Genomic DNA, 57,671 nt, shown 5'->3' on the forward strand with positions numbered 1-57,671 from the left:
GTCGGACCTGCGGCGGTTCCGGAGGTATCTCGAGCGCAATCTGTTTGGCGCGCCGCTGGAAGCCTTCGCAAGTTTGTCATCGATCAACGAACTGGAAGGTTGGCGGACCGGGGACGTTGGCTTTTTCCTGATGCTTGCGTCGGAACTCGGGCTCGACATATCGGGCCGTGGGGCGGCGCGGTACCTATCGTTCGGCGCTTACCCAACAAACGAGGGGCCGCTTTTCAAGCGCGGTATCTGGCAAAACGGAGAACGTCGGGACCTGGACAGTTCCGAAATCTATGAAGATCTCAGCCGGGCCTGGATGTTGGGTGAGAGTCGCCATCCTTCCTCTGGTGTTACCGTGCCGGATGAACTGATGCGCGAAGATGCCTATAGCTGGTGCAAGGCGCCGCGTATTGACGGGCACGGCTTTGAGACGGGCGCCCTGTCTCGTCAGATCATGGACGGTCACCCACTGGCCCTAGCGCTTGCCGGGGAGGGTGGCGTTCGCGCCCGTATCGTGGGACGTTTCCTTGAAACTGCGCGCACACAAATCCTGCTTGAAAGGCTATTGTCGGAAATCGACCCGTCGGGTCCTTTCATGCAGTCGGTTGACCTGCCGTACCAAGGAATGGGCGAGGGGCTCGTCGAAGCCGCGCGCGGAGCGTTGGGGCATTGGGTGCAGATCAGGAACGGGGTGATCGAGAACTACCAGATCATTGCGCCCACAACATGGAATTTCAGCCCTCGGGATAGCGCAGGAACACCCGGTCCGCTGGAGGCGGCATTGGTTGGCGCCAACGTCAAAGAGGGAGAGGAAACGCCGATTAGTGTACAACACATCGTGCGGAGTTTCGATCCCTGCATGGTGTGTACGGTGCACTGATGAACGGGCGTCGCATACGCGTGCGCGGTCAGGTGCAGGGTGTAGGGTTTCGCCCGTTTGTCTGGCAATTGGCGCGGCGGTTCGGGCTGAAGGGGACAGTTCTCAACGATCCCGAAGGGGTGTTGGTTTTTGCCTCTGGTGAAGATTTGGAGCAGTTCGAAGCGGCAATCGCGGCCGAAGCCCCGCCGTTGGCGCGTGTTGACGCTGTTGAAAGCGAACCCTGTGACGTCAGGGCGGATGATGGGTTTGAAATCGTCGCATCGGAAGGGGCAGGGGCGGAAACGCGTGTGACGCCGGACGCAGCGACGTGTCAGGATTGTTTGTGTGAAATCAATGATGTGAATGACCGGCGATATGGCTATGCCTTTGCCAATTGCACCCATTGCGGGCCGCGTTTCACAATTCTGAAGGCCCTGCCGTATGACCGGGATCAGACGACGATGGCGCCGTTCGACATGTGTTCGGCCTGCAGGGAGGAATATGGTGATCCGGGAGATCGGCGGTTCCATGCCCAGCCGGTCGCTTGTCCCGATTGCGGGCCGCGTGTGTGGATTGAACCATCGTCCGGAGGGGACGCCATTGTCGAGGCGGCGGCGCGGCTGAGACTTGGCGAAGTGTTGGCGATCAAAGGGTTGGGCGGTTTTCATTTGGCCGTGGATGCGTGCAACGCGGACGCTGTGGCGCTTTTGAGGGACAGAAAGCGACGTCCGGGTAAACCCTTTGCGTTGATGGGAACGCTTGAGGTCGTCTGTCGCTATGCCTCTGTTTCAAAAACGGAAAGAGTGCTGTTGCAGGATGTGGCGGCGCCGATCGTGTTGTTGCGAAAGGGGGAAGAGGCGCTGCCGGAGGGAGTTGCCCCGGGGCAGGCAAGCTTGGGGTGGATGCTGCCCTACACGCCGTTACATCACCTTTTGTTGCAAGCCTTTGAGGGGCCGCTGGTGATGACGTCGGGCAACCTTTCGGGGGAACCTCAGGTGATCGGAAATGCGGAAGCCATTGAGAAGCTGGAGAATTTTGCGGATGCTTTTGTGATGCACGACCGCGACATCGCGCGGCGGCTGGATGACTCGGTTGAGCGGATCACACCGCATGGACCGATGGTGTTACGGCGGGCACGTGGGCGGGTGCCGGGGACGTTACCCTTGCCGGAAGGGTTTGAAAACGCACCACATATCGCGGCCTATGGCGGGCAGATGAAGGCGGCGATCTGCCTTATCAAGAACGGTCAGGCGCTCTTGGGGCATCATCTGGGCGAGCTGGATGAGGCGCTGACCTGGGATGCGTTTGTGCAGGCGGATGCGGATTATGCGGATCTCTTCGACCACCATCCCGAGGCGGTGGCTTGCGATCTGCATCCCGATTTTTCTGCAACAAAACACAGCTATTCCAAAGGTTTGCCCGTGGAAACAGTGCAGCATCACCATGCGCATCTGGCGGCGTGTCTGGGTGAGAATGGCTGGCCGTTGGAGGGCGGCAAGGTGGCCGGGATCATCCTTGACGGTTTGGGATTGGGGCCGGATGGAACCGTCTGGGGCGGTGAGGTTTTGTTGGGGGATTACAGAGGGTTCGAACGGACCCATTGGCTGAGGCAAGCACCTCTGCCGGGCGGAGACATGGCGCAGCGCGATCCCTGGCGCAACCTGTTGATGCGGTTGGACCAGGCCGGAATGGCGGATTTGGCTGACCAGTTTCTCGGAGTTTGTCCCGTTGATTTATTAAGGCAATCCGTGACAGCAGGGGTCAATGCCCCGATGTCCTCTTCGGCAGGGCGGCTGTTTGATGCCTTTGCCGCAGCGTTGGAACTGGTCGCGGGCGCGCAGAGTTTTGAGGGCGAGGCCGCGATGCGGTTGGAGGCATTGGCGCTGGAATGGGAGGCCGATGTTGAGGGCTATCCGTTTGACGTGAGGGATGGGGAAATTGATCCGGCGCCGCTGTTCCGGGCGTGGCTTCAGGATCGGGAAAGTGGCGTCGAAGCGGCCAAAATGGCACGTCGGTTTCACGTCGGTATTGCGTCGGTATTTGGTCGGTGCGCGCGGGAACTGGTCGAAAGTGGCCGGGCCAAGGCGATTGCGCTGTCTGGTGGGTGTTTTCAAAACGCCTTGCTTCTGGATCTGGTCGCAAGAGAGTTGCAGGATTTGCCGGTGCTGATCCATACCAAGACCCCGGCCAATGATGGCGGGCTGGCGCTTGGCCAAGCGCTGGTTGCGGCGGCGCGGTGGGATGGGCGCCGGGCTTGATGGTGTCGCAGTGTTCGGTCCGACTTAGGCCTGTTTTCAGTGCAGGGCCTTCGCTTTCCGCTCTGTCACTCTCACCGGTAAGCACCTAACCGGAGCCAATGGAAGGTGGTTGATCACTGGCCGGTTGCGGGGCCGGGATTTCTGCGGAAATCGCGCACAACAATCTGACATATATACGTAAATTATTAAATGCACTGATCTCCCCGATATCTTTGATTGCGGAGTGGGGTCTCTGGTTTCTTGGTCTCGAAGGAGTGCGCGCACAGGGCACTCAAGCAGAATCGCTTAGGCGCGGGAGGACCAGCATTGAGCCAGATAGAAACCTTTTATGATGTGATGCGGCGGCAGGGGATCACCCGGCGCAGCTTCATGAAATACTGTTCGCTGACGGCGGCGGCGCTGGGGCTGTCCCCTGCTTACGTGCCCAAGATTGCGCACGCCATGGAGACCAAACCGCGCACGCCGGTGATCTGGGTGCATGGGTTGGAATGCACCTGTTGTTCCGAAAGCTTCATTCGCTCGGCCCATCCCTTGGCCAAGGACGTGGTGCTGTCGATGATCAGCCTCGACTATGACGACACGCTGATGGCGGCTGCCGGGCATCAGGCCGAGGCGGCGTTGCAGGACACGATCGAGAAATACAAGGGCAACTATATCCTCGCGGTCGAGGGGAACCCGCCGCTGAACGAGGACGGGATGTTCTGTATCGTGGGCGGCAAGCCCTTCGTGGAGCAGTTGAAGCATGCCGCAGAGCACGCCAAGGCGGTCATCTCGTGGGGCGCCTGCGCATCTTATGGCTGTGTGCAGGCCGCCAAGCCGAACCCGACGCGGGCGACGCCGGTGCACAAGGTCATCACCGACAAGCCGATCATCAAGGTGCCGGGCTGTCCGCCGATTGCCGAGGTCATGACCGGGGTCATCACCTATATGCTGACCTTCGACCGCCTGCCCGAGCTGGATCGTCAGGGGCGCCCGGCGATGTTTTATAGCCAGCGTATCCACGACAAATGCTATCGCCGTCCGCATTTCGATGCAGGCCAGTTCGTCGAAGCCTGGGACGATGAGAACGCGCGCAAGGGCTATTGCCTGTACAAAATGGGTTGTAAGGGGCCGACCACCTACAACGCCTGTTCGACCGTGCGGTGGAATGAAGGCGTCAGCTTCCCCATTCAATCCGGTCACGGCTGTATCGGTTGCTCCGAGGACGGGTTCTGGGATCACGGATCGTTCTACAACCGCGTGACGGACCTGACGCAGTTTGGCGTGGAATCCAATGCCGACAAGGTCGGGCTTGCGGCGGCGGGCGTCGTCGGGGCCGGGGTTGCCGCCCATGCGGCGATCAGCGCGCTGAAATCGGCGCAGAAGAAAACCCAATCCAGCAAAGAGGAGGTCTAAGACATGGCTGCTACTCCAAACGGTTTTGACCTCGACAATTCGGGACGCCGGATCGTTGTCGACCCGGTGACGCGCATCGAAGGGCATATGCGCTGCGAAGTGAACGTGGATGACGAGGGGGTCATTCGTAACGCCGTCAGCACAGGGACCATGTGGCGCGGGCTGGAAGTGATCCTGAAGGGGCGCGATCCGCGCGACGCATGGGCCTTTACCGAGCGCATCTGCGGGGTCTGCACCGGCACGCATGCGTTGACGTCTGTTCGCGCGGTGGAGGATGCGCTGGGCATCACCATTCCTGACAACGCCAATTCAATCCGCAACATCATGCAGTTGAACCTGCAGATTCACGACCACATCGTGCATTTCTACCACCTGCATGCGCTGGACTGGGTGAACCCGGTGAATGCATTGCGCGCAGACCCCAAAGCCACCAGTGAATTGCAGCAGGCGGTGAGTCCGTCGCATCCGCTGTCATCGCCGGGTTATTTCCGCGATGTGCAGAACCGTCTGAAGAAGTTCGTGGAAAGCGGGCAACTGGGGCTGTTCAAGAACGGCTACTGGGACAACCCGGCCTATAAGCTGCCACCCGAGGCGGATCTCATGGCGACCACCCATTACCTTGAGGCGCTGGACCTGCAGAAAGAGGTCGTCAAGATTCATACGATCTTTGGCGGCAAGAACCCGCATCCGAACTGGTTGGTGGGCGGTGTGCCTTGTCCGATCAACGTGCATGGCGTTGGTGCAACCGGTGCAATCAACATGGAGCGCCTCAACCAGGTCAGCTCGATCATTCAGCTTTGCACCGACTTCGTGAACAACGTCTATCTGCCCGACCTTGTGGCGATTGGCGGGTTCTACAAGCAGTGGGGCTATGGTGGTGGTCTGGCCGGGAAATCGATGCTGTCTTATGGGGACATCCCCGAGCATCCCAGTTACTTCTCGCCCGAGCAGCTGCATTTGCCAGCGGGGGCGATCATCAATGGCGACCTGAGCACCGTGCATGAGGTGGATGTCCGGGACCCCCAGCAGGTGCAGGAGTTCGTTGATCACTCGTGGTATGACTATGGCACGCCGGGTCAAGGGCTGCATCCCTGGGATGGTGTGACCGAGCCGAAATACGAGCTTGGGCCGAATGCCAAGGGCACGCGCACCAATATCGAGGAGCTTGACGAGGCCGCGAAGTATTCTTGGATCAAGGCGCCGCGCTGGAAAGGCAATGCGATGGAGGTGGGGCCGCTCAGTCGCTATGTCATCGGTTATGCCAAGGGGCATGAGGACATCAAGAACCAGGTCGATGGCCTGCTTCGCACGATGGACCTGCCGGTTGAAGCGTTGTTCTCGACGCTGGGGCGGACCGCGGCGCGAGCGCTGGAAGCGGAGTATTGCGCGCGGCTTCAGAAGCATTTCTTCGACAAGCTGGTCACCAACATCAAAAACGGCGACTCCAGCACGGCAAATGTCGAGAAGTGGGACCCGAACACATGGCCCAAGGAGGCCAAGGGCGTGGGTATGACCGAAGCGCCGCGCGGCGCGTTGGGCCATTGGATCAAGATCAAGGATGGGCGCATCGAGAACTATCAATGTGTCGTGCCGACCACATGGAACGGGTCGCCGCGTGACAGTCAGGGCAATATCGGAGCGTTTGAAGCAAGTCTTCTGAATACGCCGATGGAGCGTCCGGACGAGCCGGTGGAAATCCTGCGGACCCTGCACAGTTTCGATCCGTGCCTGGCCTGCTCAACCCACGTGATGTCGCCAGATGGCGAAGAACTCACCCAAGTCAAAGTACGCTGAGGGAGGATACAGCGATGAAGAAGGCAACAACATTCCTGATCCTGTCGGCAGGCGCGGCAAGTGCCCATGGTGGGCACGGCGCCGAAAACGAAGCGCATTGGCTGAGCCAGGGCGACCACATTGCGGTGGTTGCTCTGACGGCGGCTGTTCTGGGCTTTGGCGCCCGCGTTCTGCTGAAACGCAGAGGGCGCAAGACCAAAGACGCGTGAGGGTGGAGTGATGAGTGAGAAATCCATTCACGAAGCCAACCCGGATGTCGAAATTCTCAAGGCGGCGACCCTGACAGGGGACGCCACTGCAGAAGATCTCGACAGTATCCGTCGCCGCACCTCGGTCTATGTCTATGAAACCCCGGTGCGCCTGTGGCACTGGATTAATGCGCTGGCGATACTGGTGCTGTGCGGTACGGGCTGGTTCATCGGCAATCCGCCCCCCTCGATGCAGATTGCCGAGGCCACGCATCAATTTGTGTTCGGCTATATCCGGTTTGCCCATTTCGCGGCGGGCATGATCCTGACGGTGGGGTTCCTTGGGCGCATTTACTGGGCTTTTGTTGGCAATCACCATGCCAAGCAGTTGTTCATCCTGCCTGTGTGGAACAAGCACTGGTGGTCGGAAGTGTTCTTTGAGCTGCGGTGGTACCTGTTCCTTGAAAAAGAGCCGAAAAAGTATGTGGGTCACAACCCGCTGGCGCAGGCTGCGATGTTCTTTTTCATGACGCTGGGGATCACGTTCATGATTGTCACAGGGCTGGCGCTCTATTCCGAGGGCGCGGGGCAGGGTGGTTTCTGGGATAGCCTGTTCGGCTGGGTCATCCCGCTTTTCGGCAATAGCCAGGCGCTGCATTCAATCCACCATCTGGGCATGTGGGCCATCGTGATCTTCATGATCATCCACATCTATGCCGCCATCCGCGAGGACATCATGAGCCGTCAGTCGATGGTTTCCACGATGATTTCCGGCACCCGGACGTTCAAGGATGACCGGCCCGAATAAGGGTGAATCAGAACAAGATTTCAAAAGGGCAGAGCAGGTCTCTGCCCTTTTGTTGTTTGAATACCTTCCAGAATTATACAAGAGTGAGAGGTAGTTTTCCACTTTTAGCCATGCAGGGCCTTGAATACGTGTCGAAATCTTAAGCAATTCCAAAGGTTAATCGGTATGCCGTTGTATTCCGCTTTTTCTGTATTCGCGAAAACCAACAAGGGTACGTTCGTTCAAACGGGGGATCGGAAAGTTTCCATCCACCTTGGGGGACGAGGGAGGACAAATTGACCACAAATGTGCTGATCCTTGGGATTGGGAATGTCCTTTGGGCCGATGAGGGCTTTGGCGTGCGCTGTGTCGAGCGTCTGGCCGAGACCCATGCCTTTGATGACAACGTGCGGATCATGGATGGCGGTACGCAGGGGCTCTACCTCTTACCGTTCCTTGAAGAGGCCGACGTGCTGGTCGTGTTTGACGCCGTTGATTACGGGCTGGAGCCGGGCACGCTGAAGATTGTCGAAGGGGACGAGGTGCCGCGTTTCATGGGCGCCAAGAAGATGAGTCTGCATCAGACCGGGTTTCAGGATGTGATCGCGACGGCGCAGTTGATGGAGCAATGCCCGGAGACGCTGTTGCTGATCGGGTGCCAGCCGGTTGAGCTTGAGGACTATGGCGGAGGGTTGCGCGATGCAGTCGCTGCGCAGATCGATCCCTCGATCGAGATCGCTTTGGAAAAGCTGGCGGCCTTGGAAGTGCGTGCCCGCAAGGGACGGACCGGCAGCAATGATCTGGCCGATGCCTCGATCAAGCGCGACGCCTATGAGGGCGGACGGCCAAGCGAAGACGAAGCCTGTCGCATTGGCGATGACCGCTTTTTCCCGGAAAGGGCCTGAGCAATGTGTGTCGGCGTTCCGATGCAGATCCTGTCAGTCGATGGCATTGCCGCCAGAGCCACGGACGGGGAATGCGAAGAGGTAATCGACCTGTCCCTGACGGGGCCGGTTGCCGTGGGCGGCTGGGTGCTGAGCTTTCTCGGGGCTGCGCGCGAAGTGCTCGACGAGGACGAAGCGATGAAGATCAAGGCCGCGCTGGGCGGGTTGAAAAACCTGATGCAGGGGCGGGATCTGGGCGACGCCTTTGCTGATCTTGAAGAACGTGGGCCACAATTGCCGCCGCATTTGCAGGCGGCCCTGGACAAGGGAGAAACCACCGCATGAGCCATCCGTTGATAACACGTCTGGTCGAGGAAATGGGTTGGCCCAATCTCGCCAATGACAGCGATCTGGCCGAATTCACAAGCCGTGAAGGTGTGCATGTGTTGTTCGTGCCGGGCGATGCGAAGCGCAATCTTGAAACCGCGGATGTGGCGGTGATCCTGCCCGAGCTGAAGCTGGCTTTTCAGGGGCGGTTTGACTGTGCAGTGGTGGATGATGCGATCGAGACCGCTGTGCGTGAGCAGACAGGCGTTCTGAAGACGCCGAGCCTGATTTTCTATCGTGACGGGCAGGTGATCGGGGGCATCCCGCGGGTGCGGGACTGGGACGAATACATGCAACGGATCGCGCAGATCCTCGCGGCCCCAGTGGCGGCGGAGTAAGGAGAACAGGAATGGTCGGCAACTTTCACATGCCCCCGACAGGATATGGGCCGGGCTCACAGCCTTTGGGCGAAGACGGCAAGGAGCTGGAATATATGCCCATGCCTCAGGATATGCGGGCCTACACGCTGCATATCCCCGAAATCGAGGTGGGCGAAACACACGCCCCGGCTCTGACGCTTTTATCAGAGATTGCGCGGGCTTGTGAGGCGGCGGCCAAGGGGGGCGGGTCGCAACAGTTTGACCTGAGCGGGTTGGACGAGGCCAATCGCGCGCTGATTGCAGAGACCATGGGCGAGGGCGAAGTGTCAGTGCGGATGCACGGTATTCCGGCGGTGGCGGCACAAGAGAGCGTATTTGCCGGGGTCTGGGGCCTGAAGGGAGCCGGGCTTGATGCTGTTGAGGTCGGACCTGTGCCTGCAATGGCTTTTGCGCGTGCGTTTGCGCCCCGCAAGGCGGCGGGTGGGTCGGCGACCCCACTGAGACCCGGCGTGGTGAATGCACCGCCGCTGGTCGTGGAACTCAACGACAAGTCGGCAAACTTCACTGCCGGTGATGCGCCGCATGTGGTGAACCTGACGCTGTTGCCGCACACCGAGGAAGACCTGATGTGGCTGGATTCTGCGATGGGGCAGGGCTCGGTTGATATCCTGTCGCGCGGCTATGGCAATTGCCGGGTAACGGCGACGGCCACGGCGCATGTGTGGCGGGTGCAGTTCTTCAACTCGATGGATGTGCCGATCCTCGACACGTTCGAAGTGACGGCAATGCCCGAGGTGGCCTTGGCCGCACAGGAAGACCTGATGGACAGCGCCGAGCGTATTGTCGAAGTGCTGGAGGCGTTGCGGTGAACCGGTTCGAAGGATCCTATCTGGGCGCCAATGATCGGATCAGTCCGCAGGCGATCATGGAATGCAAGATTTGCTGGACGCCCTATGATCCGGCAGAGGGCGACGACACGCGCCAGATTTCCGAAGGCACGCCGTTTATTGCGCTGCCCGATGACTGGTCCTGCCCGAATTGCGATGCACCCAAGGAGCAGTTTCTGGTCAGCGAAGATCCCGGATCGGATGCGATGCGCGAAGCGGCTTGGATCGGTGGGCGAACCGAGGCACTGGTGACGGATTTCACCGAGGTCTGGCACGCCAAGATGCGCGATGTGCCGATGGTCAACAAGGTGCTGCATGTGCAGGCGGTGGGGTTCCGGTTGCACGACGGGCGGCCTTTGGGGGTGCTGATCTCTCCATGGTTCATGAACCTTGTGATGCTGCCTGCCGAGGGCGAGGATTGGTCGGACCTGATGGCGGGCGCAAAAGAGGTGATTGGCTTTCCGTCAGGGGAGTACGAGTTCATCCACAATACCCGCGAGATGACGGGTGGTTACAAGGCGTGTTCGTTGTTTTCACCGATGGGCGATTTCAACACACAGGCGCAGGCCGTCGAGGTGGCCGAGGCGGTGATGGTGGCCCTGTTTGACGAGGAACACCGGGCCGAGACAGATCGGGCGGCTGATATTCGGGCCAACCGGGAGGCCGAGATTGCGGCTGCGGAAGAAGCGGCGTCCGAAGAGGATGAGGTGAAGGTGAGTGATGCGCCGACGCGCCGTCAGGTAATCTCGGGTGGTCTTGCGGTTGAGGATGCCGACTAGATGCTGAGCAGCCCCCATACCCACGAAAACGGCCTGCAGGCCGTAATGCCAGCGCCCTTGCCGGTGGCGGAGTTGGTGTTGGGGAAACCTGTGGAAGAGGTCTGTGCGCTGATCCCGCGCCTGTTCAACCTGTGCCGGACGGCTCAGTCGGTTGCGGTGCGCATGGCGCTGGGCGTGCGGGTCGATGACACACATGACCTGAGACGCGAGATCAAGCGCGAACACATTTTGCGGCTGGCGGTGATCCTGCCTACGCGGCTGGGGATGGTGCCCTTGGAGATTCCGGGCCGCGATGACGAGGTTGCGGCGGGACTATTTGGGCAGGAGCGGTTTGCCGAGACACCGGAGGCGTTTGAGGCGTTTCTTGCATCAGGCAAAGGGGTTGCGCTGGTTTTCAACGCGATCCGCGGGGTCTTTGATGCCGGAGAAGCGGTCACCGGGGTCTTGCCCTGTCTGGTGGATGACACAGTCTTCGACGATGTGGCAATTGAAAACAGCGTCGCAGCGCGTCACCCCGATCATCCGGTTTTGCGATATGTCGAAGATCAATTTGGCCGCGGCCCGCTTTGGCGTGCGGTGGCGCGGGCGGTGGACTTGCAGGCTGTTCTGGACGGCGATCTGCCAGAGCCGCGCGTGACAACGCAAGGTGTGGCGATGGTGCCTGCGGCGCGAGGAACTTATTCAGTGGCGGCGCAAACCCAAGGAGGAAAGGTCATACAGTTCCGCCGTGCGACGCCGACGGATCACATGCTGGCCCCCGACGGGATCATGCAGCGCAGCCTTGCCAGTCTGCCGGTTGCCAAGCACGATCAGGCCGGGCTGTTGGTCGATATTCTCGACCCGTGCACGCCGCTGGAAGTGAGGGGGATGGCCGATGCATGAGATGTCGCTTTGTGAAGGCATCCGCACCGTGATCGAGGATCAGGCGCGCGCGCATGACGTCAAGGCGGTGAAGCGTGTGCGGCTGGAAATCGGGCGCTTTGCCGGGGTCGAGAAACCGGCGATGGAATTTGCGTTTGACGTGGTCATGCGCGGTTCGGTTGCCGAAGGCGCGGTGCTGGAGATGATCGAGCTGCCGGGGCGGGCCATGTGTTACGACTGTATGAAAGAGGTCGAGATCGAAGATCGGCTTGACCCATGTCCGGAGTGCGGCGGTGGCAAGCTGATGCCCGTCGCTGGCGATGAAATGAGAATCAAAGATCTGGAGGTGATCTGATGTGTAGCGTTTGCGGATGCGGAACAGGAAGTGTTGAGGGCCACAGCCACAGTCATGATCACACGCATGGCCACGGGCATGGCCATGATCACAGTCACGATCACGGGCACCACCACCACGGACATGATCTGCATTTCGGGCATGGGCCGGCGGGTGTCGAAGTGGCTGGCATGAGCCAGGAACGGCTGATTGAGATCGAGACCGACATTCTGGCCAAGAACGATGCCTATGCCGATGCCAACCGTAAGGTTCTGACCGGGTTGGGGGCCTTTGCGGTCAACCTCGTGTCGTCTCCGGGATCGGGCAAAACCTCGCTTTTGTGCAAGACGATCGAGGCTCTGGGTGAGCAGCCATTGGCGGTGATCGAGGGCGACCAGCAGACAGCCAACGACGCCGACCGCATCCGGGCAACAGGAGCGCCCGCGGTGCAGGTGAACACAGGCAAGGGTTGTCATCTCGATGGGCATATGGTGGGCCACGCGATGGAGCATCTGGACCTGAAAGAAGCGTCGTTGCTGTTCATCGAGAATGTTGGGAATCTTGTGTGTCCGGCGGGGTTCGATCTGGGCGAGGACTGCAAGGTCGCAATCCTGTCGGTGACGGAAGGCGAAGACAAGCCGTTGAAATATCCGGACATGTTTACCGCGTCGCGGTTGGCGCTTTTGAACAAGGTCGATCTGGCGCCGCACTGTGACGTTGATCTCGACCTTTATGAAAAGAACCTGCGTCGGGTGAACCCGGGTATCGAGGTGATCCGCATTTCGGCACGCACCGGCGAGGGCATGGAGAACTGGCTCAACTGGCTTCGGGGCAGCCTGGCGCGTAAGTCGGGCAAGGCGGCGGCCGAGTAATCCCATGTCCGAGAACCTGCCCACCATCCTGTTGATCGACGACGAAGAGCATTCGCTTGCCGCCATGCGGATGGCGCTTGAAGACGATTTCGAGTGTCTGACGGCGACCGGGGCGGATGCTGCCAAGGCGCTGATGGAAGAGCATTTTGTACAGGTGATCTTTTGCGACCAGCGCATGCCGGGCAAGACCGGGGTCGATTTCCTGACCGAGGTGCGGGACCGTTGGCCGGAAACGGTGCGGATCATCATCACGGGTTATACCGAGACCAACGATATGATCGCCGCGATCAATGAGGCGGGAATTTACCAGTTCCTGACCAAGCCGTGGCATCCGGATCACCTGGTGATGACCGCGAAAAATGCTGGGGACCTGTTCCGGCTCAACCGCGAGCATGACCAGATGTCCTTGGAAATGCGGTACCTGTCCCGTTCCGTTGAAAGCAAGCTGGAAGATCACCGCCGCGCCCTGCGTGAAGGATTGGGGTTCGAAAACGTGCTGCGCTCGCCCAATTCGCCGCTGAACGCTGTGGTGGCGCAGGCGCGGCAGTTTGCCAGTTTCGATGTGCCGGTGCTGATCACCGGGGAACCGGGCACGGGGAAGGCGGCGTTGGCGCGGGCGATGCATTATAGCTCGCTGCGTTCGGACAAGCCTTTTTACGAGATCAACTGCACCAGCGTAGATGATGACATTCTAGAAATGGAGTTGTTCGGAGCCAAACGGGGGGCGGTGGCCGGGCAGCAGACGCAGAAGCTTGGCCTGTTGCGCAAGGCGGATCAGGGGACGGTGTTCCTCAATGGGATATCTGAGCTTTCGCCGCGTATGCAGTTGGTCTTGTCCCGGTTTGCCGAAGAGGGCGCGTTTCGCCCGCTCGGTAGCCACGAGATGATCCGTTCGGATGTGCGCTTGTTGGTGGGCAGTGATCGCGAGTTGCGTCAGGACGTGGCCGAGGGGCGGTTCCGGTCGGACCTTTATTTCGCGTTGGCCAAGGCGACGCTGTCGGTGCCGCCGCTGAATGCACGCCCCGAAGACCTGCCAATCCTTGCGCAGAACTTGTTGTTCGAAGCCTCAAAAGCGCATGGCAAGCCGGTGCATGGATTGTCCGATGACGCGGTGCAGTTTCTGCAAGGCTACAGCTGGCCCGGAAACCTGCGCGAGTTGGAAAACGAGTTGGTGCGGATGCTGATCTTTTCGCAGGACCCGCTTCTGGGGCCCGAACTGATCTCGCGCCATATTCTTCAGGCCAGCCCTCTGCCGGACAAGACCGACCAAAGCGTCGATATGGTTCTGGTGGGCGAAGGCACGCTCAAAGACCGGGTTGAGCTGATCGAGATGCGCATTTTGCGCGAAACGTTGACCCGGCTGAAATGGAACAAGAGCCGTGCGGCAAACGAGCTTGGGCTCAGTCGCGTGGGGCTGCGCGCAAAAATCGAGAGATATGGCATCGCGGAACCGGACAAGACCGGCGCCGGCGGTAACGAGGAGGAATAGCCATGTGTTTGGGAATACCCGGCCAGATCGTCGAGGTAACCGACGGTGAACGCCAGATGGCCATGGCCGATGTGTCAGGCGTGAAACGAGAAGTGAGCGTGGCCTGTGTCGCGCAAGGTGATCTGGAGGACCTGGTTGGCAAGTGGGTGCTGATCCATGTCGGCTTTGCCATGAGCATCATCGACGAGGAAGAGGCCGCCGAAACGCTCGAGGCGCTGCGCGGCCTTGGCGAGGCGCAGGAAACACTGGAAGCAATGGCGCATGGCGTGTCGGCGTTGGAGGGCACACAATGAGGTTTACCGAGGAATTTCGCGATCCCAAGGCGGCCAAAGCGCTGTTGAAGGAAATCAACAAGGTGGTCGATGAGATCGGCGCTACCAAGGAGAAACCGGTGCATATCATGGAGATTTGCGGTGGGCATACCCACGCGATTTTCCGCTATGGGCTGGACAAGCTGACGCCAGCGGGGATCGAGTTCATTCATGGCCCGGGTTGTCCGGTTTGTGTTCTACCGATGAGCCGCGTGGATGAATGTATAGAACTGGCCGAGAAGCCCGAAGTTATTTTTACCACCTTTGGCGACGCGATGCGGGTGCCGGGCACGAAAAAGTCGCTGATGCAGGCCAAGGCGGAGGGGGCGGATATACGCATGGTCTATTCACCGCTTGATGCTTTGGAACTGGCACGTCGGCATCCCGAGCGCGAGGTGGTTTTCTTTGGCCTTGGGTTCGAGACCACGACGCCGTCGACGGCGCTTTCGATTCAGCAGGCGGCGCGTGAAGGGCTGACCAATTTCTCGGTGTTCTGCAACCACATCACCGTGCCGCCCCCGATCAAGGCGCTTCTGGACGATCCGCATATGGTGCTGGATGGCTTTGTCGGTCCGGGTCACGTGAGCATGGTGATCGGCACGCATGAATATGATTTCATTGCAGAAGATTACGGCAAGCCGATCGTTGTGGCGGGTTTTGAGCCGATCGACCTGTTGCAATCGGTGCTGATGGTGCTGGAGCAGATCCGTGACGGGCGCGCCGAGGTGGAAAACCAGTATGGCCGCGTCGTGCCGGAACACGGCAACGCGGTGAGCAAGGCCGCGGTGGCGGATGTGTACGAGAAACGCCCGACTTTCGAGTGGCGCGGTCTCGGTGAAATCGACGAGAGCGGCTTGCGGGTGCGCGATGTTTACAAGGCATTTGATGCCGAGGCCAAGTTCGGTATCGGCTACAGCGCCGAGAGCCGTCACGTGGAAGAACCCGAAGGGTGTGCGTGTGGTGCGGTGATGACCGGGCGGATGAAGCCGATGCATTGCCCGCAATTCGGTACGGGCTGCACGCCGGAGATGCCTCTTGGCGCATTGATGGTGAGTTCCGAGGGGGCGTGCGCGGCCTATTATCAATATGGCGGAGCGCGCGCCATCGAGGCGGCGGAGTGAGGCCATGAACATGATGACGGGAAAAATGCGCGATGAGCGGGTGACGCTGGCCCATGGGGGTGGCGGCAAGGCGATGCGCGATCTGATCGAGGGGGTGTTCACCTCGGCCTTTGTGCCGGATGCGATGGAAGATCAGGCGCGGCTGATGGATGCTGCCCTGCAAGAGCCGGGCGCGCGGCTGGCCTTTACCACCGACAGTTTCGTGGTCGATCCGGTCGAGTTTCCGGGCGGGGATATTGGCAAGATTGCGGTTTGCGGTACGGTCAATGACCTTGCGGTCGGGGGCGCGCGTCCCCTGTGGTTGTCGGCGGCGTTCATCATCGAGGAAGGCACCGAGGTGGCTTTGCTAAAGCGGATCGTGATGTCGATGAAGCAGGAGGCGGACAAGGCAGGCGTTCGGATCGTGACCGGGGATACCAAGGTTGTTGGACGGGGCATGGCGGACAAAGTGTTTGTCACAACGTCGGGGGTCGGTGTGATTGCGCCGGGATGCGATCTGTCGGCGGGCCGTGTTCGGGTGGGGGATGTGGCCATTGTGAACGGCGTTCTCGGGGATCATGGCGCCGCCATTCTGGCCGCGCGGGGAGACATGGCTCTCTCGGCCGAAATACAGTCGGATTGCCAGGGGCTTGGGCATCTCATGCAGGCCGTGATGCACGCCGCACCCGGCGTTCGGGCCGCACGAGATGCCACGCGCGGCGGGGTGGCCTCGGTTTTGAATGAAGTCGCCGAGACAGCCGGTGTTTCGATTGAAATTGAAGAGACAGCGTTGCCATTGCGCAGCGAGGTGAAGGGGATGTGCGAGATTCTTGGCCTTGATCCCCTGTACCTTGCCAATGAAGGCACGCTGGTCGTGTTTGTTCCCGAAGATGAGGCTGATGCCGCCCTTGCGGCGATGCGCGCCATGCCCGAAGGCCGCGAGGCCACGGTCATCGGGCGCGTTGTAGATGGAATGGCAGGCAGGGTCACGATGCGGACGCTGTTTGGCGGGGCGAGGATCGTTGACATGCTGGTGGGGGAGCAACTTCCGAGGATTTGCTGAAGACGCCTTGTTTTCAGCGCTTGAGGGGCACCTGACTGAGGGCTTGTGCCAGCTCTTTGGTCGCTAGTTCAATTCGTCGGAGATATCGGCCTGCATCTGTTGAACAGCGGCTTGTAGCTCGGCGATAAAGGCCTGACCCACCATGGATTGGGTAGCGTAGCCGGGTGTCAGGATAGAGACGCTGTTGGAAATCAGCGGCCGAAAACGCCGGATCGACAGGCGTTCGTTTTCAGGGGTCTGCATCAGGTGGCTGTAGGCGGTGATCATATCGCAGACCATCACGCAGACACCGGCCGCGACGAATTGCAATCCTGGCAGGAACGTGCGCAGTTCCAGCCGTTTGTTGAAACGGCATCCGGCGTTGCGAAAGGCAGCTTCGGTCTGCACGGCCGTCCCGTGTTCGTCGAACAAAACGGCCATGGGGCGCCCGTCAAGGTCGTTTGGCGTCACAACATCCGCCTCGCTCAGCGGATCATTTGAGGACAGGACGCAGACGCATTCAAGATCATAGTCCGTTTGTCGGATCGAAGTGCGCGGCTGCGGTGTCTCGGCGAACCCAAGATCGTATTGTTGCGATGCGATGAGGTCTTCGATCACGTCCGAGGACCTCATGATGAGAGATACATCGAGATCGCCCCGGTCCTTGAGAAACCTTGTCAGAAGCCGGGGCAGAAACACGCTTGAAGCCGCTGGGTGACAAGCGATCTTGAGCTTGCCCGACTGCAACGAGCTGATCCGCTCCATCGTGCGCTCGGTGCGCTCGACCCGCCCGAGGATATCCTCGCATTCTTCAAGGAAAAACTGGGCTTCGGGCGTGGGGGTCAGCTTGCCATGTGAGCGCAGGAAAAGGGCAAAGCCAAGCTGGTCTTCGAGGGTGCGGACCATGGTCGAAACCGCAGGTTGCGTGCGACCCACCGAACGCGCGGCCTGGCTTATGGAACCTGAGCGCATAACTTCCCGAAAAGTCGAGAGTTGTCTGAGGGATAGGTGTATCGGCATAAAATCAGTTTATGAGGTTAGAAAAAATATTAAATTGATTTAATGGCGTTTGTCCAGTGTTGTAGCTGCGAAACCCACGCGCAGAAGCTGAAGGGGTTCGGGGGAGACATGGATAAATTCGCCAAATACCTGTTGACGGCTCTGATCATATCTGTGGCCCTGGGCCAGTTTGTTCAGGTCATCACGCGCTACGTGTTGCAGGTTCCGGTCATGGGGCTTGAAGAGACGATGGCCTACCCGACGGTATGGCTCTACATCCTCGGATCGGTCAACGCCTCGCGCGAGAACACACATATCCGCGCAAACGTTCTTGAGATCTTCATCAAGACGGATCGCGGCCACACCATTCTCGCCATCATCGGAGAGGTCATCAGCCTGATCGTTGGTCTGTGGCTGCTCTCTTGGGCGTGGAATTACACGCAATATGCCTGGCGCGTCTGGCGTGAGAGCCCGACGCTCTACATCCCGACGTTTTATTCCGATGTCGCGCTGGTCGTCGGCCTGACGCTGATGATGATCTACACCGCATCGCATCTGGTGCGCCATATCCGCGATCTGCGGACCGGAGAAATCGCATGATCGAGATTGCCCTTCTTGCCATTGCCTTGCTGGTGATTACCCTGACTTTGGGTGTGCCGCTGCCCTACTGCTTTGGATCGGCCCTGATGGTCATGTACTTCCTTGGTGACGTGACGATGAAAGGCATGATGCTCTGGGGCGTCCAGCAACTTGGCAATCCGGTGCTTCTGGCCATTCCGTTGTTTGTCCTTGCTGGCACAGTCATGTCGGAAAGTGGGATCGCCGCGTCACTCCTGCGCTTTGTGAACGCCTTTATCGGCCATGTGCGCGGTGGTCTGGGCGTTGTCGCTGCGGTGTCTTGCGCCGTGATCGGTGCGATCTCGGGGTCTGGTCTGACCGGTATCGCCGCCATCGGTCCGCTTTTGATCCCCGAGATGGAAAAGCGCGGCTACCCGCGTGAATACGCCACGGCCCTGATCGCCAACTCGTCGATCCTCGGCCTACTGATCCCGCCGTCCGTCACGATGATCGTTTATGGCTGGGTCACGGACACGTCGATCCTGGCATGCTTTCTGGCTACGTTGGGGCCGGGGCTGCTGATCATGACCGCCTTTTCCGTGATCAACCTGTTCATGGTGCGCAAGTTCGATCTGGTTCTGGATGACAAGCCCTCCTTCTCGGAGCTGTCCGGAGAGATCGCGCGCCGCGGGTTTCATGCTTTTCCCGCGCTGTTGATGCCCGTGATCATTCTGGGTGGCATCTACGGTGGCGTCATGACCCCGACCGAGGCAGCGGCTGTTGCAGTGATCTATGCCGTGCCTGTTGGTTTCCTGGTCTACAAAGGGCTGAAATGGGAAAACTTCTTCCTCGCGGGCAAGGAGGCTGCCACGGCCGTGGGTGCGATCATGATGATGATCCTCTTTTCCATGATCCTCAGCCAGATGTTCGTCTATGAAAGCATCCCCCAACAGCTGGTTCAGGGCATCTTCTCGATCACGGAGAACAAGGTTCTGCTGCTGATCATGATCAATATCATGTTGTTCCTGGTCGGCATGGTCGTCAACGACGTGACCGCGATCATCCTGATCGCCCCGCTGCTCCTGCCGCTGATGAACGCGATTGGTGTCAGCCCCGTGCAGTTTGCCGCGATCATGGGCGTGAACACGGCGATGGGCGGCGTGACCCCGCCCTATGCCTCGATTCTCTATCTGGGCGCACGGATCGGCAACGTGAAAGTGACCAAGGTCATCCCGCCCGCGATGAAACTGATCCTGTTCGGCTATGTGCCTGTGGTCTTCCTGACCTCGCTTTGGCCCGACCTGTCGCTCTTCCTGCCGCGTTTCTTCGGATACGCCGTGGGCCCCTAATTCACGAATACGCAAATCAACACGGAGAAAACCAAAATGAAACACGCATTCCTGACCACTGCCGTTGCCGCCCTGATGGCGCTTGGCAGCTACGCTGAAGCAAAAAGCCTCAAGATGAGCCACGTGCGACCGCAGGACGCCACGATCGACGTCGAGCTGCGCGCCTTTTCCGCGGCCGTCGATGAAGCCACCGGCGGCGACGTGAAGATCAACCTGTTCCCGGCCTCTGCGCTTGGCGATTACACGACCGTACAGGAGCGGATCAGCGTTGGCGCAATCGATATGGCAACGCAGCCCGCCGCCGCTGCCGCGGATCGCCGCATGCAGATTAGCTCGTTCCCTTACCTTGCGGGTAACTGGGAACAGGCACGTGCGGTCTATGGCCCCGGCGGCGTTGTGCGCGACGTGATGGCAGGGCTTTATGCCGAGCAGGACATCACCATGCTGGCGGCCTATCCGGTCTATTTCGGCGGCATTTCGTTGAATGTCGCAAATGACAATGCGGGCTCGGTAGAGCCAAACGGCATCAAGGTGCGCGTTCCGGGCATCAAAAGCTTCCAGCTGACAGGCGAGGCTCTGGGCTACATCCCGGCTCCGATCCCGTTTTCCGAAGCGTTCACTGCAGTTCAGACCGGTGTGGTTGACGGTGTGATCGGATCGGGCGCCGAAGGTTATTACGCTTCGTTCCGCGACGTGACCAAGACGTATATCCCAGCCAACACGCATTTCGAAGTCTGGTACATGATCATTTCGAACGAAAGCCTTGCGGAGTTGTCCGATGAAGACCAGGCCGCGCTGCGTGAGCAGGCCGCCGCGTTCGAAGCGACCCGTTGGAGCGTAGCCGAGAGCGATCAAGCCAAGAACGAGCAGCGTCTTGTGGACGAACTGGGCGCAACCGTTGCCAAGCTGAGCGCTGATGATCTGGCGGGCATGGCTGCCAAGGTGCGTGCTGATGTCTGGCCGCAGGTTCTCGAAGATGTGGGCGTCGAGTGGGGGCAGGCGATCCTCGACAAGGTTGCCGCTGCAGGCAACTGAGCCAAATCCGTCAGGGCGGCCTGCGTCGCCCTGACACCATCACTCAACATCGGAACGAAACAGATGGAAACCGATTACGCGATTATCGGAGGGGGGATTGTTGGCCTCTCGGTCGCCTGGGGTCTGCTCCGGCGCGGGCGCACGGTGACCGTTCTGGACGGTGACGACGGATCGTTCCGAGCAAGCCGCGGCAATTTCGGGCTGGTCTGGGTTCAGTCGAAGGGCATGAACCAACCGCGCTATGCCAGTTGGTCCCAACAATCCGCCGCAATCTGGGCCGACTTCGCCAACGAGGTCGCAGGCAACACCGGACAGCCCATCCCGCTTGAGCAAAACGGCGGCTACGATCTTCATTTCTCTGAAGAAACCTTGGAAGCGACTGTCGCAAAATACGAAAAACTGAAGGCGCAGCTTGGCGGCAATTACCCCTACGAGGTGCTTGGTCATAATGCGTTACGCAAGGAAGAGCCGCATATCGGCCCCAAGGTGGTTGGGGCGATCCTGCATCACCAGGATGGTCATGCGAACCCGCTGAAACTGCTGAAAGCGCTGGCCGCTGATGTGCGCCGCATGGGCGGGCATGTGCTGGTGGGCAAGACCGTGACAGATGTGTCAAAGCCGGACGGTTTTCACATCACATGCGCGGACGGCACGATCGTCACCTCTGGCAAGGTTGTCTTGTCTGCGGGTCTGGGGGCGGCGCAGCTTGGCCCGAAGATGGGGTTCAAAGCGCCCGTCCGTCCGCAGCGCGGTCAGGTTCTGATCACCGAAAAACTGCCCAAGATGATCAACCGTCCTTCGCTGATTGCCCGGCAGGTGGATGAAGGCGGCATCCAGATCGGTGCCACGAACGAAGAAGTTGGCCTTGACGACAAGGTCACTCAGACGGGCTTGTCGGGCCTCGCCGCCGAAGCGATTGCCGCCTATCCGGCTCTGGCCCGGGCGCAGCTGGTACGCAGTTGGGGCGCGTTGCGCGTGCTCTCTCCCGATGGTCTTCCGATTTATCAACAAAGCACCGAGATGCCGGGTGCCTTTCTTGTCACCTGTCACAGTGGCATCACCCTTGCCGCTGCGCATGCGCGCCTTTTGCCCGAGTGGCTGGAAGGCACCGATGCAGCGCCAGACCTGGAGGTGTTCAGTGAAGACCGCTTCTCCGTTTCTTGAGCTTGACAATGAGCCACGTGTAAACGTGGTGTTCGATGGCAACGCGCTCAGCTTGCCAGAAGGGGCCAATCTTGCCGCGGCCCTCATGGCGGCGGGCGTCAATGTGTTTCGCCACACGCCTGTGTCGGGCGCGCCACGCGGCCCGTTTTGTATGATGGGCGCATGTTTTGATTGCCTGGTCGAGATCGACGGTACCACGAAACAGGCCTGCATGACCGTGGTCACGGATGGCCTCGAGATCACGCGCGCCCACCGCGATGGGGCATTGACATGACACGTTCAGATCTTGTCGTCGTTGGAGCGGGTCCAGCCGGCATGGCCGCCGCCGCGCAGGCTGCCGAGCTCGGCCTCAGCGTCACGGTACTCGATGAGCAAGCCTGTGCAGGCGGGCAAATCTACCGCGATGTGGACCGTGTTGTACCTTTGCGTGGTGACATACTGGGCGCGGACTATGTGCATGGCACCACGCTGACGGCTGCTTTGCGGCGTGCTGCGATTTCCCATGTCACCGGTGCAGTGGTCTGGGCCATCGAAGACGCGTTTCGTATCTCTTACACGCGGGAAGGGCGCGGCGTGCAGATCGAGGCCGATCGCATTCTCCTGGCCACCGGCGCGCTCGAACGCTCGATGCCTTTGCCCGGCTGGACGCTGCCGGGGGTGATGACCGCCGGGGCGGGCCAGATCCTTCTCAAGCAATCAGGCGTTCTGGCGCGAAATGCCGTTCTGGTCGGTTCCGGCCCGCTGCTTTATCTGATCGCGGCGCAGATGCTGCGGGCAGGAACCCCGCCCAAGGCGATGATCGAGACCCAATCCCGGGGCGACCTCATCGGCGCAACACGGCATATTGGCGGTGCTTTGCGAGGGGCGAGCTATCTCGTCAAAGGCTTGCGGATGCTGGCCAGCATTATCCGCGCAGGCGTGCCACGTCATACCGGCGTCACGGATATTGCCGTCGAGGGGACGGACAAAGCAGAGGCTGTGACCTTTCAGAGCGGAAGGCGGTCCCACCGGATCACCTGTGACACGGTCTTTTTGCACCATGGCGTCGTTCCCAATACCCAGGCGGCGCGATCACTTGGCGTCACGCACTCATGGAATACGGCGCAGCAATGTTTTGTTCCCCAGCTTGATGACTGGGGCCAGAGTGACAGGGCAGGCGTGTTTATTGCGGGTGATGGTGCTGGCATTGGCGGGGCGAAGGCGGCGGAACATGCTGGAACTCTTGCCGCGCTTCAGATTGCCTGCGAGGCAGGTCGCCTTTCGCGTGAGGAACGCGATCGCCGTGCGGCTGCACCGCGTGCAGGACTCGCGCATGAACTGGCGGCGCGGCCGTTCCTTGATGCGGCTTATCCGCCCTATGCCCCAGCCCTGCTGCCTGATGACAGCACGCCGATTTGTCGTTGCGAGGAGGTCACTGCAGGCGATATCCGCAGCTATGCCAAACTGGGCTGTATTGGCCCTAACCAGACCAAGGCATTTGGCCGCGCTGGCATGGGCCCCTGCCAGGGACGCTATTGCGGACTCAGCGTCACGGCACTATTGGCCGATGCTACCGGCAGAACTCCCGATGAAACCGGGTATTACCGTATTCGCCCGCCACTCAAACCCGTCACCTTGGGCGAGCTGGCCGGCATGAACATCACTGCGCCCGACACGGCGGAGAAGGAAAAAGCACATGATTGAACGCATCGACACCGGCACCCGAATGAGCAAGATCGTCAAGCACAACGGCGTGGCCTACCTGTGTGGCCAGGTTGGCGATGGTGCCACCGTGGCGGACCAAACCCGTGATTGCCTCAAGCGCGTGGATGCGCTGCTTGAAAAAGCAGGATCGTCGCGCGAACAGATGCTGCAGGTCATTGTATGGCTTGCCGACATGGCGGATTTTACCGAGATGAATGCCGTCTGGGACGCATGGGTTCCCGAAGGCTTCGCGCCCGCCCGCGCTTGCGGCGAGGCCAAGCTCGCCCGCGAAGAATTGAAGGTCGAAATCATCGTGACTGCAGCATGTTGAAGCTGTGTTGTCGAAGAAAGCGAACTTGAAAAAGGGGGGGCGCGCTTGCACACGAACAACGGCATGTTGTCGCCCGTTGACTTCGAATTGAGGCAGCAGAAACTGAACCAGGCAGGTTTCCGGGAAGCTACGGGCACCTCAATCCCGGTGTATTGTCCCCATCGCAGTGTGGGCATGCTGGTGAACCCGGTGCCATTGTCAGACACGATCGTTCCCGGCATTCAGTGCTCGGCGATAGCCCGGTTCAGTTCCCGCGTGACCCGCAGTCTGGACAGGAACGTGTCGGCCGTCAGGCCCAGGTTCTCGCGATAGATGCGCCTGAGCTTCTTGTGGTTCACCTCGAAGCCCTCGCGCCGAACCATAAAGTGGCTGCGGTGGCAACCAAACCGGCGCGCCCCTTCGAGACGCGCTTGATGGCATCCCGCAGATCGCCATCGTCCGACCGGCACGACCGATATCGCACCGTTGAGCAATCCGGGTTCAAGTCAGCGCCCGCCCGCCGTCTTCTCTCCAGCTTCCCGCTCCTTGGCCATTTGAATGATCTGTTCTTCGGTGAATCCCGTCTTCATTTGACCATCCTTCAGTTGGGCGGACTCTGCACAAATCTGGAGGGGACTCAGGGGATCAGGTCAGGTTCAGTCGAAGACACAGCGGTATACCGGGGGCGGAACAAAGGCCGCTGGCGTGAATGTGGGTTTGAACAAACGTGACTTGGTGATAGATCATAGGCAGGTCATGTTCTTCGCAATGTCGCTTCTTTGTTTCAGTTGGAGATTCTTTTATGACGGTCATTACAGATCAAGATTATCCGAAGGGAGCCTCGGGGGGATGGTTGACTTGGGGTCTTGCATGGCTGGTTGTATTAACAATTTCTTCAGGGTTGTTTTTTCGTGACGGTTTCGACGTATTACTCGATGCATGGAGCAAACCAGAATACAGCCACGGCCCGCTGATCCCTGTGCTCTCGGCGCTTATGTTCCTGCGGGAACTGAAGCTGTATCCTCCCCAGCCCGGACCAAAGGATGGCCGCTGGCAAGGTCTTCTCGTCGTTGTCCTCTCAATTGTCATTGCAAGTATGGGGAGGATTTTCAATGCTGACTCTCTTACAGCCTATGCAATCATCGTTTGGGTTGGCGGTGTCCTTCTGATCAGTTTCGGCTGGCGGACAGGTAAGCATTTTTGGCCGCCTGTGCTTCATCTCGTGTTCATGCTGCCTTTGCCGGGTATGCTCTACTACGAGGTGTCCGCTTTTCTGCAGCTTGTTTCTTCCGAGTTGGGGGTCTGGTTTCTCAGGCTCGCCAACGTTCCGGTCTATCTCGACGGGAATATCATTGATCTTGGTGTCATCAAGTTGCACGTCGCGGAGGCTTGTTCTGGTCTTCGATACCTTTTCCCAATCCTCAGCTTTTCGTATGTTTTTGCATTCCTTTACCAAGGTCCGAGATGGCATAAAGCCTTGTTGCTAATTGCCGCCGCACCTATCGCCGTACTCATGAATTCCTTGCGGATCGCAATGGCTGGGATCTTGATGCAGCGTTTTGGGGCCGAGTGGCTCGAAGGCTTCACTCATTTCTTCGAGGGGTGGGTCATCTTCATGTGCAGCGTGTTGCTCCTTTTTGGAATTGCTTGGGTTTTGCTGAAACTCAATCCGCGGAAGATGAAACTGACCGAGGCGCTCGATCTCGATACGCAAGGGTGGTTGCCGCAAGTTGCTCGTCTCAAGCTTGTGCAACCTTCCCCCGCGCTGATTGCAGCGGCGTTACTGATGATCATATCAGTAGGTTCTTGGCCATTGGTGCCGGATCGTGAACCTGTCGCTCCTGAACGATATGACTTTGCTTTGTTCCCTTCGCAAATTGGCGATTGGCGTCAATTTGGAGATGAACGTAAGTTCTCCCCCGCTGTAGAAAAAACCTTGGCTGCAGACGACTATTTGGCTGTGCAGTTCAGCCAGTCGCCAAGTGCACCGAAACTAGATTTCTTTTCTGCATGGTACAGGGATTTGTCAGCGGATGGCGTGCAACATACGCCCGAAATCTGCCTGCCTGGCGCGGGCTGGGAAATTGCCAAAGTGGAACGAGTCGATATTTCTGGCGAACTGGGATTGCAAACCCCGTTTGCGATCAATCAGGTCATTATCCAGAAAAACGAAGAACGGATGTTGGTGTATTACTGGTTTACTCACATGGGCCGGGCGATGCCCCGGAACTCATCCGCTAAACTTAGTGTTCTGACGCGAGGTGTATTAGCGGGTCGGTTGGATGGGGCCATTGTCAGACTGATAAGCCCGATCAATAAAGATCAGCCGGTATCCGAAGTGAAAGTTCAGATGAATGATCTGCTGAATGAGATCCTAGTTGAATTGCCGCGGTTCGTTCCGGGCAAATAACTGCCTCAGGGCTTCTGGAAGTTTGACCGCGCCAAACTTTGGGGCTGGACTGCGCTAACAGGATTGCTCTGAGGTCCAACTTTCTGCCGCTCCGGGCTAAAGCTTTCTGCCTTCTCTCAGCGTGGCGGGTTGGTTTCGCCAAGCGAGTTTGCCAGTATGTCTGTAGGACATTCCCGGTGGCGCTGTGAGTTCTCTCTTGCAGAGCGTCGACCCAGGCATTCTACAATACGAGATGAGGGCAGACAATTATGAGGCCACATCGAATGGGTGACAGCTTTTGCGACTGATTTCATACACAATCGTTCTTGCCTATAGACTACTTTCTATTGTCGGAGCCGCCGCGTTGTTTTTGGCCTTTCTTCTTTTTACCTTCATGTATCGGACCAACGAGTATGAAACGCGGGTAGCGCTTCCACCGACAGCAATTGTTTTCACAGGGGACTTTGACCGCATCCATCTGGGGCTGGAGCTTCTTGTTTCAGAGCAGGTGGAGCGGGTGTTCATTACCGGAGTGAATGGAGATGCGGGCCTGAAAACCGATCGCTTTGCTAAGCAGTTTGGGTTGAATCCAGACCAGGCAAGTTGGATCACAAGCGGGAAGATCGTACTTGCCCCAGATGCTCATACGACTTTCGAAAACGCTCTCGAAGCCGCATGTTGGTTGGATAATCAACGTCAACCCGACGCCGTTACGCTTATCACTTCGCCCGAGCACATGGCGCGCGCGTCGATCGCGTTGCAGCGGGGGATTGCCCCTGTGAATGTGTTCCGTTTGGCTGCAGGGGACCCCAAAAACCATGACCGATTCAAAATTGATCTAGTCGAATTCAGCAAATTCACCGCTACATGGGTCGTCACTCTGCTTCCTCGTGCACTATGGCCTGGAAATAAACCAAGGATCTGCGAAAATCGTTGAAGCGGTGCGCTTCAAACAGACATTCATCCCAAGCTGTGGCGACAAGTGGTTCATTCACAGGGCGGCAGACGTGTCTGCGGCATTTTTGTGCACTTTCGCCGTGTTGCGCGGGTTTTTGCTTCCCCGTCAAGGCCCGCCTTGCCACGCACGCAGTTTGAAGATACTTCCCAATGCAACACGGGGACAGATCGACACAGGCAAGACAAAATGGTGCAAAAAGACACCTTGTTAGGACGGAGCGCGCACGTGAGCACTGCGTACCTGGCAAATCCGCAGCTAAATTTTCCAGTTCAGACAGAGGCGCGTGCCGGTGCGGTTGTACCGATAGAGTCTTAGCACGCAATGTTGGCACGGTTTGTATCCCAGAAGATGCAAAACTCGCGCATTTTCCGCGACGCCGCTGTCAAAAAATGAATACAAAATAACTCACGTTTTCCGTCACATTTTTGCCCAACTACCAATAAACACTGGGCATCAAGGTTATTTATGCAACCAGATGAGATCGGAGGGCAGGATGTCAAGTCTCAACCCAACACGCGCGAACCTACTTGAAACTTTCGGCTTGGATCTTGAGCTGGTACGCGGCGATGGCTGTCGGCTATATGACGCTGATGGTCGTGAGTTTTTGGATTTTCTTGCACAGTACGGTGCATTGCCATTTGGACACAACCCTCCGGAAGTCTGGGAGGCCCTGAACGGCCAGGGGGCTCAAATGGCTCCGGTCATGGTGCAACCGCTGCGCGCCCTTGAAGCAGAGCGCCTGGCCGACAGGTTGGCAGACATTACCCCTCATGATCTCAGCGTCGTGTCATTGGCGAACTCGGGTGCTGAAGCGGTCGAGGCGGCAATCAAGCTTGCCCGCGCGCGCACTGGACGAGACACCATTCTCTCGACCCGCAATGGGTTTCACGGCAAAACAATGGGCGCCCTTTCTGCGACTGGCAAACCCATGTACCAGAATGACTTCGGCGGACCAGCCCGCGGCTTTGAGTACATCGCATTTGGCGCGCTCGAAGCGCTTGAGACCAAGCTCGCCGCCGACGCAGACAGCATCGCGGCATTCATTGTCGAACCAATCCAGGGCGAAGGCGGCGTAGTCTGCCCGTCCGATGAGGCTTATCTCGATGGTGTCATCGCACTCTGCCGCAAGTATGGCGTGCTAAGCATTGTTGACGAAATCCAAACAGGCCTTGGTCGAACAGGCAAACTCTTCGCGTGTGAAGACTGCGCAGAAGCGCCAGATATGCTGCTTCTCGGCAAGGCATTGGGCGGTGGTTTGATGCCAATTTCTGCTGTTGTTGTCCGGCCGGAAGTCTGGGACGACCGCTTCGGCTTCCTGCACAGCTCGACCTTTGCGAACAACAACCTTGCATGCGCCGCGGCAAATGCCACGCTCGATCTTCTCCTGAAGGACGACCGCGCGTTGATCAAGGACATCGAACTCAAGGGCCGCTATTTTGAAAACTGCCTTGAATCACTCAAAAAGCGTTATCCCGGAGTTCTGGCAGACGTGCGCGGGCGCGGCTTCATGCGCGGTATTGAATTTCGCAAACCATACGAACGGGGCGATTCCGCATCCATGGCATTTTGCGGACTGAACGGAGGATTCATCGGGCTTCTCAGTTCCTACCTCCTGAATGTTGAAGGTGTCTTGACGGCTCCGGTTTTCAATGATGCCAACGTGATGCGCCTGCAGCCGCCGCTTGTCGCTGGTTGGGCAGACATCGACAAGTGTGTCAAAGCGCTGAATATCGTCTGTGACTTGCTTGATCGAGGCGACTACCGCGCGCTGATGTTGCACCTCGTGACGCCAGAGCGTCGCGAAATACTGGCCGCTTCCGCGCCGTTGTTGCCCCAGCAGGGGCCAGCGAGGAATGTGCCAGAGGCCGAACCCGGGCGTTTCTGCTTCCTTATCCACTACACTCAGGAAGAAGATATCCTGCGGTCCGACCCTTCTTTCGCCCGCTTCACCTCGGAAGAACGCGCCACTTGGCTCGAGTGGGTCAAGCGGGTTGGTCCGGGCTTCGCTTGGCCGGTCGCCGGAGGAACCTCTCGTGCAGGAACAAAAGCGGAAGGCATGATCATGTCTGTACCGCTTTTGCCGACGGACATGATGGGCAAAGGCCGCAAAAATGCGCGCAACATGATTCAGACAGCAGCCGATATGGCGGCTGGCTTCGGAGCAAGTCGTCTTGGTCTCGGCGCCTTCACGTCTATCGTGACCAATGGTGGCGCCGCGGTTGCAGGCCGCGGTGTGCCCGTTACCAGCGGCAACACTCTTACCACGGTATCCGGCGTGACTGCTCTTGAACGTGTCGCACGGCGCGTTGGAATTGACCCAGCTAGCGCGCATGTCGTCGTGATCGGCGCCACCGGCGCGATCGGCCGGTTGGCAAGTCTGATGCTTGCGCGTCGAGCAGACCGTTTGACTCTGGTAGGCAATGCCAACAACAGACAGGCCCATCACTTCCTGGACCGGGTCGCTGACGAAGTTGTATTTACTCTGTCCAAGGAGAGCCCGCCCCTGAGAGCCGGTGGACTGAGCTCCAGTGTACGTGACTTGCTTCCTCCGCAAGGCACGGCAATGGAAAAAGGCGTTGCAAAAGCATTCGCACAAGCCTGCGCTGAAAATGGTCGGGCAGTCCCAATTGCCGCGACTACCGATCTGGAAGGCGCGCTTGAAACGGCGGACTTGGTGCTGGTCGCGACCAGTGCAGACGTCGCAGTACTTGATCCGACGAAACTTCGCCCGGGGACAATCGTATGTGACGTGGCGCGGCCCGCCAATGTTGAATACGCAGATCTGTCAGACAAAGGCGTGCTCGTGTTCGATGGTGGCCTTGTCAAACCCCCGTTTTCCGTAAACCTCGGCCCCTTCCAGAACCTTCCGGATGATCTCTGCTGGGGTTGCCTTGGCGAAACGATGCTTCTGGCTCTTGAGGGTGAGACGAACGATTACAGCCTCGGACGGGATCTGGACCTCAGCGATGCGGACCGAATTTCCGAGATGGCGCGTCGACACGGTTTCGAGCCGGCCGAACCGCAATGGTACGGAGAGTATCTGGAGGAAGCGGACTATGAACGTGTGGCAATAGCAGCGATGCAGCGTCAGACCCCCGACAACTCTCAAATGGTTTATGCAAGTTTGAAGGCTGCCGAGTAAGTCAACCTCTTCGAAATGCCTGCTCTCAAAGCGGCATTTCGGAAGCCTTCCTCAAGCGAACCAACATGCGCTTGGTGATTTCTTGCAAGACTGAAGGTCTCGAAAGGCGGCAGAGGTGCGAAAACTGGGCAGCTCTCTCTGTCGCCGCAACCAATCAAGGGACATTGATGGGCTTTTGGCCCCGGCAAAATCACGCTCCGCCTAACGACGCCTCGTTGAATTTCATGGCTTCTCCTTGCGACGAAGAGTCGGCATTCGCGCGTCGCCACGATTGATCTCGTAGAAGCGAGATTGGTTTTCCTCGTCATGAGGAACAAAGCTAGCGCTTGTATCCCCTGTGTTCTGACGCTCCCACCCCAACAGCTTGCCATCTGCGGCGTAACGCGCTGTGTCTGTCCAATCAGCCGACCAAAAGAGTAGCGGGTCCAAGTATGCACCTCGCACTTTTGCATCGTAATCGATGGAGACAAGCCGCTTCTCAGCCTGATCGACGGCTTCATATCTCCGAACTTGATGTTCGGGGAAATCAATAGAGATAATTGCTGGGGCGCTATCGAGTTTGCCGTTATTCGCGAAAACTCCGATATCCACCCGCGAAAACTGGCGCAGTTTCTGTTTCTTTTTCTTGCCGGGAACAGGTTCGGTCCAGGGATCGTGCCACGCAACTCGAATTTTGGCTGTGGCTCCATTCCCTCCTTGAGGTTCAATCCAGACGCGCTGCGGATCGCCTCGCAACAACCGCCACTCAAAGGTTAGAGGCCGATCATTTGGTTCGGATGTATCTTCTGCGGTAACGAGCAACTCTCGCTCCCAGGCAAAACTCCGCCAAATTCGCCCGATTGCGGAGGGCGTGTTTACAAGGCGCTCCTCCAGTCCGGCCAGCCCCCCGGCTTCAGAAAATTCCTCGTCGACGACCCGCAACCGAACCAGTGGCGGAATGTCGTCAGGTTGCAAACTCGCAGCCTGAGCCACCATTCTGCCCGTTTGAACAAGTCGACCTTCGAACACAGTCGGATGTGCCTTGCCTGAAAGGTAATCTTCTCGGGTCGCAACATTCTGCAAATTGCGGCGCAAGATCATCTGAACAGTGGGGGCAACAAGACGTTCTTTTCGCAGGAATTCAAAAGTGTCGCTTGGCAGAGCCGCCAACGTCATCGCTACGGCGTGAAGAAACCGCTTGTCCGAGCCAGATGACCCCTGACTGATAATCATGTATGGCCAGTTTACAGGATAGCGGTCCTCAGCATCGTGATCGCGGTGCTCAGGATAGACATAGATACAATTGTTTTCATACAGAGTCGGCGTGACTGCGCGCCAAAAAGCACTGGTCATTGCCAGACGGGGCAGGCTACGCGGCGCAGCCCCCGTCCTGACCGCAGTAGATGAATTCCCCAAAACCACCGCCGGGAGAAAAATGCGACCGGCGAGGCCAACGTCGAGTCCGGCATCAGAAAATTCGGAACTGTACTTCAGAAAGGTTAGTCTGGGGTAAAGGTTCGGATCCAGAGAAGAGTGACCACGATCGCGGTTGTCATATAGCACCCCCGCAAGTCCACTTATTTCACTTCGACTCGCAATAATTCTCAACAACCGTGCACCTTCATCGGTGTGGTCGTCTGCTACGATTGGCAGTTTCGCGCCAGAAGCCGGGAGCTCCAGTCCTGATGCCAGCCAAACCCCAGGGCGAAACTGAACGACTTCTCTCTCTGTCAAAACTACTTCAGCGGCCTGAGCTACCAGGGGCAAAAAGAAACTGAAAAAGATAAGCTGCAGCGCTTTGAGCAGAGAAATCATACCTTAAGCTTGGCAAAATCCCCAGCTTGTGTCCATTGGCCTGTGTCCATCGTGAGGCCGCATTTGAGGCTGCGTTCCAAAAACCTTGGCTTACGTGTTTCAATTCTTCCACCGCACCGAACGCCCAGGTCGCAAAAGGCGGCAAGCGGCATTGCTTGACTGGGTGCAATCATTCGCGACGTGCAAGGCGTTAAACACTTCCAGCTAAACCCGACCTCCGCGCGTCGGACCTTCCCATCGTTGCACATTCCGTGTCCAAGGAGCGTGCCATCCACGATGAGCCACTGGTGCGGCACAGGCAAGACTTCAGATCGTCGACGGGCTTGTTCCAGAGCCGATGGTTGCCGAATGAATGTGCCTCGCATTGCTTTCAGAACCTCTAAATTTGGTCGCCAATTGATTCCTATGTGCAACACATCCAAAAATCCGACTGCGCGGCAATTGCCAAAATGGCGCCAAATTGCTCACAACTATGTTTAACTTGAGACTCGCGGCGCAGCGGGCGAATTCTTGACGAAACGCGCCGGATGCGTAAACCAGAATGATCGGATGTCATAAAATGGAAGTGCATATGAAACGCATGCCCCGCATTTCGAAGCACCTGATTATTGCTACGATGGTAGCAACACTCGGCGCTTGCGGCATCCCGCGGCCCGGCCCCAACAATCAAGAAATTCTTAGCCTCCAGGAAAACCCAACTACGGATACACACGTCGTTTTTGTGGACAGGCGTATTACCAAAGCGGTCGCAGTTACTCCTGTAAGCGGATTTCCCTCAAGCTTGACCCGGGCCCAAAACCATTCAGCTGATCGAATTCGTCCCGGCGACACGCTATCAGTCAGCATTTTTGAAAATGTCGATGACGGCGTACTCAGCCGAGGGGGCGCGGGGGTTTCGTCTCTTGAGTCCCTGCAGGTGGACGAAGATGGTTTCATTTTCATACCTTATGCTGGCCGCATCCGAGCCATTGACAATTCACCTGAGCGGCTGCGTACGCTGATCACCTCCAAGCTGAGCACCCTGACACCAGAGCCGCAGGTTTTGGTTCGGCGCGCAGCTGGCGACGATGCGACAGTCTCTGTGCTCGGAGACGGCATTGCCTCGCAAGGGGTCTATCCGCTTCAGCGCTCCAACCGCAGGTTGATGGAGATGCTCGCAAACGCTGGTGGTATTGCCGCAACGCCAGAAACCACGAGAGTTATCGTTTTGCGGAACCAAACCAAAGGCGAAATATGGTTTGAGGACATCTACGACAATCCAGCCTATGACATTGCATTGCAGGCTGGCGACCGTGTCGTAGTGGAACGGGACCCACGCATGTTCACGGTCCTTGGTGCAACATCAAAACAGGCGAACGTGCCTTTCGAAAAACGAGAGCTTTCGGCGCTTGAAGCGGTCGCGCAGGTGGGTGGCCTGGACGGCAGAACTGCCAATCCGACTGGTTTTTTTGTGATCCGAGAGCAAGGGCCACAAATGACCAACAAAGTGCTCGGTCGACATGACCTCGCCGGCAATCAAACTGTTGTCTACGTGATTAACCTCACTGAGCCTGCAGGCCTGCCGCTCGCGCAAGCGTTCGACATTCGAGACGGCGACACTATTTACGTAACCGAAGCGCCGTTTACGCAGTGGACCAAGACACTTGACGCGATTACCGGAACGACACGAGTTGCGGCCACGTTCCAAGCTGCTGGTTTCTAACCGCGCTTCCCGGTTTCCTTTGTTTGATAAGGGGAAGCGGGAAGCAGCTTCATGCTAGAGGCCTAACGTCCGGGCGACAAACGCCGCATCAATCTCAGGTTGGCTGAATAAAGCCCTACGATCAGACGACATCGGACCAAGTTACTCTAACTTTTTTCAAGAAAAGAGCGAAAACGGCGGTCCAATTGCGACCGCCATTGGTAAGAGCTGGAGAACGCACCAAATGTTTCAGCTTTTTCCGGACACTGAGAACGACAAAAGATCCCGTCAGATGGCAAAATGGAGCATCGAGCGCGCGCGGAATCGAGCCAGACAGGAGCGAGCCATGTGCAAGGGCGAAAATTCAGCGTAAGATCGTCTTTTTGTTGCCGTCATGATCAGAAAAAAGAAATATGTTGAACTGAACAACTCATACTGAGGTTTTACTGTGCGCATTCGAAGCCAAATTTCTCCCGCGATCCTTCTGTTAGTATGCACCATCTCACTTTCCGCCTGTAAATCAGCGGAGGAAAGAGCAGAGGAACACTTTCAGAGCGCTATTGCATTGATAGAAGAAGGTGACACTGACCGCGCTATCGTTCAATTGCGAAACGTCTTTGACCTCAATAGCAGCCACAAAGCTGCGCGCCGCGCCATGGCTCAGCTTCAACTCGAACGAGGGAACCGCAGGGGCGCGTATCGACAGTATCTCTTCCTGGCAGAGAAGTATCCAGAAGATCTGGAGAGCCGGATTGTACTAGCCGAGTTGGCCTTCCTAGTCAGCAATTGGGATGAATTGGATCGGCACGGAGCTCAGGCTGAGAAACTGGCGCCAGAGATGCCCCGAGTGAAGGCCATTTCCTTGGTGCGCAAGTATCGCGCAGCCATCGAAAGTAACAAGCCTGCAGAGCGGCGAGAATTTGGGCGCCAAGCTGATGCAATGCTCGGCGAGCAACCTGAAAATAGTCTGTTGCGCAACGTTCTCATTGATCATGCAATTAGAGAGCAAGATTTCACCCGAGCGCTGGCCGAAACTGATTGGTTGATCGCTCACGATCCGACAAATAGCCAATATTACCAAGAGCGCTTGCGGCTATTGGCAACGCTTGGCGACATGGCTGCACTGGAAGCGCAACTCATCGAAATGATGGAAATTTTCCCGGATGAACCAGCGCACAAAGATACACTCATTCGCTTCTATGTTTCACGAAACGACTTGGACTCGGCCGAAGCAATTTTGCGGGACTTTTCCAACAATTCCGCGCCAGAAGAAACCGGCCCGACACTTGATCTGATCCGCTTCCTTAGCGAGTTTCGCGAGCCAGAAGTCGTGCAGGCGGAAATTGAAAAAGCTATCGCTGAACGTTCTGATCCAGTCCCCTTTCATGTCATAAGAGCACAATTCGACTTCACTCAGGGAAACCATGCGGAAGCAATCGAGACGCTTCAAACGGTTTTGGCAGAGGCCGAACCCTCAAAACAGACTCATGACATCAAGATCACCCTGGCGAAAATGCTGCTCGCCACAGGCAACGAGGTTGGCGCCCGCACCCGTGTTGAAGAGGTATTGGCAGAATCCAAGACGCATCCTGAGGCACTCAAGCTAAAGGCATTCTGGCAGATCAACGCCGACGACACCGACGCGGCCATTCTTGGCCTTCGAACCGCTTTGGATCAGTCACCGCGAGATGCCGAGGCGATGACCTTGTTGGCCGGTGCTTTCGCGCGCGCGGGGCAGCCGGAGTTGGCCAAGGACTTCTTGGCCCAAGCAGTAGAAGCATCCGGAAATGCGCCGAAAGAATCCCTTCGCTACGCCCAACTATTGATGCAAGAGGAAGCCTACCTCCCTGCAGAAGATATTTTGCTGTCGGCACTGCGTCTCGCGCCTTCCAACGTCGATATTTTGGTCACTTTGGGCGGGCTATATCTGCAGGTGGAAGATTTCGGCCGCGTTCAAAGTGTCGTGGGCGCCTTGCGGCGCACTGGCGAAGATGCGGCAATCCAAGCCGCCAACACTATTGAGGCTCGGCGCTTGGCCCGACAGCAGGGTATTGGTGAGGCCATGTCATTCCTCGAGGACTTGGCGAGTAATACCGACGCGACGCTCACCACAAAGATCTACTTGGTTCGCGCCAAACTCAGAGCCGGTGATGTTGCTGACGCCCTTGATCTCGCTCTCGGGTTGAAACAGGAAATCCCGGACAACGAGACGTTGGACGTTGTCCTCGCAGTTGTTCATGTAGCGAATGGAAATCTGTCCGAAGCCGAGGCTCTGTATCGCGAGTTGCTCGACTCTGACCCAGCTCGGCCAGGGATTTGGCGTGAATTATCCAGGGTGCAGCAGCTAAAGGGAAATCGTGAAGCGGCCAAGGCCATGATTGACGAGGGTCTGGTCCACACTCCCAACAACCCGGACCTTCTCTGGTCCAAGGCCTCTTTTGCTGAGCAAGATGGTGATATTGATGGGGCTATCGCAATCTACCAAACCCTATACGAGATCAATTCAAACTCAATTGTCGTGGCCAACAATCTGGCAAGCTTGCTCGCCACTTATCGTGACGACGACGCCAGCTTGGAACAAGCCTGGATTATCGGTCGGCGGCTGCGTGACGCCGACGCCCCGGCACTGAAGGACACCTACGGCTGGATTCTTCACAGACGCGGCGACAGCGCCGATGCGCTGCCTTACCTTGAAGCCGCCGCGCAAGGGCTTCCTCGTGATGCAATTGTTCAATTCCACCTGGGCCAAGTTTTGATGGCTCTGGATCGTCCTAAGGATGCTCTTGAGCAATTTCGCAAGGCAGTCGAGATCGCCGGCCCGGCCAATACAAGTCCACAGATCGAAGAGGCCAGAACCTTGGTGCAAAGCTTGAAAAACGACGGCTCTTCCGAGAATTGAGACTCAGCTGAACTTAGCGAAGCGTCAATCCATGTCGGTATGCATCACGTCCACGGGAAGGATCGGTCGGCGAAGCAACGGAAAAATTCGGCCTCGTAAAAGGCTGAGCCTCTGGGCAATCTGGCCTAACCTCGGATGAAATTTCCAAATTCAACGACGGGAAAAAAGTAGAAAAAGATGTGGCCATACTGGATACTCTTTCTGATACCAGCGATTGCAAGCTTTGTTTCCAAGCCTGTTCAAAGTGTTAGAGAAGATGGTACGCGCACCATAAAAATCAGCGCGGTTTGGTTTCTGGTCATGATCACACTTGCGTTGATGATCGGTCTTCGTGACCGCGTCGGCGGTGATTGGTTCAATTATTTCAGGGATTTGTTTGAAGCCGAATTTCTTACTTTTGCGGAGGCCATTCGCCAACCTGACCCGTCTTACAAAATTATTAACATCATCAGCGTAAATATGGGTTTAGGCATAGTTGGCGTAAACCTCTTTTGCGGCTTTGTGTTCTCATTGGGGCTGGTAATTTACTCACTCTCGATGCCGAGACCGTGGTTGGCACTCACTGTGGCTATCCCTTACATGACGATTGTCGTTTCTATGGGATATTCCCGCCAAGGTGTGGCCCTTGGGTTTGCTATGATTGGACTCGTTGCGCTATCCCGAAAACGCCTGCTTTGGTTTGTATTTTGGATATTCCTTGGCGCTACATTTCATCGCAGCGCCGTCATTCTTGTCTGTATTCCTTTGCTTACTCTGAACTTTCGGGAACTGCGAAATGTCCCCGTAATTCTTGTCGTCGCCTTTCTCATGTTCACGGCACTTCTGGAAGGGAAAACAGATAATCTTACTGAGCAATATCTGACGCAGAAGATGCAATCAGATGGCGCATTAGTAAGAATACTTATGAACACCATACCCGCCCTCTTGTTTCTGGCGCTCAGGAAACGAATGAATATCCCAAGGGGGCAGCGCCAGATTTACTCCATAATGTCATTTTTTTCGATTATTTCTCTTGTCGCAGTTATCTCAAAAATCATTCCCTCGACGGCGCTTGACAGAATGAACCTTTATTTTATCCCATTGCAGGTATTTGTCTTTTCTAGCCTCCCGGATTCATTGGCCCGCATGCAAATTCATAAGCAAACAATAATTTTTTTGATTATCTTATTTTATACCGCTGCACTATTTGTCTGGCTTAACTTTGCAAATTTCTCTCATTGGTGGCTACCTTATCGCATGTTCCCGCCGCTCGACATTCAGGAGGCGTATGACATGCAAAGGTGACGTGTCCGTCGTCATAAAAAGAAGGCGGGCACTGTCAAAGAAACTTGCATTGAGCCGCGTAAGGCGGATCGCTGGCGTCTTGACCTGATCCCCTGAATCTCCTCCTGATTTTTTTTTGAGTGGGCCCAACTGAAGGACGGTCAAATGAAGGCGGGATTCGCCGATGAACAGATCATTCGGATGATCAAGGAACAGGAAGCTGTCGAGTAGGGGCGGACGTGTGGGGGTGCGATGCATTGCCCGTCAGGGTATTGCGAGAGGATCAGCCATGGCACTTTCTACAAATGCAGATCGAAGTATGGACGCATTGAGCCGTCGGATGCCAAGAAGCTGCCTGCTCTGGAAGCCGAGAACGCGAAGCAGAAGAAACTGCTGGCCGAACCAGAGTTCGACAACGCGATGCTTATCCGACCAGAGAAGCTGCAAGGGAAGACGTGTTTGAATACATCGAGTTGTTCGACAACGCGAAACGCAAGCACACAAGCAACGGCATGCTGTCGCCCGTTGACTTCGAATTGAGACAGCAGAAGCTGAACCAGGCAGGCGTCCAGGAAACTTGGAGAAGCTCAGCCAAAACTGATGTGAAATTGGGAATATTTGCTTCCTGAGTGCATTTACGGTTGATAACAGTTCGAAATTGAAGAAAGTCTTCGTGTTTTGAAGCTTTTCTACCGGTTCGCTATCGTGAGGTTCGGTGCGGTAGCCATGGGGCGGATGGGTGAGCCATCCTTTCGAGCGCGGTGTCGATTTTATTGTCTGCCGTGACTTGAAAAAACAAACTCTCCATTTGACAGTGGCGAGATAGCGTCGACGTCTTGCGGGCAATCGCAGTCAAGCATTGCCTTGGCAAGCAGACTGCCGGCTCGAAAAGATGCAACGAGTGACATGACAAAGGAATAATGTTTATGACGCGTGTTTTGATCACGGGTACTGCCGGCTTCATTGGGTTTCACTTGGCGAAGCTATTGCTGGCGGAAGGCTTCCGGGTTCACGGGTATGACGGGATGACGGATTACTATGACGTGAAGCTCAAGCAAAAGCGTCACGCGATGCTTTTGCAGAATGAAAGGTTTTCGACAACCGAAGGCATGCTTGAGGATGAAGCTCTGTTTTGGTCTGTCGCGGAGGAGTTCAAACCTGATGTGATTGTGCATCTCGCGGCGCAAGCTGGAGTAAGGTACTCCCTTGAAAATCCGCGTGCTTATTTAGACAGCAACGTCATCGGAACCTTCAATGTTATGGAGGCAGCTCGCAAGCTTAAGGTCCAGCACCTATTGATGGCATCGACTTCTTCGGTTTATGGCGCCAACGAGGAGATGCCGTTTCGAGAAACAGACAAAGCAGATACGCAACTCACGATCTATGCGGCCACGAAAAAGGCGAATGAGAGCATGGCGCATTCATACGCGCATCTATGGGCATTGCCTACGACGATGTTCCGCTTTTTTACCGTCTATGGGCCATGGGGCCGCCCGGATTTGGCTCTTTTCAAGTTTGTGGATGCTATCCTTGATCGCCGGCCTATTGATATCTACAACCACGGCGACATGTACCGGGACTTTACATACGTTGATGATCTTGTTCACGGAATCAGGTTGTTGATTGACACTCCTCCGAAGCGGCCCATTGAAGGGGAGGATGTAAATGAAGGCGATAGTCTGTCGCCTGTGGCTCCGTTCCGTATTGTTAACATCGGCAACTCGGAAAAAGTCCGGCTATTGGATTTCGTGGATGCAATCGAGAGGGAACTCGGCGTCAAGGCGATCCGAAACTATATGGATATCCAACCGGGTGATGTACCCGCGACATGGGCCAATGCTGAGCTTCTACAGCGTTTGACCGGCTACTGCCCAGAGACCGATATCAGGGATGGTATTGCGACCTTTGTGAAATGGTTCAGAGAATATTATGACAAATGATATGAAACTATCCGAGAATCCAAAACTCGCTGTAATCGGCCTCGGATACGTTGGGCTGCCCCTCGCCGTGGAATTCGGAAAGAAGTTCGAAACGGTGGGCTTTGACATTAACCCGGCTCGTGTCACGGAAATCAACAATGGGCAGGATAGAACCAAGGAAGTTTCGGAAGGCGAACTTCGCGATGCGATCTACTTGACGGCATCCGGTGAAGCAGAGCATCTCAAGGACTGCACAATATTCATTGTGACCGTGCCTACACCTATCGACAGTTCGAATAGGCCTGATCTGACACCGTTGCACCGAGCATCGCAGACAGTTGGTAGCATGTTGAAGCCGGGTGACACGGTCATCTACGAGTCGACGGTATATCCTGGTGCGACCGAAGAGGTCTGTGTGCCGATCTTGGAAGCCGCATCCGGTCTTCGCTTTAATGAGGACTTTGTCGTGGGTTACTCACCGGAACGAATTAACCCCGGAGACACCGAGCGGCGGCTGCCAAATATTGTAAAGGTGACATCTGGATCGACTTTAGAGGCGGCTGAAAGAATAGATGCGCTGTACGCTTCGATCATTCCCGCGGGTACTCACAAGGCAGAGAGCATTCGGGTGGCTGAAGCGGCGAAAGTAATCGAGAACACGCAGCGCGATCTAAACATCGGTTTGATGAATGAACTGGCGATCATCTTCAACAAATTGAACATTGATACCGAAGCGGTTTTGGAGGCGGCCGGAACCAAATGGAATTTTCTACCATTCCGCCCGGGGCTTGTCGGCGGTCACTGCATCGGAGTCGACCCCTATTACCTCACTCACAAGGCTGAGGAGATTGGGTATTACCCGCAGATTATCTTGGCCGGCCGCCGCCTGAATGACGGGATGGGCGCCTATGTCGCCAACCAAATGGTCAAGGCGCTGATCCACCGACAAGTTCAGATCCGGGGGGCTAGGGTTTTAGTCCTCGGTTTGACATTCAAAGAAAACTGCCCGGATTTGAGAAATACGCGCGTGATCGATGCTATCAAGGAACTCGAAGAGTTTGGCGTGGAAATCGATGTGCATGATCCTTGGGTTGATCCGAAAGAAGCACTGGACGAGTTCAACATCAAGATGGTTTCTCGCCCCGAACTGTCTTCTTACGACGGTATTCTACTGGCAGTGGCCCACAAGCAATTTCGGGACGCCGGGGCAGACGGCCTTCGCAAATTCGGCCGACCGGGCTGTGTGCTTTATGATTTGAAACATGTCCTGCCAGCCGCTGACAGCGATCTTCGGCTTTGACGTCAGAGAGGTCCAGGCCAACAGCGACAACGCTTCCGCGATACCGGCCTCCTCTTATCTGGAGGAACCGTAGTCAGCACTTTTCATGTTAAACAAGTTGTAATCGCGTCGTCATTACGTCCGCCTTTTGTTCTCTGGAGGAGATCAAATATGCGGTCTTTTTTGGTGGCTCGAGTGTTGTGAAAGCTTTGCGATTGGAGACAGTGTTACTTGTATGTGCCGTACTCTGGCAGGCGAAACAGACTGTTTTGTCTCAGTAGTCAGAAATGAGCATAATTTACTGGAATTCCTAAATGAATTGTGATCATCGTTCAGTTATGAACTTAGGCATTCAAAATCGTCTGAGTGTCACCGTATTGATATCTCGAGTTGGTGCTATCGCCAGTCTCGCTGCGGTAGCTTTTACCTGATACGACCGTCACTTCATGTCCTCACAAAGAGAGCAACTGCAAAAAGATGTGCGTTTTCGCATTATGCGATTGCTTGCTAGTAATCCTAATACGAGCCAGCGCGCGCTGGCTCACGAGTTGGGCGTCAGTCTGGGTGCCGTAAACTACTGTCTCAAAGCTCTTATGGACAAAGGGCAACTAAAGGTTCGAAACTTTCGGGATTCAAATAAGAAGCTTCGCTACGCCTATGTCTTGACGCCAAAAGGCGTCGCGGAAAAAACGATCCTTACAAGCCGGTTTCTTCAGCGCAAACTGAAAGAATACGATGCGTTGAAAGCCGAAATCGAGAGCCTGCAAAATGAGTTGGAATTGGGGGCCGACATGGCTCCGGCTTCTGCAGCGCGAAGTGGGCTTGGGTCTCGCAAGTGATGGCTGCACGTATGAACATCCTTTTTTCCGTTAATGCCGCCTGGAATATTTGGAACTTCCGGAGGCCGCTGGTGGAGGCGTTGATCGCTGACGGGCACAAAGTGACAATCCTTGCGCCGAGGGACGACTCTGCGCCGAGGCTTGAAGCTCTGGGTTGTGCCGTCCGCCATCTTGAGATGGATGTTAAGGGGCTTAATCCCCTTCAAGATTTCAAGCTTTTGATGCGCTTGCGCCAGCATTTTCGAGAGCTTCGGCCCGACGCGGTACTGAGTTTCACAATTAAGAACAACATTTTCGGTGCGATTGCTGCCAAATCCGAAAAAATCGCCTTTATTCCCAATGTGACTGGGCTGGGTACGGCTTTTCTTTCGCGGGGAATCCTCGAAATGGTGGCGGTCACGCTGTACAAACGAGCGTTCCGGAATCTCCCGGTCATCTTCTTTCAGAATGAGGATGATCGGAGCCTGTTTGTTGAGCGCGGCCTCGTGGCGGTAGATCAAGCGAGGTGCCTGCCAGGTTCGGGTATCGACCTCGACCGGTTCGCGGCGGCCCCATACCCATTGGAGCACGGCGCGCCGGTCTTCCTGATGATTGCTCGGCTGCTTCGCGACAAGGGGGTTCTGGAATACGTCGACGCAGCGCGCCGGTTGAAATCGGTTCATAGCCAGGCGCGCTTCCAAATCCTTGGCGCGACGGACGCCGAGAACCGGACCGCAATAGATAGGGCAACCGTTGAGGGCTGGGAGCGAGAAGGTGTGATCGAGTACCTCGGAACGGTGGAGGATGTCCGGCCAATGATTGAGAAGGCGCATTGCGTTGTGCTGCCTTCCTATCGAGAGGGGGCTCCGCGGACACTTATCGAGGCAGCCGCCATGGCCCGCCCACTCATCTCGACCGATGTTCCGGGGTGTCGTGCGGTGGTGGACGATGGAATCACTGGCTTTCTTTGCGAGGTACGAAGTGCCGAGAGTCTGGCAGCTGCCTGTGAGTCGTTTATCGCTCTTTCGCATGAGGCGCGCGTGGCATTGGGGTGCGCCGGGCGTCAGAAAATGGAGAACGAGTTTGCCCAGAGCATTGTCGTCGATGCCTATCGCCGCGCGCTCCAAGATCTGGCACGCAAGACAACCGATGTGGCAGCGTGATAGGGCAGTCAAGAAGAAAGAAACAAATCAGAATGCAGTGCTCCGGCGGTGCAAGGCGCGACGGTTTGTTGTTGCGTGGGAAAGGTCAACTTTCGCGACTAACAGCGCACTGCGTGTGCACCTCTCGGCAAATTCAGGACGGGGCGCGGCCATTTTCCTTCGATAAGATAAAGTTGTTATCGCCGACTCCTTAATTCGGCTTCTGACCATGGATACGGCCTTTTTTGTTGTCTCAAAATTGCTTGGAATGGTTCTTCAGCTGGAGACATGGTTTCTAGGCCTAGCCGTGTTGGCTTTCTGGGCGAGTCTGCGCGGCCGGTTACGGATTGCGCAGTTCGCGTCGGCCTTATTGGCTTTGTTGATCCTCGGGATTGGACTTCTTCCAATCGGAGATGTCCTTTTACATCCGCTCGAGACAAGATTTCCCGTCAGAGAGGACTTGAGCAGGGTGAATGGGATCGTAGTACTCGGCGGAGGAGAGGACGTACCGGCCAGTCGGCGATCGGGGCAGCCGCAACTCGGGGAGGGCGGAGATCGCTATGTTGCTGCCATAGCGCTCGCAAAAAGCTACCCTGAAGCGCGCCTGCTTTTTGCAGGTGGGAGTGGTCGGCTGAGAGACATGGTCGATAACGATGTTTCGGAAGCGGACATCGCAACAGAGGTATTCCGGACACATGGAATTGCGAAGCAACGCATTCTTTTTGAGAACCAGTCTCGGAACACCGCTGAGAATGCTCGTCTGAGCCATGCTCTGGTGAAGCCGAAGAAGGGTGACAGATGGGTTCTGATAACAAGCGCTTTTCACATGCCGCGCGCCGTAGCCAGTTTCAAAGCGGCTGGCTGGCATGAGATCGCTCCGTTCCCCGTAGATTTCCGGACACGGCGCTGGCGTGATGGGCTCGGTTGGAATTTCAGTCGGAATTTGGGTGTGACGAATTTGGCTCTGAGAGAATGGGCCGGACGAGCTGCCTATTCCTTGGCTGGGCGATGAAGGCGTGCAACGTCCATGCAACGTGCAACGATAGATATGCGCGCGGGAAGTCGCTTCTTCCTGCATTAGAAGTTGGTTGCTGAGGCGTGTGGATGTTGGGGGCAAGGCAATTGAGCAATCTGCTGAGGCGAATGGAAATTTCAAGATCAAGGGATCTCACATGAGCGGGCCATCGAATAGGTTTTCAGGTCGCGGTTTCGATTTCTCGCTTTGGCGACGCGGCATCTCGCTGCTGGATTCACGGGAGCGTCGCGCGGCTTGGCTTGTATTAGGGGTTGTCATCCTTTCCGCGATTAGCGCTGCCGTGATGGTCGGGTCGATCCTGCCATTTCTCACAGTTTTGTCGGATCCTTCGCGCATTGTGAGTAATTCGCAGTTGGCTTGGGCATATGAGAGGTTCAGCTTCTCTTCGCAGTATCAGTTTATTATTGCGCTTGGTGTAGCCAGCATTGCGATGATCGTGTTGGCCAACGCAATGCAGATGCTGCGCGTCTATGTGGTGTCTAGATACACAATGATGCGAAACCATAGCATCAGCCACCGTCTGCTGGCGCATTATTTGCATCAGCCCTACGAGTTCTTTTTAGCCTCCAATTCAAGCGACTTGAGCTCTCGGATCCTGCAGGAAAGTACACAGGTTGTGCAGTTTTTCCTGCGCCCGGCTACAGAAGTCATCTCTGCCGTGTTCACGTTGGTGATGGTTCTCTCGGTTGTCATCTGGGTTGATCCTATCATTGCGTTTCTTGCGATAGCGATTTTAGGCTCTGCGTTTGTCCTGGCGCTTCTTTTGAGCAGTCGACGTCTGAGCAAACTGGGAAATGACCGAAATGCTGCCAACAAAGAACGGTTCAAAGTAGCTGGAGAGGCACTAACCGGGATCAAGGACATCAAACTTCTGGATAGTGAACATGTGTTCCTATCACGCTTTGACAGGCATTCATTGAGGATGGCCCATTCCAATGTCGATAAGAATGTACTGACCCAACTTCCACCCTATTTGATTCAGACAATAATGTTCTCAGGGGTAATTCTGATGTGCATGCTGATGCTGGATCCCGACGCAGCCGATCCTGCCGGAGAAATCAAAAATCTAGTGCCGACTCTGGGCGTCCTTGGCCTTGCTGCGCAACGATTAATGCCCGAACTTAGCCGTCTGTTTTCAAATGTCGGCCTGTTGCGGTATGGACGCGCCGCAGTTGACGCCGTGTATGAAGGGATGCGTGTTGGTTCGGATGACCCAAGCGGTGAAGAGGACGGGGGAGAATTGCTGCCTTTCCGCAGCGAATTAGTGTTGGACAAGATAGGCTATCGGTATCCCAATGCTGAGCACGCGGGGTTGGAAGGAGTGTCTCTGAAGGTTCGCGCCGGCGAGCGGATCGGGGTTGTGGGGACCAGCGGTGCGGGAAAAACCACGTTGGCAGACGTATTGCTGGGTCTCCTAAGGCCGGAGACTGGCGAACTTCGAGTCGACGGTAGACCTGTTACCGAAGGCCGCCTGCCTGCCTGGCGCCGCACAGTGGGCTATGTTCCGCAGGACATATACCTGCTTGATGCCAGCGTGGCAGAGAATATTGCCTTCGGTCTCCCGCCCAGAAAGATTGATCGCTCTCGGGTCGAGGCGGCAGCTCGGCTTGCGCAACTAGATGCATTCGTAAAAAGCGACTTGCCGCAGGGCTATGACACACTGATTGGTGAGCGTGGGTTGCGATTATCGGGTGGGCAGCGTCAGCGGATTGGGATCGCGCGCGCGCTCTATCGCGATGCCGATTTGATTGTATTCGACGAAGCGACCTCTGCGCTCGACAATGTGACAGAAAAAGAAGTGATGGCGGCCACAGATGGGTTGCCTGGTGAAAAGACCGTAATGCTGATCGCACACCGTCTCAGCACGGTGCGCGGCTGTGATCGGATTCTTGTACTGGATGATGGTCGTGTCGCAGGTTTCGATACTTGGGAGTGTTTGGAGGCTGATAACGCAATATTCCGAAAGCTGATTCATGCCGAGGGACATTCCTAAGTGGCATCGCGGTGATCGGTTATGTGCAAATGAGTGGGCCGTCAGGTCCTATTAGGCTATTCTCAATGCGAGCGATGGAAAACTTCGTTGAGCTCATTGGAAACACACTTATTTGGAGACTGCATTGACGAACGTGGCATTGACAGACAGATTCAGAGACCGCTTGATCCGGTATCAAGAGGAACACAGGCGCCGCAACATTCCGCAGCCGAGCTTCTACGTAAAGTTGGCAGAGCGGAAACGACTGGCTGATCGAGTGCGTCGATTGCGAGGCATCGGCGATGAACCCATTCGCGAAATGGCTACGAAAATTGGTCAAAAAGCAGTTGCCCAAAAGGCTGGCGTTTACACTGCTGAAATATACCAAGGTCCATTTACCAGTCTTTCAGAATTTGAACTCAATGCTTTGCCCAACAGATTTGTTATCAAACCAATTGTTGGTTCGGGTTCAAACGGGGTGTTTTTACTGGAGAAGAGAGATGGGTTGCTATTTGATATCGTCTCAAAAAAAAGTTATCCGCCTGACTTGAACAGCTTGCATTCAGCAGGGCTTTCGAGGTTCGAAGGCTGTCCTCTAATTGCAGAAGAGCTTATCGGAATAGATGGCCTTCCATCCGTGGATTGGAAAGTTTTTGCCTTCTTTGGGGAAATTGGCTTTATCCGGCAAATGGACTTAAGGAACCCCCAAAAATGCTACAAAATGTGGTCATCAAAAGGCCAGGATTTAGGAAAAATAGACAAGTACAGTTTGGAGTACAATTCGGCTTTGCCTCCTCCCAACGACTTTGAGGCACTTGTTAACGCAGCCAGGGCGGTTTCGCTGAGTATTAATACGCCCTTTGTAAGGGTGGACCTTTATGAGTCAAAGAGAGGTCCAAGCCTTGGAGAGGTAACATTTGCACCAGGAAGTCTATGGAAACACACATATCTTCAGATATTCACTCCAGAATGGGACAGAAAACTAGGAGAGATGTGGGAGGAGGCGCAGGCGCGGCTCATCGAGCGGGTGGGAGATAATTACATTCCGTAAGGATTACAGGTCTTGTTTCGGAGCGCCGCGCCACCCTTTTTTGATCCGGTGTGTTCATTTCGAAAATTTCCGTCCTTGGGATTGACGAGTCCAGTGCCACCGTGAACGCAGGACCCTTTTCGGTGTGGCATCACGATAATTGGTGCTGTGGCCGCCAGTGGATATATCATTTAGACAAAACGGACTGAGATCTGCGCGTTCAATTTGGATCTTTGTCCTGAATAGCCGCTGCGTCGCGGTCTTAACGCAGGGAGAAGAGAATGAGCACTCGGGAACTTCTAAAGCGGATAATCCCGCTTTCGGTTAGAAATCTTAGGCGATTGAATCGCCGAGATATCAAGGATATCCCCCTAAATTGGAGATACCGGTGGATATATTTTCGCACGCGGAAAACTGGGACTTTGTATTTCTACCCCTACCTACCCCAATCTGTTCGTGCTGCCATTTTCAAGATATGTTGCGTAAGAGGTTGGCGAATGAAGGAATCCGAAGGGCAAAATCGGCCAGTATTTTTCTGGCCTGATCGTGCATCTCCTTACGAAAACCCAATTCCGGAGGCAATTAACGGGCGATGCTTGAATATAGATAAGGATTTCATATCAGCCGCCTTTGAAAATGTATTTGGGTATCGGATTCTCGTGAATCCAAAGGCGACCGAAACTCCCTATGTTAGGAAGTCATTAAGGAACGCCGCGCACGACGGTATTGTCATTGAGAAACCAACAAAAGTTGAAGAAGGCTACGTGTATCAACGCCTGATCGACAACAGGATCAACGATGAGGAAATTGAAGATCTCAGGTTGATTTTTATCGGAGAGATATTGCCTCAATTTTACAGGAGAACCCGGCTTACTGACAAGCGGTTTAAGAACGTCGATACTGGCGTATATCTGGAGCGCACCCTTTCATACTTTGCACAAGCTGAAATTGACTTAGTTGGAGAGCTTTGTAGAAAGGTGGGCTTGGATTACGGTGAGGTGGACGTCCTTCGCGACCGCGTCGATGGTAAGATCTATGTTGTGGATGTGAATAGGACACCCTTTGGGCCACCTAGGAAAATTTCACGTGCTGATGAAGTAGCTGCTGTGAAAATGATGGGCGAGTTTTTTTCACAGACATTCAATATAGAAAAGTATTCACGGTATAGATCTGAGAGCGATTAGATGAGGATCAGAAGAACCTTTGTCATTGCGCTTTTTCGGGCTTTTCTAAGGTCATAAAATGAGATCTGTTTTCGCCACCAATTTTGCCTCCCGACCCGTCGTGGTCCTGGGCATGCATAAGTCCGGAACCACGCTGATCGCCGAAACCCTTCATCGCAGCGGCATTCCGATGATTGGAACTGAGCTCGACGCAGGCTATGATGATGGGAATAAGATGGAGCGCGACGAAACCCGCGCGCTCAACATGGAGCTACTGGGGGACAACGGCAGACAAAGCCTGCGGGTTATTCAACCCCTTGCGCCAGGGAACGTGACTTCTGCGCAAAGGGATCAGGCCAGGGCAGTCATTGACGCAGTTGGGCTTGACGTTTGGGGATTCAAAGATCCGCGTACTCTCCTCACGTTTGGTTTTTGGCAGGATGTTCTGGAGGATCCTATCCTAGTAGGCATCTTCCGAAATCCTGTAGAAGTGTTCGGCCACTATTTGCGCCGAGCTGGTCGGCGTTGGATCAGTCGCGACCCGACTTTCCTTCCAGATGCTCTTCGGGCTTGGTGTGTATACAACAACCATTTGCTGGACTTGAAGCGCAAGCATCCGCAAATGTTGCTACTGGAATACGCCGAATTCATGACCTCCGAATTGGGCTTGCAACGCATGGCCATACATCTAGGGCGCCCTTTGGCGGATTGTAGACAACCCGCTATGCGCCGAGCGGTGGCGATACCGACAACCGATTATCGTTTGGCAAAGCTAGTCGTTCGCTTGCGCGACAGGCTGAATCCGGATCAGATTTATAATCAATTGAAGGATGCAAGTGCTGATCCTTTCGACGCTCGGACGGCGACCAGGAGTGTTTCATAGTTTGAAGCAGGCAAAAAAAGCCGTCGAGAATCTACTCTTGGTGAAACCTATCAGATGAGTACCAAAAGCGCATACGTAGGCAGACAGTTCGGAAGGCCATTCGACATTCGGAGCGAAGGTTTCGGGCGCCGCCAGGCTGATTATTATTTTTTGATCAGGATTTTCGCCGCACGGTTCGCAATGCTGTGCTAATCCCTAGGAGACCAAACTATGGTTGCACCGTACATATTCATTTTGGGAACTGGGCACTCCGGTGGAACCCTGTTGAATCTACTGTTGGGTGCCAGCCCAAGAACGTTTGCTGCAGGAGAGAGGCTGCATTTATGGAACCTAAGAAATCTCCACCGTCAAGATGAACGCACGCGTCTATTCTGGCAGCAGGCAGTGTCGCGACTGGAGGCCAACGGGTGGCCTGCATCGCGATTGACACCGGAGGCGGTCCTCGGGGCGGGCACGGATTTGTGGCGCAGCTGGATCAATATTGTTGCGGATATCTCTCCCCAACCAGTTGTTGTCGATAAGTCTAACCACCTTCAAACTGTTCGTTTGCTCTGCGATGCGGGGCTGGTTGATCCATTTTTTGTACATTTGGTTCGAGATCCAAGAGCGGTAGCACACAGCTACTCACGCATGAACAAACTCAGTCTGGCCAAACAGCGTTCGTGGCAGATCAGTAGCACGGCCATCTCCTCGTTTCTTGATGGACACGAAAATTCGATGATCCTTCGATACGAGGATCTCGCGGCGGATCCTTGGCACCATACCTTGCGGATTTTGAAAAAAGCCGGAGAACGCGTAGGGTTGAATCTGTGCAGTGGAATCCCGGAAGATGTGAGAGAGCGTGGTCTTGATGACCCGATTTTCGATAACGTGATTTACGGGGGGAACGTGATGCGTCATCCAGCCAAACGCAAAGGTCGGATGATTGAACTTGACGTCGGCTACCTTAGAAATATGTCAACATTCGATTGGGCAACCTCGACACTCTCGTGCTTATCCGGTTTACGTCAATTTGGTTACCCGATTGGCAGAACATCTATGAAAAAAATGCTGCTGCAATCGTGACTTCAGACTCTTCTCTCAAGCCCCAGCCGCTATGTGGTGTCGTTTTCGTCGCTACAGGTGCAAGGTACATCGCATGCGCCGAAGCCGCCGCACGTTCCGTTCGTCGTTTTATGCCTGACGTACCCATCGCTCTTTTTACGGATGCCTCACAGCTTGGTTTTGCCTTGAGTGAAGTGTTTGATCCAGTGATTGATCTGGAGACAGTCCACCATCGTTCAAAAGTGGATTGCTTGATGAATTCACCTTTTGAAAGAACACTGTTTCTGGATGCAGACATTCGAGTTCGAGAGGATGTGAGCGAACTTTTCGAGTTGCTGGAGCGTTTTGACATAGCCATGGCTCATGCACATGCCCGCAATCGCGCCGCTACTCGTGCGGTCTGGAAGCACGAGTTGCCAGACGCGTTTCCGCAATTCAATACTGGGGTCATCGCGGTGCGCCGTAACCCGCGAACGCAAGCCCTCTTGCAGGCTTGGTCAGACAGCTACAAGATCGCCGGCTTTCGAAAGGATCAGGTAACGCTGCGTGAACTCCTTTGGGCTTCTGATCTGCGGCTGTCGACGTTGCCCCCGGAGTTCAATATTCGCTATCCCAAAAACCTTTGGCTGTGGAGTCGCCGTGAAGCTAGACCGCGAATTTGCCACTTTCGGCGCTACTCCTTTGTGAACAAAAGAGACTGGCTTTTCGATTTGGCGAAACGCGTCGTCCGATGGCCTCGCCGGATGGCATCGCGCGTGCTTTGGTCCAAGCGAAATGGTGGCGCTTGATGAGTTCGTCTCGCAAGTGTGTGTGTCTGTTCATCGGTACACTCAAAGCCGGTGGCGCGGAGCGTGTGACGGTCTGGCTGGCAAGTGAGCTAAACAAGCGTGGCCACGACGTTGTGGTTCTGACGCATTCTGAGCCGGGAACTGACTTTTTCAATTTGCCGGATGGTGTCAAGCGCGAGACCGTTGGGTTGGACGAGGGAAGAAACAGCCTGCCGGGAAAATTGATTATCAATATTCGACGTTGCTTGCAGGTTCGTAGGGTTCTTAGACGTCACCGGGCGACTGCTATTCTGGCGATGATGCCGCACGAATCTGTGATGGCTGTCGTCTCTGCCTTTGGCATGCCACTGCGCGTGGTTGTTTCGGAACGCAATGCTCCCTGGCATCGTCAGCAGGACAAGATATGGTCGGCCCTGCGCCGGATTGTATATCGGTTTTCCGATGTTCAGGTAGCCCAGACCCAGCCCATCGCAGATTGGTTGCGCCGGGAAACAGGAAGTCGGAGCGTCTCGATCATTCCCAACGCAGTACAACCGAATTTGCCCTCAGCGCCACCGATAGTTTGTCCCGCACAGATCTTGCCCCCGGAGCGCAAACTATTGTTGGCCGTCGGAACCAAACCCTATCAGAAGGGGTTCGATTTGCTGGTTGCGGCCTTTGCTCGGATTGCCGACAACCACCCGGAATGGGATCTGGCGATACCCGGCCTTTTACCAAGTCGACTGGAAGAGGGGATATCGGGCCAGGACATTCTTGATGAGGCGGCTCGGTCAGGGCTTGCCGAAAGGGTGATTTTACCGGGGCACTTGGGTAACATGCCTGACTGGTATGCTGCGGCCGACTTATTTGTGCTTAGTTCACGGTTCGAGGGCTTTCCGAACGTATTGGTCGAGGCGATGGGCGCTGGGCGGGCATGTGTGGCGTTTGACTGTGATACCGGGCCGGCTGAGATCATCCAGAACGAACTTGACGGAATTCTTGTCCGAGATCTTACAGTCGAAGGGCTTGCTGCGGCTATGACTCGAGTAATGAATGATGAAGAGTTGCGGTTGCGCCTGGCCGCTGCGGCGCCGCAAGTTTCGAAGCGTTATGCTCCGGGCAATGTGCTGGATGCGTGGTGCAGGGTTCTGGGTCTTCCAGAGGGGGAGCTGCTAGAGTGAGCGGCGGCGAACTTGTTCTTTCACTCGATTTCGAGTTGCTTTGGGGGGTTCGCGATCACGCAACCCGCGAAACTTACGGGAAGAACATATTGGGAGGTCGCGCGGCCATTCCCCGCATGCTGGAAAGTTTTGATCGGCACGGTATCCAAGCGACCTGGGCCACGGTTGGAGCGGTGTTTTGTGCTTCTCGCGAGGAACTGCTGGACGCGTTGCCACCTGAAGAACTGCGACCGCGCTATACTCATCCAGCGCTGTCGAACTATCGCTACCTGGACGAGATCGGTTTGGATGAGGCCCATGACCCCTATTACTTCGGAGCAACACTAGTCACGCAGATAGCTTCCTGTCCGGGGCAGGAAATCGCGACGCATACAATGTCGCATTTCTATTGTCTTGAGGCCGGAGCCAGCATTGAGACCTTTGCGGCTGATATTGACGCTGCCTGCCAATTGGCCGCGAACCGCGGCATCAAATTGCGATCAATAGTATTCCCGCGAAATCAGTATGCTGCTCCGCATTTGGCTGTCGTCCGCGAACGAGGCATCAAACGATATCGGGGAAACCAGAGCGCTTGGCCTTATCGCCCATCGGCAGGCGCCAATCAAACTTTACCGCGTCGGATGTTGCGGTTGATCGATGCGCATACTGGCATGCTCGGATCTCATCTCTATTTCCCCGGAACCGAGAATGTGCCAGCCAGCCATTTTCTTCGCCCCTGCTCAGGGCGTCTCGCTGCGTATCATTCCAGACATCTTTCGGTGATCGAGAGTGCGATGACCCGTGCAGCCCAAACAGGTGCAGGTTTTCATTTGTGGTGGCATCCGCATAACTTCGGGGTCGATATGGAGGCTAACTTGAGGGGGTTGGAGCGTATAATTACGCACTATGGCCAGTTGAGGGACCAGTATGGAATGAAATCGCTAACCATGGCGGGTAGCGGGGGGAGCAAATGAACGTCGTGGTTCTCGCCACCAGCGGTTTACACACCGACATAATGGTGAACTTCTTGGACGATGTCGGAATTCAACCTACCGCAGTGCTGATCGAACCCTCACAATCACGCCGCTCATTGCTCTATGGGCGGGCGCGTCGTCTAGGATGGCGCGCGGTTGTTGGGCAAGTCCTGTTCATTGTCATTGTTCTACCTCTCATCCGGCGAGGGGTGGAACCGCGTTTGAAAGCAATACGCCAAGACTATGATTTGCGGGCTGACCCTTTGAAAGAGAGCCGCGTTACGACAATAACCTCGGTTAATGCTCCGGCCACCCGAGAACTCTTGCGTCGCCTCGACCCGGACGCTGTCGTGCTCAGCGGAACGCGAATAGTGAAGGCCGAAACACTTGATGCCATTGCAGCACCAGTGCTGAATATTCATGCCGGGATCACGCCGGAGTATCGTGGTGTGCATGGGGGGTACTGGGCTTTGTGGATGGGGCGGCCAGAGGAGTTCGGTGCAACGTTACATCTAGTCGACGCTGGCGTAGATTCAGGCGCAGTGCTGTCGCATGTGCGACCAGTCCCTACGGCAAAAGACAACTTTGCTACCTATCCTTTGTTGCAACTTGGTGCAGCGCTGCCCGCGCTGGTCAAAACTCTAATTGGGCTAGACCAGAGTAAGACGCTCCCTGACCCCGTGCCGACAACCGGCGCTGGGCGGCAATGGTTTCATCCTACGCTTTGGCAATACCTGATCGGGTTACGGCGCGGGGTGCGGTAATGGAACACAACAACATTATTCGTTCGAAGAGTGATTATCGGAATTGGCTGATTGCTGATCTTGATGGGGCTGGATTGAGCTGTTGGCGGTTTTGGATGGGGCTTCGCTATCCGACCCTTCATTTCCTGAGAGTGCTTCGGCGGGTCGAATACTTGAAGAATTGTCGAAACGGATTGATTGGCAGAGCTGAGCGGTTGCTTGTGTCTGTCTATTTCCGCCTATTGTCGATTTATTTGGGCTTCACGATCCCCCCCAATACATGCGGTCCCGGATTGCGGCTGAACCATTGGGGAACAATTGTGATCAGTCCTGATGCGCGGATTGGCGCGCGGGCGCGTGTGAATATTTGTGTGAATATCGGGTTGAAAGACGGGAAGGCCCCACATCTTGGCGATGATGTCTATATTGGGCCTGGAGCAAAACTGTTTGGAGGGATCCATTTGGGCAATGGCGTTCGGATCGGCGCGAATGCTGTGGTAAACCGAAGTTTTCCTGACGGCGCAATCCTGGCCGGTGTACCAGCGCGCTTGATTGGGAACAAAGCTGATGAGGAAACACCGGCCAATGAGGCCGTCTGATGTCTGAAAATTTACTATCCGGCAGGCGAATTCTGCTACTGGGAAGCAACGAGCGTGCCGCATTGTCGGCGTGCCGATCTTTGGGAAGAAAAGGGGCGATCGTTGAGATCGCGACATTCGACCCTATTCGTCAGCCAGCAGAATTGTCGCGGTACTGCCGCAAGCGCTTTTTTCTTGGATCGCCGGTGACTGACATGGCCGACGTTCGCAAACGCTTGGCCGCACATTTGGACAAATATCAATACGATGCGGTTTTTCCGATAACCGACATGGCATGCGAACTGGTATATGCCGACTATGCGGCATTGGCGTCGCGTGCCGTGATTGTGGGACCCGAGCTTGACGCCTACCTCCGAGCTGTCGACAAGGCTCAGGCATTGAAACTGGCAAAGAAAGCAGGGTTGAATGCCCCGAACGGCATTCTTTTGTATCCCGGCGATGATCCCACGCCCGCTTTTGATATTTTGGCTGAGGGTCCGGTTTATGCCAAACCGGTTCGAAGCTGCCTGGTGACCGATGACTTCGTTAACTCTTTCGAGGTGAAAAAGTGCAGGACACGATCACAGCTCGAACGGAAGCTTTCCGAAGATCTGCCAAGGTTGCCGGTTCTGGTCCAGCGACCTGTGGAAGGTCACGGTGTTGGGCTGAACATTTTGGCGGATCGTGGACGCTTGGTGGCGGCAAGTATGAATCGGCGGCTGCATGAACCCCCGGAAGGCGGCGGCAGCAGTTTTCGGTGCAATGTTCCAATGGCGGAGGAGGATATTCAAATCGCCCGCGACATTGCTAGGCGGCTGGACTGGTCTGGTCTGATGATGGTCGAACTGAAAGGCAATGACGGACACCTGACAATAATGGAGATGAATTGCCGCCCATGGGGATCGATAGAAACGGCCATTCGCGCGGGGATCGACTTTCCGGCGCTTGCGGTTGCTCAGGCGCTTGGCCTGTCCTTGCCTGAAAGCCTGGTCGCCAGCGACCGTCCGGTTCGAGTGAGAAATCTGAAAAACGATTTGCGATGGGTGTTTGGTCAACGTCGGCGTTGGTTGTCGCGATCCTCGCCGCTGGTTGATTGGCTAGGGGCCTTGCCGCGCGCCGCGCTTGGGTGGGAATATCTCGATATCGAGCGGGGCAATGATCCGTTGCCAGCAATTGGCCAGTTCAATCCAGTATTCGCACGGGTTTGGCGCCGTGGGCAGTTGGGGATGAAAATGGCGGCTGCGCGCCTTGGGTATCGCCATCACTTTCAGAAGCTCGATAAGAGAGACCCGATTCTGTTTCTGTGTCAGGGTAATATTAATCGGAGTGCCGTAGCGGAAATCCTCTTCAGGCAGGCCGGTTTCGAACACGTTTTGTCCGGCGGGGTACTGCCGTTTCATGGACGCGGTATCAGTCCCGCGGCGGCCCGCTTTTTGGAGATGCAGGGAATGGATGGAACCAAGCATAGGTCACGCAATTTCCATAGTTGCAAGGCGTTTGTTTCCGAAGGAGCGCGGATAATCGTGTTCGATTTTCGCACCATGGCAGATGTCTGGGTGATGTTCCCGGAGTTTCGCCCGCAAGTCATGCTCTTTGACGATCTCGCCCGCCTAAAAGCTGGAGAGCTACCTGATCCCCACGGCGAGTCGGAGGCTGAATACGTTGAGTGTTTCGAGCGTATTTCCGTTACCCTGCAAGACCAAATCGGCTAAGAGGACAAGTCCAATGGCGCGCTTCGTGATCCGGTTAGATGACATATGCCCCACAATGGATCATGAGAAATTTGCGCGCGCTCGGGCGCATTTTGAAGCTGCTGGCGTGCGGCCGCTCATGGGAATTGTTCCGGACAATATGGATCCCGACCTGATCGTCCACGGCCCTGACCCAAGTTTTTGGCAAATGATGCGAGAGCTTGCTGCAAGTGGGTGGGGTATTTCGCAACACGGCTACAGACACCGGATTCACACAAACGATCGCGGACTGCTTGGTATTACCGCGCGCAGCGAATTTTCGGGCCGTGGTCTGGAAGTCCAACGTGAAGATTTGGCACAAGGGCAAGCAATACTTGTAAGTGAAGGTCTCGGAACTGATAATTTTATGGCGCCCTTTCACAGCTATGACAGGAAAACGTTGGTGGCATTGAAATCTTTGGGGTTCACTACATTGACTGATGGATATGGGTTGTTTCCCTGGCGCGCGGGGGGGCTCAGATTTGTGCCTCAATTATTTGAACGTCCCGCAAACTTTGGAATCGGCATTTACACGATGTGTCTTCATCTCAATAACATGACAATGGATGAGATTGACGAACTCGGCCACTTCGTGACTGCCAATTCATCTCGCTTCATAGATTTCGATGAAGCGAAAAGGAGCGAGTGGCCCGCTGCACTGGTCTGGCCCTTGGGAATGTCGCTAAAACTTGCATTGACGGTCAAGCGAAGGCTTCAATAAGTCGATGTTCTTTTCTGTAATAAAATCAAAAGCCTATCGAAAAGTTCTATGTCTATTAGTATAATCTCGGTAGCCAAGGTGCCACTCCGTCCACTCCGGCATGGGGCAGTTGCGATTGGGCGCCAGGTCATGTTGGAGCGGCTTTTCTTCAGCCGCGAGATTCCGCCAAACTTGGTGATTTCGACGGGGGGGGGCAGGCACAACTTTTCTCATGAAGCATTTGGCGCAATTTGTGCACATCAACGACTATTTCGACAGGGATCATCTCAAGCATCTGCCTAGACTTCCGGTTGGATGGCTCAATGATCGGCGGGTTCTTTTCTTATTTGATGAACCCGAAGCCGTATTTCGGTCAGTAAGGCGGAGGCAGTTTTTACACAAACATGCCGGCGAATTAGGTTCCGTTGCATGTCAGTTTACGTGGGGTGGTTTACAACAAAAACTGTTCGAGAGGGCCGTTAAGCAGCAAGTCGAATCGTTTCATTCCCACAACTCAGAAAATCTCATGTTGTTGTCCTTCGATGATATTTGGGCGCGTGCAGAGGACATAGCCGAATTCTTTGCGATAGAAGACGATCGGTTTTTGAATGAGTTTCCACCTCGCCGCCCGCGAAAGTCGGAACAATTTCAGGTGTGATGCATGTCGGCCGCTTCTGTTACCTTTTGGGTTTAGGCTGCGAGCCCATCGGGTGCCAAAAAGGCACCGGATCGGTGGCGCGCCTATTTGGTTGATCTGCTGGAAGAAAAAAATGCAATCGGCACAAGACCACTTCTCGATGCAATGGGCAAATCCTGGCAATCTCCAATCTTTTGGGTGCTTATGCCATGGACGGCGCGGCTCACGACAACTCAACGGAGTTCCATGAAGATATGAAGAAAAGCGTAAAACGCGTAGTCCACGTCCTGTTTTCGGGGCTTGGCGGGCATGGTGCCGTCATGTTTGGGATGTTGGA

Annotated in this window: 53 protein-coding genes and 1 pseudogene (2 of these 54 cut by a window edge); 51 read left to right on the top strand and 3 right to left on the bottom strand. The window is 55.9% G+C overall.

The annotated features are described in order from the left end of the window. From BMZ35_RS14475 to hypE, 18 genes are all read left to right on the top strand, one after another. Positions 1-868 carry the 3' portion of a nickel-dependent hydrogenase large subunit gene (locus BMZ35_RS14475; RefSeq protein ID WP_093094581.1) on the top strand. It extends 563 nt beyond the left edge of the window, so 868 of the gene's 1,431 nt are visible here — the last part of the coding sequence; its start codon lies beyond the left edge, outside the window; the stop codon is at positions 866-868. Then, positions 868-3,105: a carbamoyltransferase HypF gene (hypF, locus tag BMZ35_RS14480; protein ID WP_093094582.1), complete on the top strand. Its 2,238-nt coding sequence runs from the start codon at positions 868-870 to the stop codon at positions 3,103-3,105. Before BMZ35_RS14475 ends, hypF begins: the two co-directional genes overlap by 1 nt. A 306-nt stretch (positions 3,106-3,411) precedes the next feature. Then, positions 3,412-4,500 carry a hydrogenase small subunit gene (locus BMZ35_RS14485; protein ID WP_093094583.1) on the top strand — a complete coding sequence of 363 codons (1,089 nt, stop codon included), beginning with the start codon at positions 3,412-3,414 and terminating at the stop codon, positions 4,498-4,500. A gap of 3 nt (positions 4,501-4,503) precedes the next feature. Beyond that, entirely contained in the window at positions 4,504-6,294 is a 1,791-nt protein-coding gene (locus BMZ35_RS14490; RefSeq protein WP_093094584.1) for a nickel-dependent hydrogenase large subunit, read from the top strand. A 14-nt stretch (positions 6,295-6,308) separates the two neighbouring features. Beyond that, a complete protein-coding gene (locus BMZ35_RS14495; RefSeq protein WP_093094585.1) occupies positions 6,309-6,503 on the top strand; it encodes a hypothetical protein in 195 nt (64 codons plus the stop codon). A 10-nt stretch (positions 6,504-6,513) separates the two neighbouring features. Next, entirely contained in the window at positions 6,514-7,290 is a 777-nt protein-coding gene (gene cybH, locus BMZ35_RS14500; protein WP_093094586.1) for a Ni/Fe-hydrogenase, b-type cytochrome subunit, read from the top strand. 275 nt (positions 7,291-7,565) lie between these two features. Then, positions 7,566-8,174 (top strand): HyaD/HybD family hydrogenase maturation endopeptidase, encoded by a 609-nt coding sequence (locus BMZ35_RS14505; protein ID WP_093094587.1) that lies wholly within the window; start codon positions 7,566-7,568, stop codon positions 8,172-8,174. 3 nt (positions 8,175-8,177) lie between these two features. Then, on the top strand, positions 8,178-8,498 hold the full coding sequence (locus tag BMZ35_RS14510) for a HypC/HybG/HupF family hydrogenase formation chaperone (RefSeq protein WP_093094588.1): 321 nt from the start codon (positions 8,178-8,180) through the stop codon (positions 8,496-8,498). After that, positions 8,495-8,878 (top strand): thioredoxin domain-containing protein, encoded by a 384-nt coding sequence (locus BMZ35_RS14515; RefSeq protein WP_093094589.1) that lies wholly within the window; start codon positions 8,495-8,497, stop codon positions 8,876-8,878. The genes BMZ35_RS14510 and BMZ35_RS14515 overlap by 4 nt, the downstream gene beginning before the upstream one ends. Before the next feature lie 11 nt (positions 8,879-8,889). Next, positions 8,890-9,729 carry a hydrogenase expression/formation protein gene (locus BMZ35_RS14520; protein WP_093094590.1) on the top strand — a complete coding sequence of 280 codons (840 nt, stop codon included), beginning with the start codon at positions 8,890-8,892 and terminating at the stop codon, positions 9,727-9,729. A gap of 56 nt (positions 9,730-9,785) precedes the next feature. Then, complete coding sequence (gene hybE / locus BMZ35_RS14525; RefSeq protein WP_423227761.1) at positions 9,786-10,526, top strand: [NiFe]-hydrogenase assembly chaperone HybE; 741 nt, start codon at positions 9,786-9,788, stop codon at positions 10,524-10,526. After that, entirely contained in the window at positions 10,527-11,408 is an 882-nt protein-coding gene (locus BMZ35_RS14530; protein WP_242654812.1) for a hydrogenase expression/formation protein HupK, read from the top strand. After that, on the top strand, positions 11,401-11,742 hold the full coding sequence (gene hypA / locus BMZ35_RS14535) for a hydrogenase maturation nickel metallochaperone HypA (RefSeq protein ID WP_093094592.1): 342 nt from the start codon (positions 11,401-11,403) through the stop codon (positions 11,740-11,742). Before BMZ35_RS14530 ends, hypA begins: the two co-directional genes overlap by 8 nt. Further along, positions 11,742-12,593, top strand: coding sequence for a hydrogenase nickel incorporation protein HypB (gene hypB / locus BMZ35_RS14540; RefSeq protein ID WP_093094593.1), 852 nt, complete (start codon positions 11,742-11,744; stop codon positions 12,591-12,593). The genes hypA and hypB overlap by 1 nt, the downstream gene beginning before the upstream one ends. A gap of 4 nt (positions 12,594-12,597) precedes the next feature. Further along, positions 12,598-14,082, top strand: coding sequence for a sigma-54-dependent transcriptional regulator (locus BMZ35_RS14545; RefSeq protein WP_093094594.1), 1,485 nt, complete (start codon positions 12,598-12,600; stop codon positions 14,080-14,082). Positions 14,083-14,084: 2 nt separating this feature from the next. Next, positions 14,085-14,375 carry a HypC/HybG/HupF family hydrogenase formation chaperone gene (gene hypC / locus BMZ35_RS14550; protein WP_093094595.1) on the top strand — a complete coding sequence of 97 codons (291 nt, stop codon included), beginning with the start codon at positions 14,085-14,087 and terminating at the stop codon, positions 14,373-14,375. Next, positions 14,372-15,514, top strand: a complete 1,143-nt coding sequence (gene hypD / locus BMZ35_RS14555; RefSeq protein ID WP_093094596.1) for a hydrogenase formation protein HypD — start codon at positions 14,372-14,374, stop codon at positions 15,512-15,514. Before hypC ends, hypD begins: the two co-directional genes overlap by 4 nt. 4 nt (positions 15,515-15,518) lie before the next feature. Then, complete coding sequence (gene hypE, locus BMZ35_RS14560; protein ID WP_093094597.1) at positions 15,519-16,556, top strand: hydrogenase expression/formation protein HypE; 1,038 nt, start codon at positions 15,519-15,521, stop codon at positions 16,554-16,556. 63 nt (positions 16,557-16,619) lie between these two features. On the opposite strand, the gene BMZ35_RS14565 is transcribed toward hypE, so the two are convergent. Beyond that, positions 16,620-17,555 carry a LysR family transcriptional regulator gene (locus BMZ35_RS14565; RefSeq protein ID WP_093094598.1) on the bottom strand — a complete coding sequence of 312 codons (936 nt, stop codon included), beginning with the start codon at positions 17,553-17,555 and terminating at the stop codon, positions 16,620-16,622. Positions 17,556-17,663: 108 nt separating this feature from the next. Between BMZ35_RS14565 and BMZ35_RS14570 the strand changes: the two genes are divergently transcribed. From BMZ35_RS14570 to BMZ35_RS14600, 7 genes are all read left to right on the top strand, one after another. Continuing rightward, positions 17,664-18,134 carry a TRAP transporter small permease gene (locus BMZ35_RS14570; protein ID WP_093094708.1) on the top strand — a complete coding sequence of 157 codons (471 nt, stop codon included), beginning with the start codon at positions 17,664-17,666 and terminating at the stop codon, positions 18,132-18,134. Next, the gene (locus tag BMZ35_RS14575; RefSeq protein ID WP_093094599.1) at positions 18,131-19,441 is read left to right on the top strand and encodes a TRAP transporter large permease; all 1,311 of its coding nucleotides are present in this window, start codon (positions 18,131-18,133) and stop codon (positions 19,439-19,441) included. Before BMZ35_RS14570 ends, BMZ35_RS14575 begins: the two co-directional genes overlap by 4 nt. A 36-nt stretch (positions 19,442-19,477) precedes the next feature. Continuing rightward, positions 19,478-20,476: a TRAP transporter substrate-binding protein DctP gene (gene dctP / locus BMZ35_RS14580; protein WP_093094600.1), complete on the top strand. Its 999-nt coding sequence runs from the start codon at positions 19,478-19,480 to the stop codon at positions 20,474-20,476. A gap of 63 nt (positions 20,477-20,539) precedes the next feature. Next, the gene (locus BMZ35_RS14585) at positions 20,540-21,640 is read left to right on the top strand and encodes an NAD(P)/FAD-dependent oxidoreductase (protein ID WP_093094601.1); all 1,101 of its coding nucleotides are present in this window, start codon (positions 20,540-20,542) and stop codon (positions 21,638-21,640) included. After that, positions 21,615-21,914, top strand: a complete 300-nt coding sequence (locus tag BMZ35_RS14590; RefSeq protein ID WP_207502981.1) for a (2Fe-2S)-binding protein — start codon at positions 21,615-21,617, stop codon at positions 21,912-21,914. The genes BMZ35_RS14585 and BMZ35_RS14590 overlap by 26 nt, the downstream gene beginning before the upstream one ends. Further along, positions 21,911-23,323, top strand: a complete 1,413-nt coding sequence (locus BMZ35_RS14595; protein WP_093094602.1) for an FAD/NAD(P)-dependent oxidoreductase — start codon at positions 21,911-21,913, stop codon at positions 23,321-23,323. Before BMZ35_RS14590 ends, BMZ35_RS14595 begins: the two co-directional genes overlap by 4 nt. Continuing rightward, positions 23,316-23,654, top strand: coding sequence for a RidA family protein (locus tag BMZ35_RS14600; RefSeq protein ID WP_093094603.1), 339 nt, complete (start codon positions 23,316-23,318; stop codon positions 23,652-23,654). Before BMZ35_RS14595 ends, BMZ35_RS14600 begins: the two co-directional genes overlap by 8 nt. Positions 23,655-23,875: 221 nt before the next feature. Here the strand turns inward: BMZ35_RS14600 and BMZ35_RS20970 are convergent, their stop codons facing one another. Further along, the gene (locus BMZ35_RS20970) at positions 23,876-24,016 is read right to left on the bottom strand and encodes a hypothetical protein (RefSeq protein WP_165610094.1); all 141 of its coding nucleotides are present in this window, start codon (positions 24,014-24,016) and stop codon (positions 23,876-23,878) included. 419 nt (positions 24,017-24,435) lie between these two features. On the opposite strand from BMZ35_RS20970, the gene xrtD reads away from it, so the two are divergent. From xrtD to BMZ35_RS14615, 3 genes are all read left to right on the top strand, one after another. Continuing rightward, positions 24,436-26,043: a VPLPA-CTERM-specific exosortase XrtD gene (gene xrtD / locus BMZ35_RS14605; protein WP_093094604.1), complete on the top strand. Its 1,608-nt coding sequence runs from the start codon at positions 24,436-24,438 to the stop codon at positions 26,041-26,043. Positions 26,044-26,320: 277 nt separating this feature from the next. Further along, entirely contained in the window at positions 26,321-26,959 is a 639-nt protein-coding gene (locus BMZ35_RS14610; RefSeq protein WP_093094605.1) for a YdcF family protein, read from the top strand. A gap of 514 nt (positions 26,960-27,473) precedes the next feature. Further along, positions 27,474-30,122: an aminotransferase class III-fold pyridoxal phosphate-dependent enzyme gene (locus BMZ35_RS14615; RefSeq protein ID WP_165610095.1), complete on the top strand. Its 2,649-nt coding sequence runs from the start codon at positions 27,474-27,476 to the stop codon at positions 30,120-30,122. Positions 30,123-30,344: 222 nt separating this feature from the next. Here the strand turns inward: BMZ35_RS14615 and BMZ35_RS14620 are convergent, their stop codons facing one another. Beyond that, a complete protein-coding gene (locus BMZ35_RS14620; protein ID WP_093094607.1) occupies positions 30,345-31,916 on the bottom strand; it encodes a hypothetical protein in 1,572 nt (523 codons plus the stop codon). A gap of 571 nt (positions 31,917-32,487) precedes the next feature. On the opposite strand from BMZ35_RS14620, the gene BMZ35_RS14625 reads away from it, so the two are divergent. The 23 genes and pseudogenes from BMZ35_RS14625 to BMZ35_RS14730 all read left to right on the top strand — a co-directional run. Continuing rightward, positions 32,488-33,618 carry a polysaccharide biosynthesis/export family protein gene (locus tag BMZ35_RS14625; RefSeq protein WP_093094608.1) on the top strand — a complete coding sequence of 377 codons (1,131 nt, stop codon included), beginning with the start codon at positions 32,488-32,490 and terminating at the stop codon, positions 33,616-33,618. A 427-nt stretch (positions 33,619-34,045) separates the two neighbouring features. Continuing rightward, on the top strand, positions 34,046-36,496 hold the full coding sequence (locus BMZ35_RS14630; protein ID WP_242654813.1) for a tetratricopeptide repeat protein: 2,451 nt from the start codon (positions 34,046-34,048) through the stop codon (positions 36,494-36,496). A 177-nt stretch (positions 36,497-36,673) separates the two neighbouring features. After that, the gene (locus BMZ35_RS14635) at positions 36,674-37,780 is read left to right on the top strand and encodes an EpsG family protein (protein ID WP_093094609.1); all 1,107 of its coding nucleotides are present in this window, start codon (positions 36,674-36,676) and stop codon (positions 37,778-37,780) included. 377 nt (positions 37,781-38,157) lie between these two features. Further along, a pseudogene (locus BMZ35_RS20610) lies at positions 38,158-38,328 on the top strand (IS3 family transposase); the annotation flags it as partial. Between the two features lie 357 nt (positions 38,329-38,685). Then, positions 38,686-39,699, top strand: coding sequence for an NAD-dependent epimerase/dehydratase family protein (locus BMZ35_RS14640; RefSeq protein WP_093094711.1), 1,014 nt, complete (start codon positions 38,686-38,688; stop codon positions 39,697-39,699). A gap of 1 nt (position 39,700) precedes the next feature. Next, entirely contained in the window at positions 39,701-40,978 is a 1,278-nt protein-coding gene (tviB, locus tag BMZ35_RS14645) for a Vi polysaccharide biosynthesis UDP-N-acetylglucosamine C-6 dehydrogenase TviB (protein WP_093094610.1), read from the top strand. 425 nt (positions 40,979-41,403) lie between these two features. Further along, complete coding sequence (locus BMZ35_RS14650; protein ID WP_093094611.1) at positions 41,404-41,796, top strand: MarR family EPS-associated transcriptional regulator; 393 nt, start codon at positions 41,404-41,406, stop codon at positions 41,794-41,796. Continuing rightward, entirely contained in the window at positions 41,796-42,938 is a 1,143-nt protein-coding gene (locus tag BMZ35_RS14655; RefSeq protein ID WP_207502983.1) for a glycosyltransferase family 4 protein, read from the top strand. The genes BMZ35_RS14650 and BMZ35_RS14655 overlap by 1 nt, the downstream gene beginning before the upstream one ends. A gap of 208 nt (positions 42,939-43,146) precedes the next feature. Next, on the top strand, positions 43,147-43,929 hold the full coding sequence (locus tag BMZ35_RS14660) for a YdcF family protein (protein ID WP_093094612.1): 783 nt from the start codon (positions 43,147-43,149) through the stop codon (positions 43,927-43,929). A gap of 160 nt (positions 43,930-44,089) precedes the next feature. Next, positions 44,090-45,946 (top strand): ABC transporter ATP-binding protein, encoded by a 1,857-nt coding sequence (locus BMZ35_RS14665; RefSeq protein ID WP_093094613.1) that lies wholly within the window; start codon positions 44,090-44,092, stop codon positions 45,944-45,946. A 298-nt stretch (positions 45,947-46,244) separates the two neighbouring features. After that, the gene (locus BMZ35_RS14670; RefSeq protein ID WP_165610096.1) at positions 46,245-46,976 is read left to right on the top strand and encodes an ATP-grasp fold amidoligase family protein; all 732 of its coding nucleotides are present in this window, start codon (positions 46,245-46,247) and stop codon (positions 46,974-46,976) included. A 476-nt stretch (positions 46,977-47,452) separates the two neighbouring features. Then, positions 47,453-48,139 carry an ATP-grasp domain-containing protein gene (locus BMZ35_RS14675; RefSeq protein WP_093094615.1) on the top strand — a complete coding sequence of 229 codons (687 nt, stop codon included), beginning with the start codon at positions 47,453-47,455 and terminating at the stop codon, positions 48,137-48,139. 58 nt (positions 48,140-48,197) lie between these two features. Further along, a complete protein-coding gene (locus tag BMZ35_RS14680; RefSeq protein WP_093094616.1) occupies positions 48,198-49,001 on the top strand; it encodes a sulfotransferase in 804 nt (267 codons plus the stop codon). A 210-nt stretch (positions 49,002-49,211) separates the two neighbouring features. Next, the gene (locus BMZ35_RS14685; RefSeq protein WP_093094617.1) at positions 49,212-50,066 is read left to right on the top strand and encodes a sulfotransferase; all 855 of its coding nucleotides are present in this window, start codon (positions 49,212-49,214) and stop codon (positions 50,064-50,066) included. Beyond that, a complete protein-coding gene (locus BMZ35_RS20620; protein ID WP_131814389.1) occupies positions 49,970-50,833 on the top strand; it encodes a putative nucleotide-diphospho-sugar transferase in 864 nt (287 codons plus the stop codon). Before BMZ35_RS14685 ends, BMZ35_RS20620 begins: the two co-directional genes overlap by 97 nt. After that, positions 50,833-51,993, top strand: a complete 1,161-nt coding sequence (locus tag BMZ35_RS14690; protein WP_165610097.1) for a glycosyltransferase family 4 protein — start codon at positions 50,833-50,835, stop codon at positions 51,991-51,993. The genes BMZ35_RS20620 and BMZ35_RS14690 overlap by 1 nt, the downstream gene beginning before the upstream one ends. Next, on the top strand, positions 51,990-52,946 hold the full coding sequence (locus BMZ35_RS20625) for a polysaccharide deacetylase family protein (protein WP_110680258.1): 957 nt from the start codon (positions 51,990-51,992) through the stop codon (positions 52,944-52,946). The genes BMZ35_RS14690 and BMZ35_RS20625 overlap by 4 nt, the downstream gene beginning before the upstream one ends. Continuing rightward, the gene (locus BMZ35_RS14705) at positions 52,943-53,710 is read left to right on the top strand and encodes a formyl transferase (RefSeq protein ID WP_093094621.1); all 768 of its coding nucleotides are present in this window, start codon (positions 52,943-52,945) and stop codon (positions 53,708-53,710) included. Before BMZ35_RS20625 ends, BMZ35_RS14705 begins: the two co-directional genes overlap by 4 nt. Then, on the top strand, positions 53,710-54,288 hold the full coding sequence (locus BMZ35_RS14710) for a serine O-acetyltransferase (protein WP_165610098.1): 579 nt from the start codon (positions 53,710-53,712) through the stop codon (positions 54,286-54,288). The genes BMZ35_RS14705 and BMZ35_RS14710 overlap by 1 nt, the downstream gene beginning before the upstream one ends. Next, positions 54,288-55,979 (top strand): ATP-grasp domain-containing protein, encoded by a 1,692-nt coding sequence (locus BMZ35_RS14715; RefSeq protein WP_093094623.1) that lies wholly within the window; start codon positions 54,288-54,290, stop codon positions 55,977-55,979. The genes BMZ35_RS14710 and BMZ35_RS14715 overlap by 1 nt, the downstream gene beginning before the upstream one ends. A gap of 13 nt (positions 55,980-55,992) precedes the next feature. Then, complete coding sequence (locus BMZ35_RS14720; RefSeq protein WP_093094624.1) at positions 55,993-56,718, top strand: DUF2334 domain-containing protein; 726 nt, start codon at positions 55,993-55,995, stop codon at positions 56,716-56,718. A 211-nt stretch (positions 56,719-56,929) separates the two neighbouring features. Further along, a complete protein-coding gene (locus BMZ35_RS14725) occupies positions 56,930-57,355 on the top strand; it encodes a hypothetical protein (protein WP_093094625.1) in 426 nt (141 codons plus the stop codon). 188 nt (positions 57,356-57,543) lie between these two features. After that, on the top strand, positions 57,544-57,671 hold the start of the coding sequence (locus tag BMZ35_RS14730; protein ID WP_131814390.1) for a glycosyltransferase family 4 protein. The gene runs 1,051 nt beyond the window's last position; the window shows 128 of its 1,179 coding nt (coding positions 1-128); its start codon is at positions 57,544-57,546; the stop codon falls past the right edge of the window.

Origin of the sequence: Shimia aestuarii, assembly GCF_900114635.1 — a bacterium.
GTDB classification, from domain to species: domain Bacteria; phylum Pseudomonadota; class Alphaproteobacteria; order Rhodobacterales; family Rhodobacteraceae; genus Shimia; species Shimia aestuarii.

Bases quoted from the DNA above. Each gene is read 5' to 3' on its own strand.
- hypF (WP_093094582.1), top strand. From the start codon at position 868: ATGAACGGGCGTCGCATACGCGTGCGCGGTCAGGTGCAGGGTGTAGGG.
- BMZ35_RS14490 (WP_093094584.1), top strand. From the start codon at position 4,504: ATGGCTGCTACTCCAAACGGTTTTGACCTCGACAATTCGGGACGCCGG.
- BMZ35_RS14495 (WP_093094585.1), top strand. From the start codon at position 6,309: ATGAAGAAGGCAACAACATTCCTGATCCTGTCGGCAGGCGCGGCAAGT.
- cybH (WP_093094586.1), top strand. From the start codon at position 6,514: ATGAGTGAGAAATCCATTCACGAAGCCAACCCGGATGTCGAAATTCTC.
- BMZ35_RS14510 (WP_093094588.1), top strand. From the start codon at position 8,178: ATGTGTGTCGGCGTTCCGATGCAGATCCTGTCAGTCGATGGCATTGCC.
- BMZ35_RS14515 (WP_093094589.1), top strand. From the start codon at position 8,495: ATGAGCCATCCGTTGATAACACGTCTGGTCGAGGAAATGGGTTGGCCC.
- BMZ35_RS14520 (WP_093094590.1), top strand. From the start codon at position 8,890: ATGGTCGGCAACTTTCACATGCCCCCGACAGGATATGGGCCGGGCTCA.
- hybE (WP_423227761.1), top strand. From the start codon at position 9,786: ATGGAATGCAAGATTTGCTGGACGCCCTATGATCCGGCAGAGGGCGAC.
- BMZ35_RS14530 (WP_242654812.1), top strand. From the start codon at position 10,527: ATGCTGAGCAGCCCCCATACCCACGAAAACGGCCTGCAGGCCGTAATG.
- hypA (WP_093094592.1), top strand. From the start codon at position 11,401: ATGCATGAGATGTCGCTTTGTGAAGGCATCCGCACCGTGATCGAGGAT.
- hypB (WP_093094593.1), top strand. From the start codon at position 11,742: ATGTGTAGCGTTTGCGGATGCGGAACAGGAAGTGTTGAGGGCCACAGC.
- BMZ35_RS14545 (WP_093094594.1), top strand. From the start codon at position 12,598: ATGTCCGAGAACCTGCCCACCATCCTGTTGATCGACGACGAAGAGCAT.
- hypC (WP_093094595.1), top strand. From the start codon at position 14,085: ATGTGTTTGGGAATACCCGGCCAGATCGTCGAGGTAACCGACGGTGAA.
- hypD (WP_093094596.1), top strand. From the start codon at position 14,372: ATGAGGTTTACCGAGGAATTTCGCGATCCCAAGGCGGCCAAAGCGCTG.
- hypE (WP_093094597.1), top strand. From the start codon at position 15,519: ATGAACATGATGACGGGAAAAATGCGCGATGAGCGGGTGACGCTGGCC.
- BMZ35_RS14565 (WP_093094598.1), bottom strand. From the start codon at position 17,555: ATGCCGATACACCTATCCCTCAGACAACTCTCGACTTTTCGGGAAGTT.
- BMZ35_RS14570 (WP_093094708.1), top strand. From the start codon at position 17,664: ATGGATAAATTCGCCAAATACCTGTTGACGGCTCTGATCATATCTGTG.
- BMZ35_RS14575 (WP_093094599.1), top strand. From the start codon at position 18,131: ATGATCGAGATTGCCCTTCTTGCCATTGCCTTGCTGGTGATTACCCTG.
- dctP (WP_093094600.1), top strand. From the start codon at position 19,478: ATGAAACACGCATTCCTGACCACTGCCGTTGCCGCCCTGATGGCGCTT.
- BMZ35_RS14585 (WP_093094601.1), top strand. From the start codon at position 20,540: ATGGAAACCGATTACGCGATTATCGGAGGGGGGATTGTTGGCCTCTCG.
- BMZ35_RS14595 (WP_093094602.1), top strand. From the start codon at position 21,911: ATGACACGTTCAGATCTTGTCGTCGTTGGAGCGGGTCCAGCCGGCATG.
- BMZ35_RS14600 (WP_093094603.1), top strand. From the start codon at position 23,316: ATGATTGAACGCATCGACACCGGCACCCGAATGAGCAAGATCGTCAAG.
- BMZ35_RS20970 (WP_165610094.1), bottom strand. From the start codon at position 24,016: ATGGTTCGGCGCGAGGGCTTCGAGGTGAACCACAAGAAGCTCAGGCGC.
- xrtD (WP_093094604.1), top strand. From the start codon at position 24,436: ATGACGGTCATTACAGATCAAGATTATCCGAAGGGAGCCTCGGGGGGA.
- BMZ35_RS14615 (WP_165610095.1), top strand. From the start codon at position 27,474: ATGTCAAGTCTCAACCCAACACGCGCGAACCTACTTGAAACTTTCGGC.
- BMZ35_RS14620 (WP_093094607.1), bottom strand. From the start codon at position 31,916: ATGATTTCTCTGCTCAAAGCGCTGCAGCTTATCTTTTTCAGTTTCTTT.
- BMZ35_RS14625 (WP_093094608.1), top strand. From the start codon at position 32,488: ATGAAACGCATGCCCCGCATTTCGAAGCACCTGATTATTGCTACGATG.
- BMZ35_RS14635 (WP_093094609.1), top strand. From the start codon at position 36,674: ATGTGGCCATACTGGATACTCTTTCTGATACCAGCGATTGCAAGCTTT.
- BMZ35_RS14640 (WP_093094711.1), top strand. From the start codon at position 38,686: ATGACGCGTGTTTTGATCACGGGTACTGCCGGCTTCATTGGGTTTCAC.
- tviB (WP_093094610.1), top strand. From the start codon at position 39,701: ATGAAACTATCCGAGAATCCAAAACTCGCTGTAATCGGCCTCGGATAC.
- BMZ35_RS14650 (WP_093094611.1), top strand. From the start codon at position 41,404: ATGTCCTCACAAAGAGAGCAACTGCAAAAAGATGTGCGTTTTCGCATT.
- BMZ35_RS14655 (WP_207502983.1), top strand. From the start codon at position 41,796: ATGGCTGCACGTATGAACATCCTTTTTTCCGTTAATGCCGCCTGGAAT.
- BMZ35_RS14660 (WP_093094612.1), top strand. From the start codon at position 43,147: ATGGATACGGCCTTTTTTGTTGTCTCAAAATTGCTTGGAATGGTTCTT.
- BMZ35_RS14665 (WP_093094613.1), top strand. From the start codon at position 44,090: ATGAGCGGGCCATCGAATAGGTTTTCAGGTCGCGGTTTCGATTTCTCG.
- BMZ35_RS14670 (WP_165610096.1), top strand. From the start codon at position 46,245: ATGGCTACGAAAATTGGTCAAAAAGCAGTTGCCCAAAAGGCTGGCGTT.
- BMZ35_RS14675 (WP_093094615.1), top strand. From the start codon at position 47,453: ATGAAGGAATCCGAAGGGCAAAATCGGCCAGTATTTTTCTGGCCTGAT.
- BMZ35_RS14680 (WP_093094616.1), top strand. From the start codon at position 48,198: ATGAGATCTGTTTTCGCCACCAATTTTGCCTCCCGACCCGTCGTGGTC.
- BMZ35_RS14685 (WP_093094617.1), top strand. From the start codon at position 49,212: ATGGTTGCACCGTACATATTCATTTTGGGAACTGGGCACTCCGGTGGA.
- BMZ35_RS14690 (WP_165610097.1), top strand. From the start codon at position 50,833: ATGAGTTCGTCTCGCAAGTGTGTGTGTCTGTTCATCGGTACACTCAAA.
- BMZ35_RS14705 (WP_093094621.1), top strand. From the start codon at position 52,943: ATGAACGTCGTGGTTCTCGCCACCAGCGGTTTACACACCGACATAATG.
- BMZ35_RS14710 (WP_165610098.1), top strand. From the start codon at position 53,710: ATGGAACACAACAACATTATTCGTTCGAAGAGTGATTATCGGAATTGG.
- BMZ35_RS14715 (WP_093094623.1), top strand. From the start codon at position 54,288: ATGTCTGAAAATTTACTATCCGGCAGGCGAATTCTGCTACTGGGAAGC.
- BMZ35_RS14720 (WP_093094624.1), top strand. From the start codon at position 55,993: ATGGCGCGCTTCGTGATCCGGTTAGATGACATATGCCCCACAATGGAT.
- BMZ35_RS14725 (WP_093094625.1), top strand. From the start codon at position 56,930: ATGAAGCATTTGGCGCAATTTGTGCACATCAACGACTATTTCGACAGG.